Below are 40,800 nucleotides of genomic sequence, written 5' to 3'. Positions count from 1 at the left end.
GACCGCCCTCGACCACGCGGGCGCCTGGCTCGACGGCTTCTTCGAGCTGCACGGCGACCGGGCGGGCGAGGACTGCGCTGCCCTCGTCGGCGGCATCGGCAGGCTCGACGGCCTGCCGGTCCTGCTGCTGGGCCACCAGAAGGGGCACACCACGGCGGATCTGGTCCGGCGCAACTTCGGGATGCCGTCCCCGGCGGGCTACCGCAAGGCGATCCGGCTGCTGCGCCTCGCCGGGAAGCTCGGCCTGCCGGTCGTGAACCTGGTGGACACGCCGGGCGCCTACCCCGGTCCCGAGGCCGAAAGCGCCGGACAGGCGAATGCGATCGCGGAGTGCCTGCGCACCCTCGGCGGTCTGCCGGTGCCGGTGGTTTCCGTCGTCACCGGAGAAGGCGGCAGCGGCGGAGCGCTCGCCCTCGGCGTCGCCGACCAGGTGCTGTTGTGCGAGAACGCGATCTATTCGGTGATCAGCCCGGAAGGCTGCGCGGCGATCTTGTGGCGGGACGCCGCGGCCGCGGGCGCCGCCGCCCGCGCGTTGCGGCTGGACGCCCGTTCGTTGCTGGAGCTGGGGGTGATCGACGGGGTGGTCCCCGAACCGCCCGGCGGGGCGCACCGCAACCCGGAACGCGCCACGGCGCTGGTGCGCTCGGCCGTGTTGTGCGCGCTGCGCGAGCTGCGCGGCCGCGACCGGACCGAACTGGTCGCCGCCCGGCGCGCGAAGTTCCGCCGGGTCGGGACGATCGACGCGGCGCGGCGAATCGAGGTGGCAGTCCGATGACCGAAACGCACGCATCCATCGCCCCGCAGCACGCGGCGGTCCCCGAAGCCGTGATGGCCGTCCTGAGCCGGAGCCTCGCCGACGTCGTCAACGCGGCGCCGGCCGCCCCCGCACGCGCTCGGGTGAGCTACGGCGACGCGAGCATCGAGGTCGAGTGGCCAGTTCCGGACCACGCCGCCCCGGCCGAGCCGTCCCCCGGCCGGGAGCCGGACCGGGACCTGGTCGAGGTGCCCGCCCCGGTGGTCGGGGTCTTCTACCGCGCCCACGAACCGGGCGCGCGGCCGTTCGTCGAGGTGGGCGACGAGATCGAGGTCGGCACGCAGGTCGGCATCGTCGAAGCGATGAAGCTGATGAACCCGATCCTCGCCGAGCACGCCGGCACGGTCACCGAGATCGTCGCCGCGGACGCCTCGCCGGTCGAGTACGGGCAGCCGCTGATGTGGCTGCGGCGCCGGCTGGAGGGATGAGGCCGATGAGTTCCGACGAGCCGCCGTTCCGGAAGGTGCTGATCGCCAACCGCGGGGAGATCGCGCTGCGCGTGGTCCGCACCTGTCAGGAAATGGGCATCCGCACGGTCGTGGTGCATTCGACCGCCGACCGTGATTCGGCCGCGGTGCTCGCGGCCGACGAGACCGTGCAGATCGGCCCCGGGCCGTCGCGCAAGAGCTACCTCTACCCGCCGGTGATCATCGAGGCGGCGTTGCGCACCGGCGCGGAGGCGATTCATCCCGGCTACGGGTTCCTTTCCGAGGACCCGGATTTCGCCGAGATCTGCGAGCGCAACGGGATCGTCTTCATCGGGCCCCGCCCCGAGGTGATGTCCCGGCTCGGGGACAAGGTGCTGGCCCGCGAGCTGATGGCCGAGGCCGGGCTGCCGGTGCTTTCGGGATCGGCCGAGGCCGTGACGACCGCCGCCGAACTCGTCGAGATCGCCAAACGCGTCGGCCTGCCGGTGATCATCAAGGCCGCCGCGGGCGGCGGCGGGCGGGGCATGGCCGTGGTGCGCGAATGGGACGACCTGGTGCCCACGTTCCGCACGACCCGGGCGACCGCGCGCGGAGTGTTCAACGACGACCGCGTCTACCTGGAAAAGTTCTGGGAGGACGCGCGGCACGTCGAGATCCAGATCCTGGCCGACGGCCACGGCCGCGTCGTGCACCTCGGCGAACGGGATTGCTCCGTGCAGCGCCGGCACCAGAAGCTCGTCGAAGAGAGCCCCGCTCCCGGGCTGTCGCCGCGGCTGCGCGACCGCCTCGCGGAGGCGGCCGTGCGCGGGGCGTCCGCGGCCGGTTACACCGGCGTCGGCACGTTCGAATTCCTCGTCAGCGGCGACGAGGCCGCGTTCATCGAGGTGAATTGCCGGATCCAGGTCGAGCATCCGGTGACCGAGGCAGTCACCGGCATCGACCTCGTGCGCGAACAAATCCGCGTGGCCGCCGGATTGCCGCTTTCGGTGACCCAGAACGACATACGGCCGAACGGCGTGGCGATCGAATGCCGCGTCAACGCCGAAGACCCCGCTCGCGACTTCGCCCCCTGCCCAGGAGAACTGGACGAATTCGTTCCGCCTGGCGGGCCGTTCGTGCGGGTCGACACGCACGCTTATCCCGGCTGGTTCGTTCCCCCCTATTACGATTCGCTGCTGGCGAAGGTGATCGCCTGGGCGCCTACCCGGGAGCAGGCGATCGCCCGGATGACCCGAGCACTCGGCGAATTCCGCGTGCGCGGCCCGGGCGTCCGCACCACCACTGGCGTGCTGCGGGATATTCTGGCGCACCCGGCGTTCCGCGCGGGCACGCACAGTACGTCTCTGTTGCGCTGGATGACCGAGGAATTGCCGGAAAACAAGCAGAAAAACAAGACATAAAGAATAAACCGGGCCATCCGGGCACTTGCCCGGATAACGGGCGCGGGCGGCGGCCGCGCCCCCCTGCCGCCGCTGCCCGCCTTTCTTGCTCGAACTACCCTCGCTGCCTGCGCAGATACTGACAGTCAAGATCCTCTCCCGGCGACCTGCGATCCCCCATCGAATGGGCGATCGACGGTGCTCAGGCCGAGCAGTAACGTACTGGCCGTACGTCTCGCACAGGCGTACGCATTAACACTGGGGCCTGGGGTAATTCGATTCACGAAGCAGTATCGGCGCTCGACGTGGATAGAGCCCGGAAAAGCCGGGATCGCGTGCGCCCTCTTCGCGGCAGCCGTTCTCTCGTGGACGAATCAATTTTCGTTTTCGCCCGCACGGAGGGGAACGCACCGAATGCAAACACCGTCGGACGGCATGGCGCTGCAATTCAGATTGCTCGGACCGCTGAGCGTACTATCCGATGACCGGGACATCACCCCCAGCGCGCCGAAGCTGCGGGAAATTCTGGCGCTGCTGATCGTGCGCGCGAACCAGCGGGTTTCCATGAACGATCTGGTGGACGAACTGTGGGGCGCGCGGCCGCCGCGCAGTGCGCAAGTCACGGTGCAGACTTATATTCACCGATTGCGGAAAAACATGTTCCCGAACGAGACCGGCGAACCGGCGGCCGCACTGCACACCACCTGGCAAGGCTACCGGCTGGAGATCGCCTCCGACGCGGTCGACAAATGGCAGTTCGAGAACATGATGCAGCGCGGGAGCACCGCGCTGGAGAACGGGGCCCCCGACCAGGCCACGGAGCTGCTGAGCTACGCGCTGCGGCTCTGGCGCGGCCCGGCCATGGGCGACGTCGAGACCGGCGAGCTGCTGACGGCCTACGCGGCCCGGCTCGAGGAGAGCCGGCTGCGGGCCCTCGAAGGACGGATCGAGGCCGACCTGCAGCTGAACCGGCACCGGGACCTCGTCAGCGAACTCAAGGAGCTGACGATCACCCATCCGCTCCACGAGAGTTTCCACAGCCAGCTCATGCTCGCCCTCTACCGCTGCCAGCGCCGGGACGTCGCACTCGACGTCTTCCGCCGCTTCCGCGGCCGCCTGGTCGAGGAACTGGCCGTCGAACCGTCGCAGTACATGCAGCGGCTGCACCAGTCGATGCTGGCGGGCGAGGCCGAAGGCAGGCTGGCTCCGGAGCCGCGAACGGAACGGATCACCATCGCCGCCCCGGCGCAGCTGCCGAACGACATCGCCGACTTCGTCGGCCGCGCCGAGCAGATCTCGTCAGCCGCGCACTGGCTCTGTCCCGGCCAGCGGGAGGACGAGGCGCTGCGCGTGGTGGCCGTCAACGGCATGCCGGGAGTCGGCAAGTCCGCGTTCGCCACGCGGCTCGCCCAGCGGCTGCGGCCGGTGTTCGGGGACGGCCAGCTCTACGCGACGCTCGGCGCGTCCGAGGACACACCTCGGCAACCGAGCGAAGTGCTGGGCCAGCTCCTCCGTGCGGCCGGTTTCGTCGACGCGCAGATCCCGGACAGCACCGAGGAACGGGCGACGATGTTCCGCAGCTGGTGCGTGGACCGCCGGGTGCTGGTCGTGCTCGACGACGCGGCGTCGGACGCTCAGGTGCAGCCGTTGCTCCCCGCCGGCGCGGGCTGTGCCGTCATCGTCACGGCACGCTGCGGGCTCCAGGCGATGCCCGGCGCGCACGCCGTCGACCTCGAGCCGTTGAGCGACAGCGAGGGGCTGGAGCTGCTCGGCGGCATGGCCGGCCACGAACGCGCGGCCGCCGAGCCGGACGAGGTCCGGCGCATCGCGAGCATGTGCGGGAACCTTCCGCTGGCGCTGCGCTGCCTCGGCGCACGCCTTCGCTCGGCCCCGCGATGGCCGGTGCGGAACCTGCGCCGGCATTTCGAGGGCAGCAGCAGACCGCTGGACATGTTGCGGTTCAGCGGACTCGACGTGCGCGCGCGGCTGAAGAGCTGCCTTCGCACGGTGCCGGCGCCGGCACGGGGAGTCTTCCGCCTGCTGCCCTCGCTCGGCCGCGACCAGTTCACCGCGGCCGACGTCGCGGCGAAACTCGACTGCTCCCCCAAGTTCGCGGAAGCCATCCTGGCCCGGCTCGTCGGGCACGGCCTGCTGCACATCGAGCCGGCGAGCCGGGCCCCGGCGGACTACGACGAACCGGTGTCCTTCGAATTCCACCCGTTGACGCGGTGGTTCGCGGAGGAATTGCTCGGCGCGGGGAACGGGCCGCTGCCTTATCTGTGGCCGCTGCACCTGAGGTACAGCGGGCGCAACAGCTTTCCCCGCTGACGAGCCTTCCCTCAATCGCAGACCGCGGCCAGCGCCAGCTCGTCCTCCTCGGCGATCAACCAGCGTCCGGCGGCACGGAAGCTCGGCAGCAGCCGGTACCGGAGTTCGTCCCCGCAACGCTCGACGCTGAGCAGGTGCAGATTCGCCAATTCGTCGAGCAGCGCCTCGGCCCGCGAGCCGTCGAGTTCGAAAACGGCGGCGACATCCGGCAGCCGCACTTCCGGAGTGTCGAGCACGCTGAGTTCCAGGAACGCCCGGCGCGCGTCCTCTCGCGCGGTGCGGCAGGACCGCGCGACGCTCGTCTGCAGGCCGAGCGGGTCGTCGCCGGCGGTTCCGGGCTGGCCGGTCAGATCGGACCAGGCGAGCATCCGGTGCATCGACCAGTGCGGGCGCAGCCTCAGCCGCGTGGCCACCGTGTGCAGCGCCAACGGCAAACCGTCGCAGGGCGCGGCGAGACGCCGGGCGTCCTCCAACGCCTCGTCGCCCCGGTCCGCCTCGATGAGATTGACGAGCAGCCGCGCGCTGTCGGCAGGCCCGAGCGGCCGGAGCTGAACGGTCGTGGCGACCCCCGGGTCCGACAGCCGCCGCCTGCTGGCGATGACGACCCCGCATTCGCGGCCGGCCGGGACCAGCGGAGCGAGCTGGCTGTCCTCGACCAGATCGTCCAGCACCACGAGCACCTGCCGGTCCGCGGTCCAGGTGCGGAACCACCGGCTCCGCTCGTCGACCGAGTCCGGGATCTGCGCGGCCGGGATGCCGACCGCGCGCAGGAACTCGGCCAGTACGTCGCCGGGTTCCAAGGGCCGTCCTTCGCCGTCGGCGAGCACCGCGTGGAACTGGCCGTCCGGGTAGCGGTCCCGCACCTCGTGTCCGGCGTGGACGCACAGCGCGGATTTCCCCGCTCCCGGCGGGCCTTCGACGGCGACGACCGCCGGGCCGTGCCGGTCGGCGGGACGCAGCCCGGCGAGCACCGCTTCCAGTTCCGCGCTCCGGCCCACCAGCTGAGGTCCGGCCGACGGGAGCTGCCGGGGCGGCTCCGGCCGCGCCGGCCGGGCTTGCTGCGCCGGGGCCGGGCCCGTCCGGCGGTCGAGGCTTCCGTTCGCGGCCAGCACGGCCCGGTGCACGCGCTGCAACTCGGCCGAGGGGTCGAGGCCCAGCTCCTGGGCCAGCGCGGCGCGCGTCCGCTGGTAGACGTGCAGGGCTTCGGAGCGCCGGCCGGACCGGTAGAACGCCAGCATCAGCTTGGCCTGGAACCCTTCGTGCGTCGGTTGCTGCGCGGCCAGCCGGGTCAGTTCGCCGAGCACCTCCTGATGCCTGCCGAGCCGCAGCGCGGCGTCGATCCGGTGCTCCAGCGCGTTTTTGCGCATTTCGTCGAGGCGCAGCGCCTCCGCTTGCAGCAACGGCCCGGGGTTGACGTCCACCAGCGCCGGACCGCGCCAGAGGCCGAGCGCGTCGTCGAGAGTGCGGAACGCCGCCTCCGGGTCGCCCGCGTCGAGCTCCGCCCAGCCGCGCTGGGCCTCGCGGTCGAACCGGTTCGCGTCCAGCACTTCGGGATCGACGCTCAGCAGGTAGCCGCCGGTGAGCGTGAGCAGCACGGGCTGGTCGCCCGCGGCGGCGCCCCGGCCGCGCGGCCGCTGGGCGGCGTCGAGGCAAAGGGACTTCCGCAGCTGATAGACGTAGGTCTGCAGCGTGGTCTTGACGCTGCTCGGCGGATTCTCCTCCCACAGCTCTTCGATGAGCTGCTCGGTGCGCACAATGTGGTTCGCGCACAGGGCGAACAGGCTGAACACCCGCCGGATCTTCGGCGCGGAAGGCGTCACCGCCGCCCCGTCGAGGGTGACCTGCAAGGGACCGAGAAGATCGATACGCAACACTGAACCCCCCATAGTTAGGTTTCCTGCTGCTGTCCGCGATCCACTCCCGCTCGACCCTCCCCCGGCCTGTCCGAGTTCGGACAGGAAGCGGGTGAGCAACCACCGGACGCCTTACGGATCGATCATGCGCCCCGGACCTTGACGATCATTCGCAGGGCGCTGACGCGGGCCGGGGGAGACCATCCGCCAGACCACGCGTTTTTGACTAAAACCGCTGCTCAGAGACTTATAATCAGCCTGCGGAGGCAGTCAATCAAGAGAATGGTTGACACAGCGGAGTAAAACCTTGATTATGGTTGCAGTGAGCCGGCGGGGGCAGGAACCGGACCGGCCGCGAAATTCTGTCCCAGTAGACGAAGGTGGGGTTCTCACATGACCGGATCACGCGGCGACGAGACGTCCGTACTCGTAGTCGGCGGTGGCATCACCGGCCTGTCCGCAGCTTTTTTCCTTGCCCGGCAAGGAGTTCGGGTGACGCTGGTGGAACGGCATCCCTCGACCGCGATCATGCCCCAGGCGCGGGCGTTCAACGCCCGCTCGCTCGAGATCTTCCGCACCTTCGGGCTCGAGGAGGAGATCCACCAGCACCTGTCGATCCTCGCCGACATGCCGGAGATGATCGGCGGGGACACCCTCGCCGGCGACGAGCGTTTCCGCATCAACATGCTCGCCCAGGTGCACCCGGGCGAGATCAGCCCGACCGACTGGGCGATGATCGACCAGGACGAACTGGAGCGCGTCGTGCGCGCCAACGCCGAGAGCGCGGGCGTCGACGTCCGGTTCGCCACTGAACTCGTGTCCTTCGAGGACGACGGCAAGGGGATCACGGCGGTCCTTCGCGACCTCGGCAGCGAGACGGAGTCTTCGCTGCGCGCCGAGTACCTCATCGCCTCCGACGGCAACCGCGCCGGCATCCGCCACCAGCTCGGCGTCGAGGCGGACGGTCCCGGCGTGCTCGGGCACGCCGCGCACTTCCTCTTCGACGCCGACCTCGACTCGGTGCTGCGCGACCGCCGGTTCCTGCTCGCCTACTTCAACCAGCCGAAGACCGGGACGGTGCTGGTCCCGCTCGGCCAGCTCGGGCGCTGGATGCTCGGCGTGCCGTTCCAGGCCGACCAGGGCGAGAGCATCGACGACTTCACCGAGGAGCGGTGCATCGAACTGGCCCGCACCGCGGTCGGGATTCCGGACCTCGAACTGACTCTGGTGCCGCCGGTGCCGGGCTGGAGCCGGATGCTGATGGACGTCCGGATCGGCGCGATGGTGGCCCGGAAGTACCGCGTGGGCCGGGTGTTCTTCGCGGGCGACTCGGCGCACGTCGTCCCCCCGACCGGTTCGTTCGGCGCGAACACGGGGATCGCGGACGCGCACAACCTCGCCTGGAAGCTGGCCGAGGTCCTGCACGGCCACGCCGGCCCGGAACTGCTGGACACGTACGAGGCGGAGCGCCACCCGGTGGCGCAGACGACGATGGAAACGGCGCTGAAGATCCTGGACGCCCGCCACTACGCGGAGGGCGACGAGGCGACCCGCATCGACGAGGTGACGATGGCGCACGGCTACCGCTACCGTTCGGCGGCGATCCGCACGGAGCCGGGCACCCCGGACGCGCCGGTGGAGAATCCCCGCACCCCGAGCGGACGCCCGGGCCTTCGCGCGCCGCACGTCTGGCTGGAGCGGGCGGGTTCCGCACTGTCCACTTTGGATCTGTGCACGGGTTCGTTCACCGTGCTGGCGGGTCCGGACGGCGAGGAGTGGACCGCCGCGGCGGAGCGGGTGGCCGCGGAGCTGGGCATCGACCTGGACGTCCATCGCATCGGCGACGACGTTCAGGATCAGGACAAGCAGTTCCTGAAGGCCTACGGGATCGGGGCGTCGGGCGTTTCGCTGGTGCGTCCCGACGGGTTCGTGGCCTGGCGCGCACAGGAGCAGGCGGCCGACCCGGTGAAGGAACTGCGCACCGTGCTCCGCGAAATCCTCGCGCTTCCGCAGGCGGGATGATCTCCGTGCCCGCGGGCGACCGCCCGCGGGCACGGGCCAGACCGGCCGAGTTTCCCTTGCCAGAACGGGATTTCCTCGGCCGGGTTTCCCAGTGAGACACAGCGGCCCAGCCGGGGGTCGGAAGATCCCCGGCTGGGCCGCTGTCGTTCCGCTGCCGGCTACGGGCGGGTCGCCCGCAGCACGTACCAAGGCCGGGACCGCTCCCGGCTGGCCACCGTCGTCATTCCGTCGAAGCGGTAGCCCACGCCCTCGAGCAGGGCCACGAATTCCGCCTCCGTGCGGATCCGGCCGCCGGTGACCACCTCCAGCGAGATGCTGATGATGTCCACTTCGGACGGTGTCGGATCGTCGGAGCGGACCCAGTCGATCACCGCGAGCTTGCCGCCGGGCGGCGTGCAGCGGAACGCGTTCGCCAAGATCCGCTCGGCGTTCTCGTCGCCCCAGTCGCACAGCACCGTCTTCAGCAGGTAGAGATCGCCCTTCGGCAGGTCGCTCGCGAAGAAATCGCCGCCGGTGAACGAAAGCCGGTCCCCGAGGCCGTATGCTCCGGCCGCCGCGCGCGCCTGTTCCACGATCTGCGGCCGGTCGACGACCGTGCCGTTCGCGTGCGGCGCGGCGGGCAGGATTTTAGACAGCAGCAGGCCCATGCTGCCGCCGATGTCGACGATCTCCTGATACGGCTCGAAATCGTACTGCTCGGCCAGCGCCTGCCCGGCGTCCTCGGTCAGGTCGGCCATCGCGGCCGCGTGCCATCCGCGCTCGCGCGGGTGGCGGGTGTAGTAGTCGTAGAGTTCCTCGCCGCGGTCGTCGCGGACCGGGCGTCCGGTCAGCACGGTCTCGTGCAACCGCGCCATCCGGTTCCACATGCCCTCGCCCATCTGCATCAGCGCCATGTTCGCCAGCCAGCGCAGCGAGGAACCCAGTTCGGTCAGCGCGAACTCGCCGCACTCGGTCGGCTCCACCAGCCCGAGAGTGCCGCAAGCGCGCAGGAATTGCCCGACCGTGCGCGGGTTTCCGCCGATCTCCTCGGCGAACGCCTCCGCCGAGAGCGGTCCGCCGGCGAGCTTTCCGGCGAGGTCGAACCGGACCGCCGCGGCGACGATCTGGCCGTCCCACGGCCGGTAGACGAGGTGGCTGAGCGTCCGGCCCGCCTCCGTCTCGTGCGCCGGAAGCGCGGGCTTCTTCGGGGTGGATGTCATCGCGGAACCTCCGGGTCGGGTCGGGCGGGTCACCACGTGACCGGCAGTGCGTGGGCACCGTAGATCTGCATGTCGTCGCGCATCGGGACCTCCTCGAGCGGCACGCTCAGCCGAAGGCCGGGCAGCCGTTCGACGAGCCTGCCGAACACGATCCCCAGCTCCAGCCGCGCGAGCTGCTGGCCGAGGCATTGGTGCGCGCCGTAGGCGAATCCGACGTGCCGCTGCCGTTCCCGCGTGATGTCGAAGTCGTCCGGCGCGTCGAAGTGCCGCGGGTCCCGGTTGGCGGACTCGATCGACAGCACGATCGGATCGCCTGCCTTGACGGCCTGTCCGCCGATCTCGGTGTCGGTCTTCGCGGTGCGCGGCAGCCCGAACGGCGCGACGGACAGGTACCGCAGGATCTCCTCGACGCCGTTCTCGACGAGTTCCGGACGTGCCCGCAAGGCTTCCCACTGCGACCGGTGGGTCAGCAACGCGAGCGTGCCCATGGTGATCATGTTGGCGGTCGTCGCGTATCCGGCGATCATCAGCAGATTGCCGATCCCGGCCAGTTCTTCGTCGGTCAGCGGGACGCCGTCGGACGGCGTGTCCTGGATGAGCCCGCTGATCAGCCCGTCGTCGGGCCGTTCCCGCTTCGCGCGGACCAGCTCGTGCATGTACGAACCCATCGCGGTCATCGCGCCGAGCAGCTCGTCCTTGGTCCGCTCCAGCCGCATCATGACATCGACGTTGCGCTGGAATTCCGCGCTGTCGGCGTAGGGCATCCCGAGCAGTTCGCAGATGACCAGCGACGGCACCGGCTGCGTGAAGTCCTGCACGAGTTCCGCCGGCGGCCCCTTTTCGACGACGGCGTCGAGGCGGTCGTCGACGATCTGCTCGATCCGCGGCGCGAGATCCTTCAACCGCCGCACGGTGAACTGCCCGGTCAGCATCCGCCGGTAGCGGGTGTGCTCCGGGGCGTCCATCCCGATGAACGAATCGCCGAACCCGGAGGCGGCGAACTCCTCGGCGGTCAGGGTCACCGGGGAGACGTTGGTCTGGAACTTCCTCTTGGCGCTCACCGCGGGGTCGACCAGCGCGGCCGCGACCTCCTCGAACCCGGAGACGAGCCAGCCGACGTTGCCGTCCGGCAGCGCCAGCCTGCTCACCGGGGCCTCGGCGCGCAGCCGGGTGTACTCGTCCGGCGGATCCAGCGGGCAGCGCCGGGCCAGCGGCAGCGGCTGAGGGGTCGGCTGGGGCATCTTCGTCCTCCCGGTACGGGTCTCGGCGGCCATCGGGTCAGACGGCCAGTTCGACGTCGTAGTCGCGCAGCCACAGGTCCAGCTGCAGCACCAGTTCGATGTTCATCCGGCTGTGCCATCCGTAGGCCTCGTCCGACGTGCTGGTCGAGGCGAGGCGAGCGGCTTCGACGTCGATCAGCTGCCGGACCGGGGCGTCCGGTTCGGCCAGCAGCGCGGCCAGATCCTTTTGCAGGGCATGGGTATAGGCCGGGTCCTGGGTCACCGGCCACGGGCTCTTCCGCCGCCACAGCACGTCGTGCGGCAGTTTGTCCGCCACCGTCGACCGCAGGATGCTCTTCTCGCTGCCGTCGAAGGTTTTCATCGACCACGGCACGTTGTAGAGGTATTCCACGAGCCGGTGATCGCAGAACGGGACGCGCGCCTCCAGCCCGGAGGCCATGCTGAGCCGGTCGTCGCGGTCGAGCAGCATCGGCAGCCAGTGCGTCAAGTGCTGGTAGCAGACGTCGCGCAGCAGGCGCTCTTCCGCGCTTTCGCCCTCCTGGTGCGGGGCTTCCTCGCAGGCCTGCCGGTACAGCGCGGCGTAGTGGCCCGGCATGTCGATCTTGCCGAGCAGTCCCTGGTCGAGCAGACCGCGGCCCAGCCCAGCCGTGCGGGAGCCGTCGTGCAGCTGTTCCCGCGCGATCCAGGGGAACGTCCCGGCGCCGATGAACTCGGGCTGATGCATCCAGACGTATCCGCCGAACAGCTCGTCCGCGCCTTCGCCGAGAAGCGCGACGGTCGAATGCTGCTTGATCCGGCGGAAAGTGTGGAAGAGCGACGCGTCCATGTCTCCGTACGGCGTCGGCATGTCCTGGGCGCGGACCGTCGTCAGCCGGGTGTCCGGATCGATGAGGTCCGCCGTCTTCAGCACGATGTCGACGTGGTCGGTGTCGAACGCGCGAACCACCTGAGCCGCGAACGGGCCGTCCGGCGCGCCGCGGGTGTCGTCGGGGCGGAAGTTGTCGCCGTAGCCGTCGAAGGTCGTGGTGATGGTGCGGACCCGGTCGCCGTGCGCTCCGAGCGTGCCGGCGGCGAACGCCGTCAGCGTGCTGGAATCGAGCCCGCCGGACAGCGCCGAGCACAGCGGGACGTCCGCGGTGAGTTCCCGCTGGACGATGTCTCCCAGCAAGTCCCGCACGGTGGCGATCGTCGTCGGCAGATCGTCGGTGTGCCGTTTCGCGCGCAGCTGCCAGTACCGCTGCACCCGGATGCCGCGCCTGCTCACCACCGCGAGGTGCCCGGGCGGCAGCTCCCGCAGGTCGCGGAAGACCGACACCCCCGGCGCCTTCGCGGTGGACATCAGCTCGCGCAGACCCTGCCGGTCGACGACCGGCCGCACCGCCGGATTCGCCAGCAGTGCCTTGGGTTCCGAGCCGAAGACGACCCCGTCCGGCAGCGGGGCGTAGAACAGCGGTTTGATCCCGATCCGGTCCCGCGCGAGGAAAAGCTCCTCGCTGAGCGGATCCCAGATCGCGATCGCGAACATGCCCTCGAGGCGGCTCGCGCACTCCGCGCCCCACTCCAGATAAGCCCGCAGCACGACCTCGGTGTCGCTGGCGGTCCGGAACCGGTGCCCGGCTTCGCGCAGCTGCTCGCGCACCTCGGCGAAGTTGTAGACCTCGCCGCCGTAGGTGACGACCGCCTGAACCTGGTCGCCGTCCCGGGCCGCCATCGGCTGCAGGCCGCCTGCCAGGTCGATGACAGCGGTCCGGGCGTGCCCGAGCCCCGCGTGCCTGCCGAGCCACACCGCCTCGGAATCCGGACCCCGATTGCCGAGTACCCGGGTCATCGACTCCAGCGTCGGCCGTGCGAGGGCCAGATCGCGGGAGTAGTCCACCCACCCGGTGATGCCGCACATGCTCGCCTCCCTGTCCAGCGAGTCTCGGATGACGGATCGCGGACTCCCAGATCGTCGGCGCGGCTGCTCGACTCCGCCTCGATCGCCTGTGAATCGCGGCCTTCGCCAGCGCGGCTCGAGCACCGCGCGCGACGGTGGGGGCATGGAACTGGGGCTCGCCGGGAAGAAAGCCGTCGTCACCGGAGCCAGCCACGGGATCGGGCTGGCCGTCGTCCGCGCGCTCGTCGCGGAAGGCGTCGAGGTCGTCGGCGGCGCACGCACGGTGTCGGCCGAACTCCGCGAACTCGCGCCCGCCTCGGCCGCGCTCGATCTGTCCACTGTGGATGGACCGGACCAGCTGGTGCGGCACGCTGTTTCGGCGCTGGGCGCACTGGATCTGCTCGTCAACAACGTCGGCGGCAGCCCGCCGCCGCCGGACGAGGGCTTCCTCGCGCTCGACGACGCCACCTGGACGCACGTCTTCGACCTCAACTTCTTCAGCGCGGTCCGCGCCGCGCGGGCAGCAGTGCCCAGCCTGCTCCGCACTCGCGGGGCGATCGTCACGATCGCTTCCGTCAACGCGCGCCTCGCGGTGCCGCGGCTGATGGCGTACAGCGCGGCGAAATCCGCGCTCGTCAACTTCGGCCGCGCGCTCGGCGAGGAACTGGCCCCCTCGGGAGTCCGGGTGCGCACGGTCTCCCCCGGGCCGGTGCGCACCCGGACGTGGACGGCGCCGGAACGCGCCGCCAAGGCGGGAATGCCGGCGAGCGACTTCCTGGCCGCACTGCCCGCGCGACTGGGGTTGTCGACCGGCGAACTGATCGAACCCGAGGAGATCGCCGCGCTGGTGCTGCTGCTCGCCTCGGACCGGCTGCCGAGCGCGGTCGGCGCCGACTACGTCCTCGACGCGGGCATGATCAAGAGCTGGTAGAGGAGCGACGATGACCGACCTTGACGGGCTCACCGCCCGGTACGACGACTACCGGGAATTCCGGCGCACGAAACCGGTGACGCGCGGAGAAGACGGCTGCTGGCACGTGTACCGCCACGAGGACGTCAAGCGGGTGATCAACGACCACGAGCGGTTCTCGGCCAAGGTGTCGTTCGGGGCCAATCTGCTCGGCGAGACGATGATGCGCCAGGACCCGCCCGAACATCGCAGGCTGCGGGCGCTCGCCAACCACGCGTTCACCCCCCGCCGGATCGCCGCGCTGGGCCAGAAGATCGCGGAGCTGGCGGCGGAGCGGCTCGCGGACCGCGCGGCCGGACTCGACGTCGTCGCCGCGCTCGCCGCCCCGTTGCCCGTCATGGTGATCGCTGAAATCCTCGGGGTCGAACCGCACCGGCACGAGGATTTCAAGCGCTGGTCGGAAATCTTCATGTCGCACGACAAACGTCCGGACCAGGCGGAGGTCGCGCGGCTGCTGGGCGAGATGCGGGACTACGTCGCGGCGACGATCGAACGCCGCCGCCGGAAGCCCGGCGACGCGTTGATCGACGCGCTGATCCACGCCGAGGTGGACGGCGGCGGACTGACGACCGAGGAGCTGGTGGCGTTCTGCTACCTGCTGTTGGTGGCAGGCAACGAAACCACGCACAACCTCATCGCCAACACGGTGATCTGCCTCGCGTGGCATCCGGAGGCGCTCGCTGAACTGCGCGCGGACCGGACGCTGGTTCCGGCGGCGGTCGAGGAAGCCAATCGCTATCTGTCCCCGGTGCAGATCCTGGTACGGGTGACCCGCGCGGAAGTCCGCCTCGGCGACGCGGTGCTCCCGCCGGGCGAGCGCGTGTTCGCGTATCTGGGCTCCGCCAACCGGGACGAGGAGCAGTTCGCCTCGCCGGATCGGTACGACCTGCACCGCCGGGAACCGCATCTCGGTTTCGGCCACGGGGTGCACTACTGCCTCGGAGCCCCGCTGGGCCGCTTGGCGGCGAAGGCGGCGGTGGAAGCGCTGCTGGACCACCTGCCGGGCGAGTGGACGGTGGCCGACCGCCCGGTGCGGCAGGTCCCCGCCTTCTTCCTGTGCGGGGTGACGAGCTTGCCGCTCGTCAGCCGATAACCACGGCGCGGCAAGCAAAAGGCCGACCGGCCAGCTGCCGGTCGGCCTTTCTCCTGCCTTCTCAGACCGCGCTGGCCACTTTCCTTGCCAGCAAACCGCTCAGCACCTCGCGCAGCTCCGATTCCGGATCCGCGACCGCTTCCGCGGAACGCCAGCAGACGAAGCCGTCCGGCCGCACCAGCGTCGCCCCGCTCGCCGAAAGCCCGTAGCTGCGCGAAAACTCTCCCCCGGTGTCACGCAGCTCGGCGCCGATCCGGTACGCCGGCATCTCGATCCCGAGCGTCGACGCGACCCGCGCGGCCGCGGTCGTCCACGCCTCGCCGTCCGGCCCGGCCAGCACGGTGAACGAACCGGTGAACAGGTCTACAGTGGACACTCGGCCGCCGTCGCGGGAAAGCCACACGTGCGGCGCCCGCAGACCCGGCAGGCCAGTCGGCTCGTGCGGGTCCGCGACCAGCTCCGCCGGAACCGGGCCCTCGGCGCGGATCGCGGCGGAGTCGTAGCGGTAGCCGAACATCATCGCCATGTCGTCGATCGACGTCAGTTCGTCCTGGGAGCCCGAGTGCCGCACCCGAAGCAGCAGCAGCGCTTGCTCCAGCGTCACCCGCGCGACCGGCAGCCGCTCCTGCTCGTACGTCGCCAGCAGCTGCGGTCCCGCGACGCCGCCCAGCACCGCCGCGAGTTTCCACGCCAGGTTGTGCGCGTCCTGGATGCCCGTGGTCGCCCCGTAGGAACCCGACGGCGGCACGACGTGCGCCGCGTCGCCCGCGAAGAACACCCGGCCGACGCGGAGCCGGTCCGCGACCCAGCCGCCCGTCGAGCTGTGCGAGACCTTCCGGCTCCAGCCCGGAACCGGGGGCACCAGCGTGACCTCGAGGTCCGGGTCGCCGACCGCCGCGCGGACGAACTCGACGCACTGCCGTTCGGCGGCCTCCTCCGAGTCGTCCGCGGGCGCGGGCGGATTCGGCACCCCGAGCATCCAGCGGCCGAACGTCCGCAGCGGCACCAGCACCGTGCCCTGCGTCGGCCGGTCGAGGTAGGCGAGCAGGAAACGCCGGTCCCGCAACGCTTCGGTCAGATCCGCGTCGAACACCGCGTACGTCGTCTCCACCGCGGGCAGCGCGACGTCCGCACCGACGCCGAGCAGCTTGCGGACACCGGCGCGGTGCCCGTCCGCGGCCACGACGTACTGGGCGCGGATCCGGCGCTCCGTCCCGGTTTCCAGCTCGCGCACGAGAGCCGTGACTCCCTCGTCTTCGGTTTCGAGCGAAACGAGTTCGGCGCCGAACCGGACATCGGCTCCGTTCGTCTCCGCGTGCGCGCGCACGATGCGCTCCAGATCGTCCTGGTCGATCAGCGCCCAGTCGGTCGGGCTCAGTGCCGCGGCGGGACGGATCATCGCGAGCTGGTCGATGCGGAACCGCTCTTCGCCGATCAGGGTTTCGGTGCCGATCATCTCCGGCATGTCTGCCAGGATCGACGTCTGGGCACGGATTTCGGCCTCGAGGCCGAGACTGCGATAGATCTCCATCGACCGCGGGTTGATCGCCCGCGCCTGCGGCAGGATCGCCGTGGACGGATGCCGCTCGACGAGCGTCGAACGGATTCCGAGACGCCCGAGGAAGAACGCCGTGGACAACCCGGCGATACCGCCCCCCACAACGAGGACGGGGGTCTCGAGGTCGTACGGCTCGGTCATGGCATGACCTTCCTCTCCTGATGCGGCTGGCCGATCGGAGGACCGCCAGCGCTTCGGACACTCGGCAGGGCGGCGGTGCACAGCAGGCCCATCACCAGCACTCCAGTGCCAAGCGCTAGCGCCGTCATGGTGGCGGGCTCGAAGCCGCTGGGGAGCCGAGCGAAGAACACCGTGCCGAACAAGGCGATCCCGGTCGCCACTCCGAGCTGGACGGTCGTGTTCAGCAGGCCGGACGCCGAACCGGCCTGCACCGGGCGGACGTCCGCCATGGCCCGGATGAACAGCGAGTTCATCGCGGTGCCCATGCCCAGCCCGAAAGTGACCGCGGGGCCGAACAGGGCCCACGCGGTCAATTGCGGGCCGAGCGTCCCGACCAGGATCGCGATCGCGGCGAGGCTCGCGGCGAGCAAGACCATCGCGGAGGCGACGAGCCCGCGTCCCAGCGACACCGCGAGCCGCACCGCGATGACGCCGCCCAGCACGATGCCGACGGCCGCGGGGAGGAAGGTCAGCGCCGTCTGCAGCGGCGTATAGCCCAGCCGCAGCTGCAAATGCAGGGTGAGGATGAAGAACACCCCGGTCGAGGCGTTGATCGTGAACAGCACCGCCTGGCCGGCGGTCAGGCTCCGGTAGCGCAGCAGGTCCGGCGGGATCAACGGCTCCCCGCCGCGCCGGGCGAGCGAGCGCTGCTGGAGGGCGAACGCGCCCAGCAGCGGCACGGCCGCGACGAGCAGCACGATCATCCACGGCGGCCAGTGCAGTTCCCGGCCCTGCACCACGGGATAGAAGAGGGCGAACAGCCCGGCGGTCAGCAGCACCAGCCCGGTCCGGTCGATCCGCTGCCCGGGGGTGCCCGGGCGAGCAGGCATGGTGAGCAGCGCGCCGAGCACCGCGAGCACCCCGAACGGCACGTTCACCAGGAAGATCGCCCGCCAGCCGAGGCCGAACAGGTTGCCCTGGGTGATCAACCCGCCCAGCATCGGCCCGGCCAGCCCGCCGATCGGGAACGCGCTCGAACAGATCGCCATCGCGCGCGGGCGCTCGGCGTCGCCGAACTCGGTGTAGACGAACGACATCACCTGCGGGGCCATCAGGCCGGACCCGATGCCCTGCACGACCCTGGCCGCGATCAGCGCGGTGATTCCCGAAGCCAGTCCGGCGACCAGGGACGCGATCGTGAACGTCGCCATGCCGAGCAGGAAGAGCCGTCTGGTCCCGTGCCGGTCGCCGAGCCGTCCGCCGGTGATCAAGGTGAGCGCGAAACCCAGTGCGTACCCGGCGGAGATCCACTGCAGTGCGGCGTCGCCCGCGCCCAGCTGGTCTTTGATGGTCGGCAGCGCCACTGTCACGATCTGGTTGTCGACCATGTCCACGAGAATGGCCACGATGGCCACGGCCAGCGCCCACCACCTCAGAGGATGTCTGTCCACGTCACGCACCCAGCCTTCCGATTATTCGATGCGTCTTATAATCAATCACATGAGTAGTTATGTCAATCCAATGGCTACTTGACGGCCTTCGAGTTGCTGGTGACACCATCAGGCGCAGGTATAATTAGCCGGTGTCTCAGTCCAAGCCGCGCCGCTCGCCGAAGCCGCAGGAGCGTCAGCGCGATCCCGAACGCACCCGCAGGCTGATCGTCGACGCCGCCGCGGCCGAGTTCGCCGCGCACGGCTACGCCGGCGCGCGCACGAGCGCGATCGCGGCGAGGGCCGGAGTCAACCAGCAGCTGATCTCGTACTATTTCGACGGCAAAGAGGGCCTGTACCAGGCGATCTCGGAACGCTGGCGGGAGCGCGAGGGCGAACTGCTGCACGAGAACGTCTCACTGCCCGAGCAGATCCGGCTGTATGCGCTGGAAGCGCTGAAAAACCCCGACGGCGTCCGGTTGATGGCCTGGGGCGGCCTCGAGTACTCCGGCCCGGAGACCGACTTCGACCACGCGCCGCGCTCGGAACGGCTGCAGCGCAACGTCGACCAGTTCCGGGCGCTGCAGGCCGAGGGCAAGCTGCCGCCCGAGGTGGATCCGGCCTGCCTGACGATCATCATGATGGGCGCCGCGATGGCGACGACCACGCTGCCGCACGTCATCGAAGGACTGTGCGGGGTCAGCGCCCGGTCACCGGAATTCCTCGAGCACTACGCCGAGCAGATGGTGGTCCTCGCCCGCCTCGTCGGCCTCGCCGAGGACAGCGAGGAGAAGAAACCCGACGAGGACGGCGAGGAGAAGCCCGCCGAGGAGGGCTGACGCTCACTCCCGGGCGGCCACGACCATGCGGATGCTGCCTTCGGCGAAATCGTCCTCGGTGGCCACCCGCACCTGGTAGCCGTGGCCTTCGAGCAGCTCCGTCACCTGGTTCAGCCTGCCGTCGAGGTCGTGCACCTCGACGATGACGCGGCGGACGCGCGGCCAGCGGTGCGCGCCAAGGCTGTTCAGGACGTCCAGTTCCGCCCGTTCGACGTCGACCTTGAGCAGGGCGATCTCGTCGATGCCCCGCTCGGTCAGCTGCTGCTCCAGCGTGCTCACCTCGACCGGGACGGTTTCCGGATCGGCCCGGAACGTCGGCCAGAACTCGTCCCGCATCTCGGCGGGCACGTCCCGGTGGTTCATCACCGATTCCATGTTGCGCACGTCGTCGGCGTCGTCGACGAAGAGCGTCGCGAGGGTCGTGTGCCCCGGGTAGTAGGTCAGGTCCGCCGGCCCCGGCCGGGTGCCGATCGCCAGCGGCGAGATCGTCGTGGTCGGCAGGTGCCGCTCCCGGTTGAGTTCCAGGCAGGCGTACGACCGGGGCGCGGGTTCGAACCCGAGGATCTCGATGCCGGGCACGAGGTCGGTGAACAGGATCGCGGCCAGTCCGATGTGGGCGCCGACGTCGACGATCACGTCGCCCGCGCGCAGACCGGCGGCGGCTTCGGCGTAGAGCCCGCTGGTGCGGAGCTGCTCCCAGACGATCTCGGTCTCGAACGCGGCGTCGCAGGCGATTCTGCGGCCTCCGCCGATCTCGATCTCGGCGAACTCGGTCGTCGGGTCGGTGGTCATGCCTCACCTCGCTGTCCAGGCCCGTCGCCGGCGCCCGCGTAGCACGGCACGTACCGGTCGACGAGGCGGTTCAGATACTGGTCGCCGCCGAGCCCGGCGGACGGCCCGGGCGCGCGGCGGCGGAGTTTCGCGATCGACACCAGCGTTTTGCCGGAACCGCCGGGAACGACCTCGCGCGGCACCGTCTTTCCCAGCCTTCGTTCTACGCAGTCCACAATGGACTCGACCGCGAACGGGGTGCCGCTGGCGACGTTGACGACCTCGCGGTTCGTCCGGGCATCGAGCAGCCCGGCCAGGATCGCGCGGACGTCCTCGACGTCGATGAGGTCCCGGTACGCCCCGCCGTGCACCGTGACGACGCCGCTCCGGAACTGCTCGACCAGGCTCGGCAGCAGGTGCCAGTCCGGCTGGTCGCCGCCCACCACGTGCGTCAGCCGCAGCACCAGCCAAGCCGGAACGGACTCGGCGACCTCGAGTTCGAGTTCGCGTTTGTGCTGCCCGTAGGGCGTTTCCGGGGAAACCGGCTCGTCTTCGGCGGCCGGTCGCGAGCAGGAGCCGTACATCGCGTAGGTCGAGGTGGACAGGAACACCAGCTGACGGCCGTCCCGGCGGCAGCGCGCGGCGACCGAGCGCACGAGGTCCCGCTCGCGTTCGAACTCGGACTCCGGCACCGACCGGATCCGCGACACCCCGGCGGCCAGTACCGTGACGTCCGGGAAGCGGTCCGCGTCCGGCCGCAGGTGCCGGGCGAGGAATCCGCCCCCGACGATCTCCATCAGGAAGCCCTGGCCGGCTGCCGCGCCAGGCGTTCCAGCTCCGCGACGACCTCGCCGGGCAGCGGGCCCGACCGGATCTCGTCGCGCAGCCTGCCCGCTCCTTCGAGGTAGGCCGGATCGTCCAGGACCGAGGCGATCGTCGCGCGGAGGCCGGCGATGTCGGCCTGGCCCGCGCGGGTGTCGACGGATCGCCCGGCGCCCGCGGCCTCCAGCCTCCGCCCGTAGTCGAACTGGTCGAACCACTGCGGCAGCACGACCTGCGGCAGCCCGAAGGACGTCGCCGTCAGCCCCACGCCGCTGCCGCCGAGCAGCACCATGAGGTCGCACGTGTCGAGGAAAAGGTTGAGCGGCAGCTGTTCGACCACTCGGAAGCTGGACGGCAGCGCGCCGACGCGCACCCGCGCGGCCGGGGTCAGCGCGACGATCGCCTCGACGTCGGGAAGCCCGTCGATCGCTTCGGCCGCGCGCTGCACCGGCGCGGGTCCGCAGGTCGGCACCAGGGTCCGGCCGGGGCACAGGCAGATCCGCCGCTTGCCGGGCTTCGTGCGCGCCCACTCCGGCATGACGCCGGGTCCGTTGAACGGGAGGTACCGCATCCGCAGGCCGGGCACCGCGCTTTCGTGCTGCAGGCTCGGCGGGCAGGGGTCGACGATAGCGTCGGGGTCCGGCAGGCCGGGGAGACCGAGGTCCTCGCACAGCGACCGGAGCTGCCGGCGCGCCCGTTCGCGGTAGAGGTCGCCGGTCGGGTCGACGCCCCACCGGTGCATCACGACCGGGACGCCGAGGAGCGCCCCCAGCGGGCGGGCGATGAGCGCGGTGTAGTCGGCGAGCAGCAGGTCGGGCTGCCAGGATTCGGCGAACGCCCGGTACTCGGCGATGTGGTCGACGGCGTAGGCCGCCTGCATGTCGGCGATCGTCTCCCAGAGGAACCGGCCGAGTTCGGTCTTTTCCCGATCGGTCCACTCCGGAGCGGGGAAGGTGTCCTCCGGCAGGCTCTGCGCGGCGTCTTCCAGCGGTTTCGCGGACCCGAGCTCGGCGAACCCGAGCCCGGCCGACAACGCGGCCTGTTCCAGGTCGGCGGAGCCCGCGACGAGGATGTCGTGGCCTGCCGCGCGCAAGGCCCAGATCAGCGGAACCTGCGCGAGGAAATGGGTCACGGCCATCGCAGGCGGGAGTACCAGCACTCGCACGGAAAACTCTCCTTCGCGCCTCGCGACGAGCCCGGACGGCTCGTCAGGGCCGAGTCTGCGGCGGATCGCTCGTGGCGGCCTGGATTCGCGTTGGGGCGGTGCCCGCGATCGCGGTCACGTAGCCGCCGTAGGGCGAGCGCATCCGTTCGCCGAGTTCGCGGCACGCTTCGGCGTCGATGAACCCCATCCGCAACGCGACCTCTTCGAGGCAGCCGATCCGCACGCCAGTGCGGTGTTCGAGCACCTGGACGTACTGGGCGGCCTCCAGGAACGAGTCCGGGGTGGCGGTGTCGAGCCAGGCGAACCCGCGGCCGAGCTGGACGAACTCGGCCGTGCCTCTCTCGACGTAGGTCGTGTTGATGTCGGTGATCTCGAGTTCGCCGCGCTGCGACGGCGCGAGGTTTTTCGCGAGATCCACGACATCGTTGGCGTAGAAGTACAGGCCGGTGACGGCGAGATCGGAGCGCGGCACGGCGGGCTTCTCCTCGATCGAGACGAGCCTGCCAGTGTGGTCCAGCTCCGCTACGCCGTAGCGGCCCGGGTCGTCGACCGGGCGTCCGAACAGCACACAACCGTCCAGTTGTGCCGCTTTTCGCCGGAGCAGCGGCGAGAACCCGGGGCCGTGGAAGAGATTGTCTCCGAGAATGAGCGCGACAGAATCGCCGCCGATGTGCTCCGCGCCGATCACGAACGCCTCGGCGATCCCGTTCGGCCGTGACTGCTGGGCGTAGGAGAGCGAGATCCCGAACTGGTCGCCGTCGCCCAGCAGTCGCTCGAACCACGGCAGGTCGCCCGGAGGGGAAACGACAAGGATGTCCCGGATCCCGGCCAGCATGAGCACCGAAATCGGATGGTAGATCATCGGTTTGTCGTACAGCGGGAGCAACTGTTTCGAAACTGCTTGCGTGATCGGATGCAGCCGCGTTTCGCTGCCACCCGCGAACACGATTCCCTTCACCGGGCCAGCGTGGCCCCGTCGCCTCTACCGCTCCTCGCGCCGCGGTGGGGTGCCGCGGCCGCTTCCCGCACCGCATCGACCAGCCGCGCCTGGCGCAGAATCGCTTCGGCGTCCCCGGTTTCGTCGACGCCGGCCCCGGCGAGCACGTCCCGGGCAAACGCCTCGGCGGCGTTGCGGAACTGATCGTCGGCGGGCAGGTCGAGTTCCACTGTCCGATCAGGACGTTCGACCGTGACGGACGGCGGTTTGTCCGCACCAGGGGTGAAGGCGTGCCGCACGGTGACGAGTCCTTCGGTGCCCCAAAGCCGGTAAACGTTGCGGTAATGGTGCTCGAATCCGAATTCGAGCTGCGCCGTGTGCTCGGCGGCCGACCGCAGCAGGGCGCTCCCGGCGACGTCTGCGCCGCGCGGGTCCCGGCGCAGCACGGCTCCGGCCACCTGCCACAGCCCGGCGTCGAAGAACTGCGCCAGCCGGATCGGATAGACACCGACGTCGAGCAGGCTGCCGCCGCCGAGATCCGTCCGGTAGCGGACGTCGCCCGCCGGCAGGGGCGGGTGCCCGAACACCGCCGAGATCGACCGGAGGTCGCCGATCTCGCCGGAGGCAACGAGTTCGCGCACCGCCGTGTGCTGCCGGTGGTGCAGGAACATCAGGTTCTCCCGCAGCAGCAGACCGGTCCGGCGTGCCAACTCGACGAGTTCCTCGGTTTCGCCGAGGCCGGCGGTGAGGGGTTTCTCCGCCAGAACGTGCTTTCCGGCGGTCAGTGCCTGCCGCGCCCAGTCGAAGTGGAGTCCGGTCGGGAGCGGAAGGTAGACCGCGTCGACGTCGTCGCGGTCGAGGAGATTCCGGTATCCGGCGACGGCCTCGCCGCCGAACTCCGCGGCGAACTCCGCGGCCCGCGCCGGATCGCGGCTCGCCACGGCCGTGAGTTCCAGCCCGGACGCGGCGGCGAGCGCGGGCAGGAAACGGCGGCGGGCGACCCGGGCGCAGCCGAGGACGCCCAGCCGGACTTTTCTGTGTTGCGGCACCAGGGTTCCCCGATCTGGTCACGGGGCGCCGGCCGCCGGAGTCGCACCCGCGACCGGCGCCCCGAGGTCTTAAACGGGCCGGTATTCGAGCATGACGAGTCCGCCCGGCTCCGGCGCGTTGACCGGTTCGAAGCCCGCCACCGCCGCGACCTCGTCCCACTCCTTCCGGCTGCGCTCCCGGCCGCCGATCACCGACAGCGCCTCGACGTCGATCAGCTTCGCGGTGTCCCATTCGCCGGGGCCGGTGATCATCTGGTCGACGATGAGCAGCCGGGCCTCCGGGTTGTCGCCGATCGCCTCCCGGATCTTGCCGAGGATGATCTTCGCGGCGTCGTTGCCGAAGTTGTGCAGGGTGTGCTTGATGAAGTAGGCGTCGTGCCCCGCGGGTACCTCGACGAAGAAGTCGGTCGGGACGATTTCGACCCGGTCCGCGACGCCGGCGTCCTCGAGGACCTGCTTGGCCTCGGTGACGGTGTGCGCCTGGTCGGCGAGTACGCCGGTGCATCCGGGGTGACGGCGGAGAATCTCCGCGAGGAACTGGCCCTTGCCCCCGCCGATGTCGGCGATGGTCGCGAACCGGCTGAAGTCGAACTCCTCGAAGATCCGGTCCGACAGCGGCCAGTGGTTCTGCACCATGGCCCGGTTGAGCAGGGCGCTGCTGGCCGGATTGGCCTTGAGATAGTCGTAGAAAGGCATGCCGAAGATGTGCTCGAACGCGGTTTCGCCGGTGCGGACCGAATGCGCGACGTCCTCGTACGGCCGCAGGAACATCGGGTCGGACGCGAAGAGGAACATGTCGCGAATGCCGCGTTCCGCGTTCGAGACGAGCCCGGCGGAGAGCGGGGTGAGCTCGAACCGGCCGTCGGCCCGCTCGGCGATGATCCCCGAAGCGGAGACCGCGCGCAGGACCCGGTAGAGCGGGTCCGCGTGGGTGCCGGTCTTGGCCGCGATCTCCGCGGCGGTGAGCGGTCCGTCGGCCAGCACGTCCGGCACCTCGAGTTCGACGACCGCGCGCAGCGCACCGAGGATCCACTTGGCGTAGAACAGGCCGAGCACTTGCTGCCCGGGTGGCAGGTTCGGGTCGAACAGGTTGAAATTGCGCCCGGTCTCCAGCGCATCGACCTGCTTATCCATTGATTCAGCCCTTTCGTCCGGGTGATCGCCGCACGCAGCTTGCCGCGCCGACCTCGAGTCCCGGTGGGGAAACCGGCCCGCCCCGGCGCGGGCGGACGCTCTCCATCGCGGATCGAGCAGCGAACCAGAACCGCCCGACAGCATCGGTGTCCGCGGTTCAGGCGAGCCTCCGGCCCGCCCGGGAGAACGGAGGATGGACATGGATCTCGGTCTCAATGGAAAGACGGCTCTGGTCACCGGAGGCACCCGCGGTGTCGGCCGGGGCATCGTGCTCAAGCTCGCACGAAGCGGCGTCGACGTGATCACCTGCCACAAACAGGAAAGCGACGCCGCGGCCTCGCTGGCAAGGGAACTCAAGGAGATCGGCGGCAGGCACCAGGTCGTGCGCGCCGACCTCGCCGATCCCGAGCAGGTCGCCGAACTGGTCGGCGAGTGCCGGCAGCGGTTCGGCCGCCTCGACCTCATCGTCAACAACGCGGGCGTGATCAACCACGTCCCCTACGGCAAACTGTCCTTTGAGGACTGGCAGCGCACCCTCGCCACCAACGTCACCGCAGTGCACCTGGTGATCCAGAACGCGCTGCCGCTGCTGGGCGAAGGCAGCTCGGTGGTCAGCATCGGCTCCAAATCGATCGACGCAGGCATTCCGCTGCGCGCCCACTACACCGCGACGAAGGCGGCCCTCGTCGGCCTCAACCGGTCGCTGGCCCGCGAGTTCGGCCCGAAGGGAATCCGATTCAACATCCTGTCCCTCGGCGTGATGCGCACCGAGGCGATGGACGCGATGCCCGCCGAACAGCGCGAAGCGATGACCAAGCGCTACACGGAAAAGATCGCGCTCGGCCGGTTCGGCACCACCGAGGAGGCGGGCGACGCCGTCCTCTGGCTGGCCAGCGACCTTTCCCGGTACGTGACCGGCGCGGTCGTCCCGGTGGACGGCGGGATCGGGTGACCTCGGCGGCCTCGCACCGGAGGGAGTCCGAAGTGGACGCACTCGAGGAAAAGCTCATCGCGGAACGCTTCGCGCATTCGGCCGCGGCGCCGGGAGCCGGAGCGGACGACGTCCTCGCCTGGATGGCGAGCCGCGCGGCGGCCAACGACTTCAGCGTGCGGCGCGTGCCGTTCACCGAGCTGGACAACTGGGAATTCGACGCCGCCACCGGCGATCTCGGCCACCGCAGCGGCCGGTTCTTCTCCGTGCACGGCCTCCGCGCCACGGTCCGGGACGCCGCCGTCCCGCAATGGGACCAGCCGATCATCGACCAGCCCGAGTCGGCGATCCTCGGCATTCTCGCCAAGGAGTTCGACGGCGTCCTGCACTTTCTCATGCAGGCCAAGATGGAGCCGGGGAACTGCAACCTGATCCAGCTTTCCCCGACGGTGCAGGCCACCCCGAGCAACCTCACTCGCGTGCACGGCGGATCCGCGGTGAAATACGCGGAGTACTTCGTCGAACTCGACCGCGTGCGCGTACTGGTCGACGTCCTGCAGTCCGAACACGGCGCCTGGTTTTTCCGCAAGGGCAACCGGAACATGATCGTCGAGACGCGCGAGGACGTCCCGCTGCTGGAGGACTTCCGGTGGCTGACCCTCGGCGAGATCGGCGCGTTGCTCAACCACGACAACGCGGTCAACATGGACTCCCGGACCGTGCTCAGCTGTGCGTCCGCGTTCGCCGCGGACACCCCGTCCCGCGCCGCCGTGCGCGGGCTGGTCTCCTGGCTCACCGAAATCCGCGCGCGCGGCGCCGTCCGGGCGAGGCCGGTCCCGCTGGCCGAAACGGCGGGCTGGGAACGCGACGAGATGTCGGTCCACCACGTCAGCGGGCGGTACTTCAGCGTGGTCGGCACCGCCGTCCAGGCCGCGAGCCGCGAGGTCGGCAGCTGGTCTCAGCCGCTGCTGGAACCGCACGGCCTCGGCGTCAACGCGTTCCTGCTGTGCCACCGCGGCGGCATCCCGCGCGTGCTGGTCCAAGCGAAGCCGGAATGCGGTCTGCTGCACGGCGTCGAACTGGCCCCGACCGTGCAGGCGGTCCCGGAGAACTATCCGGACACGCGGCCGCCCTTCTTCGACGAGGTGCTCGCCGCGGACCCGACCCGGATTCTCTTCGACACCAAGCTTTCCGAAGAGGGCGGCCGGTTCCTGGACGCGGTGAGCACCTACCGGGTCGTGGAAAGCGAGGAGTTCCCCGCCCCGCCCGGCTTCCGCTGGGCCACCCGAGGGGAACTGGCGACGCTGGTCGAGCACAGCAACTACCTCAACGTCCAGGCGAGGACCCTGCTCGCCGTGCTCAACCTGGCGGTACCCGGACGACCACGCGACTCGGCCAAGGGATCGAAGCCGTGGTGAATCGACGATTGGAGTTCCCTTGAGCCAGCTGACTGAGCCCGAAAGAAAATCCGTCGCGGTGATCGGCCTCGGTTACGTCGGGTCCTGTGTCGCGGCCACGCTTGCCGACCGCGGCGCCGTCGTGGTCGGCATCGACACCGACGGCGCGCTCGTCGACGCGCTGAACCAAAGCTGCTGCCGGTTCCAGGAACAAGAACTGGAAGAGCTGCTGGCGCGAGCGGTCGGCAGCGGGCGGCTGTCCTGCACCACGGACTACGCGGCCGTCGCCGGCGTCGACGTCGTGCTGCTCATCGTCGGCACCCCGGTGCGCGACGACGGTTCTCTCGACGACCGGCAACTTCGCGCCGCGTGCACGACCCTCGCCAAGCACCTGCGCGAGGGCCAGCTGGTGGTGCTCAAGAGCACGGTCCCGCTGGGTTCGACCCGTTCCCTCGTGCGCCCGCTGCTGGAGGAATCCGGGCTGACCGCCGGCGAGGATTTCCAGTTGGCCTTCTCCCCGGAGCGGCTCGCCGAAGGCACGGCGCTGGCGGAACTGCGCACCCTCCCGGTCGTCGCCGGCGGGATCGACGCGGCGAGCACGAAGGCCGCCGAGGGCTTCTGGCGGCAGGCGCTCGGCGTCGAGGTGCTGGCCATGAGCACGCTGGAAGCGGCCGAGTGCGTGAAGCTCGCCGACAACTGGTGGATTGACCTGAACATCGCGCTCGGCAACGAACTCGCCAAGTTCTGTGCGCTGTTCGACGTCGACGTCCTCGAGGTGATCAAGGCGGCGAACACCGTCCCGAAGGGCACCGGCAGCGTCAACATCCTGCTGCCGAGCGTCGGCGTCGGCGGCTCTTGCCTGACCAAGGACCCGTGGATGGTCTGGCGTTCCGCCCGCGACCGCGACCTGGACATCCGCACCGCCGCCGTCGGCCGCGAGGTCAACGCGCGCATGCCCGGGTACACCGCCCAGCTGATCTTCGACGAGCTGGCCAAACTCGGCAAGAAACCGGAAAGCGCCCGGATCGCCGTGCTGGGCCTCGCGTTCAAGAACAACACCGGCGACCTGCGCGCCACGCCGACAAAGGGCGCGGTCGACGCGCTGATCGAAGCGGGCGCGGCCGTCCGGGTCCACGACCCGCTCGCCGACGACACGTCCGTCAAGGAAATGTTCGGGATCCGGCCGTCGAATTCGGTGGCGGAGGCGGTCCGGGACGCCGACTGTGTCGCGATCCTCGCCCACCATCGCGCTTTCGAAGCCATCGACTACGGGTCGCTGCCGGTCGCGAAGTCCTGTGTGGTGCTCGACGGACGCGCGTATTTCCCGGCGGAGAAGATCGAATCGTTGCGGGCGCTGGGATTCGTCTATCGGGGGATCGGGAGGTAGACCGTGTCCAAAGTGGTGGTCACGGGTGGGTGCGGATTCATCGGCAGCCACCTCGTGGAGCAGCTCATCGCCAGGGGAGACCGGGTCACGGTCTTCGACCGCACCCCTCCCCCGCCGGACCAGGCGCTGGCGCGGGAGCACGCGGAGTTCGTCGCGGGCGACATCCGCGACGCCGACCGGCTCGCCTCGGTCGTCACGAACCGGGTCGACGTCGTCTACCACCTCGCGGCGGTCGTCGGCGTCGACCAGTACCTGGCGCAACCGGTGGACGTGATCGACACGAACTTCTCGGCCACGCGCGCCGTCGTGGACCTGACGACGACGGCCGGTTCGCTGCTGGTGCTCGCCAGCACCAGCGAGGTGTTCGGCAAGAACCCGGTGACGCCGTGGCGCGAGGACGGCGACCGGGTGCTCGGCCCGACCTCGGCGGCTCGCTGGACGTACTCCACGAGCAAGGCGCTGAGCGAGCATCTCGTGACGGCGTTCGTCCAGCAGCACGGGTTGAACGCGACGATTGTCCGCTATTTCAACGCTTACGGGCCCCGGCAGCGGCCGGCCTACATCGTCAGCCGCTCGGTGCACCGCGCGCTGAACGGCCACGTCCCGGTCGTGTACGACGACGGCTCGCACACCCGCTGCTTCACCTACATCGACGACATCATCGAGGGCACGCTCCTGGCGGCGACCAGTTCGAAAGCTCTCGGCGAGTCGTTCAACCTCGGCAGCATGACCGAGACGACGGTCGCCGAGGTCGTCGGGCTGATCCGGCAGCACACCGGCTTCGCGGAGGAGGCAGTCACGGTCCGCACCGCCGAACAGCTCACCGACGCCTACCAGGACGTTCCGCGCCGGGTGCCGGACAACACGAAGGCCGCGGATCTGCTCGGCTGGCGACCGGAGACGTCGTTGCCGGACGGGATCGCGAAAACCGTGGCCTGGGCGCGGACCGCGGACTGGTGGCTGGCCCAGCCCGACCACGGAGCCCGCTGAGGTGGCCGGGCCGACGATCCGCAGGGTGGCCACCAAGGTGGTCTATCGCAACCGGTGGATGACCGTGCGAGAGGACCGGATCGTCCGCCCGGACCAGTCCGAGGGGATTTACGGCTTCCTGGAGAAGCCGGACTTCGCTGTGGTGATCCCCGCCGAACGCGACGGGTTCCATCTCGTCGAGGAGTACCGCTACCCGATCGGCGCGCGCACCTGGAGTTTCCCGCAGGGCAGTTTCCCCGATCGCCGCGCCGTCGATCCGGAGCGGCTGGGCCGCGCCGAACTCGCCGAGGAGACCGGGCTGCTCGCGCGCACCATGACCCCGCTGGGTTTTCTGCACGGCGCGCACGGCACGTCCGATCAAGGGTTCACGGTGTTCCTCGCGACGGGCCTGACTCCGGGAGCACCGTCCCGGGAACCGGAAGAGCAGGACATGGTGCACCGGTTGGTGTCGCGGGCGGAGTTCTGCCGCATGGTCCGAACTGGACTGATCACGGACAGCTCGACCCTCGCGGCCTACGGGTTGCTGCTGATGTACGAACAGGACTGAGCGAAAGCACGACGGCGGGGCCGGAGCATTCATGCTCCGGCCCCGCTTTTTCGTTGCTGGTCAACGGGATCGCGCCACCGACGGTGACCGTGCCGTCACAGTTGCCGCGGCCCGGAACGATCATCCGATTTGGACCAAGTCGCACTCAGCCGCACCCGAATCATGGTTCCATCTTGTGGGTGACTCTTTCAATCAGTCAGCTATTTACCACGGTAACCGGCTGATTGCAATGGGTTTCTTTGCCGGACTCTAGCGGCGCTCTAGCGGCGGCCGACAGGATCCGAACCCATCTCACTGGGAGGAAAAGATGCGAAAACCACTTACGCTCGCGGCTGCGGTGATCCTGGCCGCGGCGGCGACGGCAGCCATTCCCGGCACCGCGTCCGCGACCGGGACCACCTACTACGTCGACTGCGCCGGCGGCAACGACGCCAACTCCGGCACCAGCACCGCCCAGGCGTGGAAAACACTCGGCAAGGCAAGCGCCGCTGTCTTCCACGGCAACGACAAGATCCTGCTCAAGCGGGGCACGCAGTGCGCCGGAACGTTGGCGCCGAAGGGATCCGGGACCGCGAGCCAGCCCATCGGCATCGGTGCCTACGGCAGCGGCGCGAAGCCGAAAATCGCCGCCGGCGGGGCACTGGCCGCCGTGCTGCTGCAGGACGTTCAGGGCTGGGAGGTGCGCGATCTCGACCTGTCCAACACCGGATCCGCTCCACAAGCGACAGATGTACGGTTCGGCGTCTATGTCCTGCTGACTGATTTCGGTGTCGGGCACCATTACATCGTGCAGAACGTCGACGTCCACGACGTCAACGGCTGCGACTGCCAGAACCCGCACCAGCTCACGCCCAGCGGCGGCATCGGGTTCAAGGCCGCGGGCGCGAACGTGCCCACCGCGTTCGACGACATCAGCGTCGACCACGACACCATCACCAAAGTGGACCGACAGGGCATTGTGACCTCTTCGGACTGGGAGAAGCGGCCTGAGTACCCCCAGGGCCGGGGCGCGTCGTTCCAGCCGATCACCGGGCTCAAGGTGCACGACAACATCCTGAACAACATCGGCGGCGACGGCATCGCCGTTTTCAACAGCACCAACGCACTCGTCGAAAGCAACGTGCTGCGCGACTTCGCCCAGCGCAGCGCCGAGTACAGCGCGGGAATGTACGCCTACAACTCCGACAACACGACTTTCCGCTCCAACGACGCGTCCAGCAAGCCCGGTCCGTTGCCCGCCCAGCCTTACTACTTCGAAACCGCGAACAACGGAACCGTCTTCGAATACAACTACAGCCAGAACAACAGCGGCGGCGCGATGGGCATGTGCAACGACGTCGGCGTCACGGCCAAGAACAACGTGTTCCGCTACAACGTCAGCCAAAATGACAGCGGAACCGGCTCCTACCCGTGGGGCGACCACATCGGAGTGGTGACCCTGCTCTGCGGTTCGGTCACCGGAATGAGCGTCTACGGCAACACTTTCTACAGCACGACCGCCGAACGCCTAGTGGCCAACGCGGGCGCGCCGGCGCTCAACTTCACCGACAACATCTTCGTCGGCCGCGCAGCAGGCTCGGCCATCGACGACCCGAGCGGCACCTACGACCACAACGTCTACGACCACGTGACAAACGTGCCGGCAAGCGACAAGCACGCACTGGTCGTCAACCCGATGCTCCTGAACCCGGGAACCGCCAACTCCCGAACGACAGCAGGCGGCTACCGCCTGAGTGCGGGCTCGCCCGCATTGAGCGCCGGAACGCCAGTCCCGAACAACGGAGGCCGCGACTACTTCACCTACCCGATCCCGGCAGACAAGCCGAGCATCGGCGCGTACGCAGGCCCGACCGGTGTGAAGAAGTAACGACGAGGAAAAACAAGTCGGCCCCCGCCGGGTTCTCACCGGCGGGGCCGACTTCTCGATTCTTCGAGGTGCCCTCCGGGAGATTCATCCCAGCCACGGCGGCCTCCGAAAGTTCCAGACGGCAAAGGTGCCCACTTGCGAGTGGGCAACCTCTACGCCATCTCGTCGACATGGAGCAGCCCGATCACGTCGCGCCGAGGAGCACCTGCCAGCGATCCGCGACCCCCGAACCGAACCTCCCGTTGACGCGACGTCGTAGCTCTATGGGACGTCGGCGAGATGGCGACAGATCACCCGCGAACGCAGCCCAGCGGGCCTGAACCCACCACGAATCACAGTGACCAGAAAAGTGCCCCCCTCAGGATCCGGACCTTCGACACCGGCTTTTGTGGATCATGCTGGGCAACGTTGGGTATTGATGATCGATATCGGCCACTGCCAGCGCAGTTCGCAAACGCAACCGCGCGTCACCAGGCAACCGCGACGGTTATTGGTCGTTGCTTGACGAGGGTAAACGTGGGTGACCCTCCGAACTTCCGCCCCGCGGGACCTCGATGAGACCACAGCGAGACCGTGCGAACCAGCATTATCTAGTCCCCCTAGACGTTGCGCATCTAGGGGGACTAGACTAACCTGCGTGGTGAAGGCGATGAGGTACAGAGACGTGCAACGCGCGCTGGTGAGCGAAGGCTGCATCCATAAGTCGACTCGCGGCAGCCACGAGAAGTGGATCTGCCCCTGCGGACAGCATCAAGCGATCGTGCCGAACCACAAGATCGTCTCACCAGGCGTTGTCAATGACACCATCAAGAAGCTTACGTGTTTACAGAAGGGGTGGCTGCAGTGACTGACACTTATACTGTTACAGCCAAGCGCTGGGCACACGGCTGGGAAATTCACATCGATGGTGTCGGCGTCACTCAGGCTGGCACCCTCTCCAAGGCAGAAACGGTCGCTCGGGAGTACATCTCGTTCGCGCTCGACATAGAAGACGAGAACTCATTCGACGTGGACGTGGTGCCACAGCTTGATTCTAAGCTCGCAGCACAGGTTAAGTCCGCGCGTGCCCAGGTCAGAAACGCTGAGCGCAAACAACGCGAAGCAGCCGCGAAGCAGCGAGAAGTGGCTGAGAATCTCGGCAAGTCCGGGTTATCAGGTCGCGAGATCGCGGCGGTCTTGGGCATGACACCTCAACGTGTCAGCCAGTTGATCGGCAAGCCCGCGGCCCGAACGAGTGCCACTCAACGAAAGCTGGTCGCGCAGACTTCCGCCGCCAAGGGCGACCGCGTCGTTCGCGGAACAAAACCTGCAGCAGGCCGTCGCGCTGCAAGCCCGGACCAAGTAGCCGAAGAGCCGACCTTTGGATGAATATTGCACGACGTCGGCGGCTGCTTAGTTTCCTTGGATGACGGTGACGCTTGCTTGGCTACTCCCGGCGTAGCCGCCGTAGTCGACGGTTATATGCCAACAGCCGGTGTCGGAATCGTCAGGACGATCGGAGATCGTTTGTAGTGTCCTCCGATGCAGTTATGGCGACGTCCGGCCTTGTACGCCGCGAAGTTCGTTGGATCCAGAAGTCGAACGTTGGCTTCTGCCCCGTTGAGGCTGACACGAACGCAAGCGCCCGTGAGTTGCTGGCCGAGGTCCCAAGTTGCAAATCTCATTGCACACCACCGCTTTGAGAGAGCGAGGCTTGATGCTTGGCCCCCGAGCCGCACTGTGTTGACCTACAGTCGCTGCTCGTCGGGGATTCGGTTCATTCCACCTACAAGTGGGTGGCCTCTTCGCCATCTCGTCGACCTGGCGCAGCCCGATCACGCCGCGTCAAGGGGGCACCTTCCCGCGGTCCGCATCGTGCGCGCCGAACTGCCCCCTTGACGCGGCGTGATAGCCCTCGGGGAGGTCAACGAGATGGCGACAGGCCACCTACAGACGCAACGTGCGCGCGATCCCGGCCATCTCGGAGACCTGCCCGTCCGGCGAGGACATTCTTTCCTTCTTGGACGCGACCCTGGGTCCAGGTGCCGCAGCGGAGCCACCTTGAACAAGAAAGAAACCCTGAACACAGTCGGCCCTAGTGCCGAGTCATCGCCGCGATGACGGCGTCGACGCGGAGCGTTGCGAACTCGCGCTTACCAGGTCTATTGGCATAGGTGACGACATCGTTCCCCGCGGGCATCTCGCGAGATCGCAGACCACCTCGGTCACAAGCGCACCAACACGACGCAGGACGACATGGAACGCGACGTCGTCGACAAGGATGCCGCCCCCGCTCAGAGCACGCCCGAACATCGAACCATCCGAAGACGAGGGTTAACCAAGGGCGCGGCGAAAACAACCCCTGGCCACCTCAGCGACCAGGCAAGAGTGTGCCCCCGGCAGGATTCGAACCTGCGACACCGGCTTTAGGAGAGCCGTGCTCTATCCCCTGAGCTACGAGGGCAGTTGCGCTGCAGCCTACATCCTAGCGGGGCCCGAAGCCGGGTCTGCGGCTGGTGAAGTCAGGTACGCCAGTGCCATTTCCGCCGCCTCCGCCGCCCACGTCTCCCAGGAGCGGTCGTCTGGCCAGAATCTGCTGGTCGCGGCGCGGTGGACGCAGGCGCCGATGATCGTTCGGGCCGCCATTTTCACCTCGCTGGACTCGGTCAGCGAAGACACGGCTTCCAGCAGCGCGTCTTGGATCGCGGACAGGGCGGCCAGGCCGCGGTCTCGGCCGTCGGAGCGTTGGGCGTCCAGGAGTTCCGGGAAGGCTCGGTGGTCGGCGAAGGTCCGCGCCAGGGCCTCCACAAAGGCGTTGAAGATCGAGCGAAGGTCGGGTGCCGCTGAGCGGAGGGCGTCTCGGACGCTGGTTTCCAACTGGGTCAGCAGCTGATCCTTGACCGCGTACAGCAGCTGTTCCTTGCCGTCGAAGCGGCGGTAGATCGTGCCTACCGACATCCCCGCCTGCGCGGCGACCGCGGCGACGGTGAACGCGTCCAGGCCATGCTCGGTCAGGACGTGTTCGGCGGCGGACAGGACTTTCTGCAGCGAAGCCCGGCTGCGCGCTTGTTGCGGCGGGCGGAAGCCCTCGCTGGTCTGACTCACCCGGAGCACCTTACCTGGCCACCAGGCAGATGCGAATGGTAGTTTTCATTCGCATCCACGGGAGGGGGACCATGGTCAGCATCGAGGTGCGCAACGCGTACGTCGACTTTCCGATCTTCGACGCCAAGACTCGGTCGTTGAAGAAGCGCGTGCTCGGGAAGGTCGGCGGGAGGATCGGCACCGACGCGAAGGTGCCGCTGATCGAGGCGTTGCGGGACGTGTCGTTCCGGCTCGAGGAGGGCGATCGGGTCGGGCTGGTGGGGCACAACGGGGCCGGGAAGTCCACGTTGCTCCGGCTGCTGTCCGGAATCTATGAGCCGACCCGGGGCACCCGGAGAGTCTCGGGGCGGGTCGCTCCGGTGTTCGATCTCGGGGTCGGGCTGGATCCGGACCTGTCAGGGCGCGAGAACATCATGATCCAGGGGCTGTTTCTCGGGATGAGCCGCAGGCAGATGGCGAAACGGGTCGAGGACATCGCGGAGTTCACCGAGCTTGGCGACTATCTGCAGCTGCCGTTGCGGACCTACTCGTCCGGCATGCGGGTGCGGCTCGCGCTCGGAGTGGTGACCACGATCGATCCGGAGATCCTGCTGCTCGACGAGGGACTCGGCACGGTTGACGCGGCGTTTCTCGCCAAGGCGCGCGATCGGCTCAAGGATCTCGTGAAGCGCTCCGGGATTCTGGTGTTCGCGAATCACTCCGACGAACTGCTCGCGGAGTTTTGCGACAGCGCGCTGTGGATGGACGAAGGTCAGGTGCGGAAGCACGGGCCGTTGTCCGAGGTTCTCCAGGACTACAGCGGGAAGGCTGCCGTTTAGAGCGAGAACATCCGTCCACAATGGACGACCGCCTCGGACTTACTCGAAACAGTGCCGATGCGCGGTCGCGAACTCGCGGAAGTTCCGCGGCCGCTGGCCGGTGACGTCCTCGACCGTTGAAGTCACGGTTTCCGCCCCGCCGTCCAGGTACGTGTTGCACACCTCGACCAGTGCTTTAGCGTGAAACGACGACATTCCCGCGTCAGCCAACGCCGAGAAGGCTTGCTCGTTCGACATTCCGCGGTACGCAATAGGACGGCCGAGCACCTCGGACAACACCGTCGCGGCTTCGTCGTAAGTCAGCGCCTCGGGGCCCGTGAGCGCGTACGCCTTGCCTGCGTGACCATCCTCGGTCAACGCCCGAAACGCCACGCGGGCAATGTCTTCGGCGTCTACGAAGGCGATCGGACCGCGGATCAGCGGGCTGGCGAAGAAATTTCCGGACCGGATGGTTCCGGACCAGTTCCCCGAGAAAGCCTGGAGGTAGAAGTTCGCCCGGAGAAAGGTCCACGACAGCGGCGACGTTTCCAGCATCCGTTCGACCGGGCGGTGCAGCCGGGCGATGGGGGTGAGTTCCTCGTCCGCCCGCCACAGCGACTGTTTCACCACGTGCGTGACCCCGGCGGACACGGCGGCTTCGACCACATTGGACTCGTTGCCGGTCTGTCCGGGGCCCATCGCGCCCAGCAGGAACACCTTCGACACTCCGGCCAGCGCCGGTTGCACAGTGGCCGGATCGGACATTTCAATGGTGACCGCATCAATTCCGTCGGCGGCGGCTTTTCTTGCCTTCTCCGGGGAATGGTAGGCGGCGCGGAATGGCACCTCGGCCGCGCGCAACTGCGCGACCAGCGCCGAACCTACATTGCCGCTCGCACCTGTCACCAGGATCATGCGCCCCACCTTCGCGTGTAAGACGAGGCAGTCTAGTGGATCAGCGGCCGTTCGCCGGGACGGATTCCGCCTGAGCCCGGCGCTGCACCAGTTCCTCGACCGCCGACGGCAGCGTGGTCTCGAAGTCGATGAGCTTCGCCCAGGTCGGAGTGACGACGATGCGGACCATGCCGTCCGTGTACAGGGAGCGGATCTCGGCCTCCCATTCGACGCGCTGCTCGGGTGTCATCTCGTAGGAGCCGTTCATTTCGAGGTACTCCTCCGGGATCCCGTCGACGTAGTCCAGTTCGGCGCGGCCGCGGACGAGCAGGATCTTCGGCGGATGCGCCTCGGTGTCGACGGTCAGCGCGACCATCGGATTCGCCCGCAGCGCATGGAGTTTCGGGGCATTCTTGGTGGTGCACAGGACAATCTCCGCACCGTTCCAGCTGAACGCGATCGGGACGCTGCGCGGCGTGCCGTCCTTCGCGACGTAGGCCAGCCGCGTCAGGTCGCGGGCGAGCAGTTCGCGGCTGAGCGGGCGGTTCAGGACCTCGGCGACTTCCTGCGGTTCCATGACGGTCTCCTTCTCGTTGCGCGGCCGGTACGGCCAAGTGCTGCGGGGACGGAGCCGCGGCGGAGTTCTCGACATTGCCTCGACAGTGACCCGAGCCACACTGCTGACTACAACACTTGTACAAGTGCTTGACAGTTGTCCGGCGGATGGCGTTGAGTGGCTCCCCGGGCGGAGTTTCCCTGCCCGGAAAAACGAGCCGCGGGGAGGTGAGGGCGATGAGCGATACGAGCCCGGGGCGAAGTACGCCTCCGGACCCCGGATTGTCCCCACCTTCCGGCATCCCCGGCTGATCCCGGTTTCCCCTCCCCCGTCCGGCCCGCGCCGGACGGGTCGGCAGCGTGCGCGGAAACCGGCGGTCGCGGGTGTCCTGACCGGCCCGCGAGAGGGCCGAAGGGAGTGCTCGTCATGACCACCGACACCACCGTAAGCATCGACCGGCGCACCACCGCTGTCCTCGACGATCAGCACGTCGGCGACATCCGCGGCGCGCTCGGCATCATCAAAGCGGGCGACTCCGCACCGCGCACCGGCCTGTCCGCCAAGCTCAAGACCCTGCTCGCGATCGTCGGGCCGGGGTTGATCGTGCTGGTCGGCGACAACGACGCCGGCGCGTTCGCGACCTACGGCCAGGCCGGGCAGAACTACGGCCCGAAACTGCTGTGGACCCTCCTGCTGCTCGTCCCGGTGCTGTACGTGAACCAGGAAATGGTGCTGCGCCTCGGCGCGGTCACCGGCGTCGGGCACGCCCGGCTGATCCTCGAACGCTTCGGCAAGTTCTGGGGCGCGTTCTCGGTCATCGACCTGTTCCTGCTCAACGCGCTGACGCTGGTCACCGAGTTCATCGGCATCACGATGGCGACGCGCTACCTCGGGCTGCCGACGGTTCCGTCGGTCGTGCTGGCCGCGCTCGTCATCATCGGAGCCGCGTTCACCGGCAGTTTCCGGCGCTTCGAGCGGATCGCGATCTTCTTCTGCCTCGGTTCGCTGACGCTGATCCCGGTGTACGTGTTCGCGCACCCGGCGCCAGCGGAAATGCTCGGCGGCCTGGTGCCCACGATGCCTGCCGGACCTGGCGGGACGGCCGAGCTGATGCTGCTGATCATCGCGATCGTCGGCACCACGGTCGCGCCGTGGCAGCTGTTCTTCCAGCAGTCCTACGTGATCGACAAGCGCATCACGCCGCGGTTCATGCGGTACGAGAAGGCGGATCTGTGGATCGGCCTGGTCGTGGTGATGGTCGGCGCGGCCGCGATCATGGGCATCGCGTCGGCGGCCTTCGCCGGTGGCAGCACGCCGTTCACCGATACGGCTGGCGTTACGGACGGCATCGAGGCTTACGCGGGACGTACGGCGGGCGCGCTGTTCGCGGTCGCGCTGCTGGACGCTTCGATCGTCGGGGCGTTCGCTGTGTCGCTGTCGAGCGCGTACGCAATCGGTGACGTCTTCGGGATGAAGCACTCGCTGCATCGCGGGGCGCGGCACGCGAAGGGCTTCTACGCGGTGTACGCCGGTCTCGTCGCACTGTCGGCCACCATCGTGCTCATTCCCGGTTCACCGCTCGGCCTGCTCACCACCGGGGTGCAGACGCTCGCCGGAGTGCTGCTGCCGTCGGCGACGGTGTTCCTGTTGCTGCTGTGCAACGACAAGGCGGTGCTCGGACCGTGGGTCAACGGACGGCTCACCAACCTGTTCACCTCTGTGGTGGTCGGGGTGTTGGTGGTGCTGTCGGTGATCCTCACCGCGGCCGTGCTGTTCCCGGACATCAGCGCGGACCAGATCTTCCTGATCATGGAGATCAGCGGCGGGATCGGCCTGCTGACGGCCGGGTACGCGCTGCTTCGCCGCCGCCGGAGCGCCGCGCCGATCGATCGCACCGGACGCGCGGAGTGGCGGATGCCGCCGCTGCAGTACTTGCCGCCGCCGGAGATGTCGACCGGGCGCAAGATCGGGCTGACCGCGCTGCGCACGTATTTGCTCCTGGCGATGGCACTCGTCATCGTGAAACTCGTCCAACTGGCTCTTGGTTAACTCTGCGTGAGCTTACTTCTCAGCGTGTACACAGCGAGTGTGCAGAACAGTGGGAAACCATGGCGCCCCGGCTCAGGAAGGCCTGATGACCGCCCCTAACGACAGACGTGTCGCCGCGTCCCGAGGTGCGGCGGCACGCGGCGTCGCAGCCCGCGCCGCGGCCCGGCGGCGGCGGATCACCGGCCGGGTCGCGCTGGCCCTCGCGGCCGCGCTGACGCTCTCGCTGACCGGTTACGGCTGGGCGGCCTACAACGGCATCGTGGCCGGACTGCAGGTTTCCGACGTGCTCGACGGGCAGTCGACCTCCAGCGGCGGCGATACCAACATCCTCGTCATGGGCCTCGATTCGCGGCTCGACGAGAACGGCAACCCGCTGCCGAAGGACATCTACAACTCGCTGCACGCCGGGGATCAGCAGGACGGCGGCTACAACGCCAATGTGCTGATGCTGCTGCACGTGCCGGGCAACGGCGGCAAGGCGACGTCGATCTCGATTCCGCGCGACGATTACGTTCCGCTGGCGGGCTGTCCGGACAACGTGTGCAAGGGCAAGATCAAACAGGCGTACGGGCTGGCGTTCGACGAAAAGGCCAAGCAGCTCATCTCACAGCACATCACCGACAAATCGCAGCGCGAACAGCAGGCGCGGGACGCGGGACGCCGAGCGGAAATCGACACCGTGCGAAAATTCCTCGGCGACGTCCCGATCGACCATTTCGTCGAGGTCACCCTGGTGGCGTTCTTCGAGATCGCCCAGGTCGTCCAGCCGATCACGGTGTGCCTCAACGAGGACACCCAGGACAGCTACTCAGGCGCGAACTTCCACGCCGGCCAGCAGGAGATCAGCGCCGAGCAGGCCGTCGAGTTCGTCCGGCAGCGGCGCGACTACGTGCATCCGTCGCTCAATTTCACCGACCTCGACCGCGAACGCAGGCAGCAGGCGTTCATCTCTTCGCTGGCGTATCAGCTCAAACAGGGCGGGACCTTCACGAATCCGACGAAACTCCAGGGGATTCTGGACGTCGCGAAGCAGAACACCGCGGTCGACAGTTCCCTGGACCTGCTCGCGCTCGCGAAACAGGCGTCCAGCTTGAGCGGCGGAAATGTCAGTTTTGTGACCCTGCCGGTCGACCATTTCGGCAAGAGCCCGTCCGGCGAAGACGTCAACTTCGTCAATACCGAGCAAATCCAGTCCTTGGTCGCGCAACTGCTCAGCGGAGCCCCGGCACCGAGCCCGGCCGCCTACGCCGCCCCGCTGACGCACGGAACCAGC

At 68.8% G+C, this 40,800-nt stretch carries 35 protein-coding genes and 1 tRNA gene; 19 read left to right on the top strand and 17 right to left on the bottom strand.

What is annotated here, in order from left to right; genetic code table 11:
• From accA to D0D37_RS30895, 4 genes are all read left to right on the top strand, one after another.
• Positions 1 to 775 (top strand): carboxyltransferase subunit alpha (gene accA, locus D0D37_RS30910; RefSeq protein WP_279630342.1); only part of this gene is annotated, 775 nt, incomplete at its 5' end.
• Complete coding sequence (locus tag D0D37_RS30905) at positions 772 to 1,242, top strand: acetyl-CoA carboxylase biotin carboxyl carrier protein (protein ID WP_116204125.1); 471 nt, start codon at positions 772 to 774, stop codon at positions 1,240 to 1,242. The genes accA and D0D37_RS30905, both read left to right, overlap by 4 nt.
• A 5-nt stretch (positions 1,243 to 1,247) precedes the next feature.
• The gene (locus D0D37_RS30900) at positions 1,248 to 2,642 is read left to right on the top strand and encodes an acetyl-CoA carboxylase biotin carboxylase subunit (RefSeq protein ID WP_116204124.1); all 1,395 of its coding nucleotides are present in this window, start codon (positions 1,248 to 1,250) and stop codon (positions 2,640 to 2,642) included.
• 414 nt (positions 2,643 to 3,056) lie between these two features.
• Positions 3,057 to 4,949, top strand: coding sequence for an AfsR/SARP family transcriptional regulator (locus tag D0D37_RS30895; RefSeq protein ID WP_162834548.1), 1,893 nt, complete (start codon positions 3,057 to 3,059; stop codon positions 4,947 to 4,949).
• A gap of 11 nt (positions 4,950 to 4,960) precedes the next feature.
• On the opposite strand, the gene D0D37_RS30890 is transcribed toward D0D37_RS30895, so the two are convergent.
• Positions 4,961 to 6,835, bottom strand: coding sequence for an AfsR/SARP family transcriptional regulator (locus D0D37_RS30890; RefSeq protein ID WP_116204122.1), 1,875 nt, complete (start codon positions 6,833 to 6,835; stop codon positions 4,961 to 4,963).
• A 360-nt stretch (positions 6,836 to 7,195) separates the two neighbouring features.
• On the opposite strand from D0D37_RS30890, the gene D0D37_RS30885 reads away from it, so the two are divergent.
• Positions 7,196 to 8,824: an FAD-dependent oxidoreductase gene (locus D0D37_RS30885; RefSeq protein WP_116204121.1), complete on the top strand. Its 1,629-nt coding sequence runs from the start codon at positions 7,196 to 7,198 to the stop codon at positions 8,822 to 8,824.
• 158 nt (positions 8,825 to 8,982) lie between these two features.
• Here the strand turns inward: D0D37_RS30885 and D0D37_RS30880 are convergent, their stop codons facing one another.
• From D0D37_RS30880 to asnB, 3 genes are read right to left on the bottom strand one after another with little or no spacing between them, the layout of a single operon-like run.
• Positions 8,983 to 10,023, bottom strand: a complete 1,041-nt coding sequence (locus tag D0D37_RS30880; protein ID WP_116204120.1) for a methyltransferase — start codon at positions 10,021 to 10,023, stop codon at positions 8,983 to 8,985.
• A 29-nt stretch (positions 10,024 to 10,052) separates the two neighbouring features.
• Positions 10,053 to 11,264, bottom strand: coding sequence for a cytochrome P450 (locus D0D37_RS30875; protein ID WP_116204119.1), 1,212 nt, complete (start codon positions 11,262 to 11,264; stop codon positions 10,053 to 10,055).
• A 37-nt stretch (positions 11,265 to 11,301) separates the two neighbouring features.
• Entirely contained in the window at positions 11,302 to 13,161 is a 1,860-nt protein-coding gene (gene asnB / locus D0D37_RS30870) for an asparagine synthase (glutamine-hydrolyzing) (RefSeq protein ID WP_116204118.1), read from the bottom strand.
• 142 nt (positions 13,162 to 13,303) lie between these two features.
• On the opposite strand from asnB, the gene D0D37_RS30865 reads away from it, so the two are divergent.
• Together D0D37_RS30865 and D0D37_RS30860 are read left to right on the top strand one after the other, a co-directional pair.
• The gene (locus tag D0D37_RS30865) at positions 13,304 to 14,071 is read left to right on the top strand and encodes an SDR family oxidoreductase (protein ID WP_116204117.1); all 768 of its coding nucleotides are present in this window, start codon (positions 13,304 to 13,306) and stop codon (positions 14,069 to 14,071) included.
• A gap of 10 nt (positions 14,072 to 14,081) precedes the next feature.
• Positions 14,082 to 15,203, top strand: coding sequence for a cytochrome P450 (locus D0D37_RS30860; protein WP_116204116.1), 1,122 nt, complete (start codon positions 14,082 to 14,084; stop codon positions 15,201 to 15,203).
• Positions 15,204 to 15,264: 61 nt separating this feature from the next.
• Here D0D37_RS30860 and D0D37_RS30855 read toward each other — a convergent pair whose 3' ends face one another.
• Positions 15,265 to 16,902, bottom strand: a complete 1,638-nt coding sequence (locus D0D37_RS30855; protein ID WP_116204115.1) for an FAD-dependent oxidoreductase — start codon at positions 16,900 to 16,902, stop codon at positions 15,265 to 15,267.
• The gene (locus D0D37_RS30850; RefSeq protein ID WP_162834547.1) at positions 16,899 to 18,332 is read right to left on the bottom strand and encodes an MFS transporter; all 1,434 of its coding nucleotides are present in this window, start codon (positions 18,330 to 18,332) and stop codon (positions 16,899 to 16,901) included. Before D0D37_RS30850 ends, D0D37_RS30855 begins: the two co-directional genes overlap by 4 nt.
• A gap of 131 nt (positions 18,333 to 18,463) precedes the next feature.
• Between D0D37_RS30850 and D0D37_RS30845 the strand changes: the two genes are divergently transcribed.
• The gene (locus D0D37_RS30845) at positions 18,464 to 19,150 is read left to right on the top strand and encodes a TetR/AcrR family transcriptional regulator (RefSeq protein WP_116204113.1); all 687 of its coding nucleotides are present in this window, start codon (positions 18,464 to 18,466) and stop codon (positions 19,148 to 19,150) included.
• 3 nt (positions 19,151 to 19,153) lie between these two features.
• Here D0D37_RS30845 and D0D37_RS30840 read toward each other — a convergent pair whose 3' ends face one another.
• The 6 genes from D0D37_RS30840 to D0D37_RS30815 form a co-directional block, all read right to left on the bottom strand.
• On the bottom strand, positions 19,154 to 19,942 hold the full coding sequence (locus D0D37_RS30840) for an FkbM family methyltransferase (protein WP_116204112.1): 789 nt from the start codon (positions 19,940 to 19,942) through the stop codon (positions 19,154 to 19,156).
• A complete protein-coding gene (locus D0D37_RS30835; protein ID WP_116204111.1) occupies positions 19,939 to 20,718 on the bottom strand; it encodes an NAD-dependent epimerase/dehydratase family protein in 780 nt (259 codons plus the stop codon). Before D0D37_RS30835 ends, D0D37_RS30840 begins: the two co-directional genes overlap by 4 nt.
• Positions 20,718 to 21,908 (bottom strand): nucleotide disphospho-sugar-binding domain-containing protein, encoded by a 1,191-nt coding sequence (locus tag D0D37_RS30830; RefSeq protein ID WP_162834546.1) that lies wholly within the window; start codon positions 21,906 to 21,908, stop codon positions 20,718 to 20,720. The genes D0D37_RS30835 and D0D37_RS30830 overlap by 1 nt, the downstream gene beginning before the upstream one ends.
• Positions 21,909 to 21,951: 43 nt before the next feature.
• Positions 21,952 to 22,866: a glucose-1-phosphate thymidylyltransferase RfbA gene (gene rfbA, locus D0D37_RS30825; protein WP_116204109.1), complete on the bottom strand. Its 915-nt coding sequence runs from the start codon at positions 22,864 to 22,866 to the stop codon at positions 21,952 to 21,954.
• The gene (locus tag D0D37_RS30820) at positions 22,863 to 23,894 is read right to left on the bottom strand and encodes a Gfo/Idh/MocA family protein (protein WP_208720227.1); all 1,032 of its coding nucleotides are present in this window, start codon (positions 23,892 to 23,894) and stop codon (positions 22,863 to 22,865) included. Before D0D37_RS30820 ends, rfbA begins: the two co-directional genes overlap by 4 nt.
• Before the next feature lie 69 nt (positions 23,895 to 23,963).
• Complete coding sequence (locus D0D37_RS30815) at positions 23,964 to 25,028, bottom strand: methyltransferase (protein WP_162834545.1); 1,065 nt, start codon at positions 25,026 to 25,028, stop codon at positions 23,964 to 23,966.
• A 199-nt stretch (positions 25,029 to 25,227) separates the two neighbouring features.
• Here D0D37_RS30815 and D0D37_RS30810 point away from each other — a divergent pair, with 199 nt between their 5' ends.
• From D0D37_RS30810 to D0D37_RS30775, 8 genes are all read left to right on the top strand, one after another.
• Positions 25,228 to 25,980: an SDR family NAD(P)-dependent oxidoreductase gene (locus D0D37_RS30810; RefSeq protein WP_116204107.1), complete on the top strand. Its 753-nt coding sequence runs from the start codon at positions 25,228 to 25,230 to the stop codon at positions 25,978 to 25,980.
• A gap of 32 nt (positions 25,981 to 26,012) precedes the next feature.
• The gene (locus tag D0D37_RS30805; RefSeq protein WP_244223731.1) at positions 26,013 to 27,377 is read left to right on the top strand and encodes an NDP-hexose 2,3-dehydratase family protein; all 1,365 of its coding nucleotides are present in this window, start codon (positions 26,013 to 26,015) and stop codon (positions 27,375 to 27,377) included.
• Between the two features lie 19 nt (positions 27,378 to 27,396).
• Positions 27,397 to 28,743 (top strand): nucleotide sugar dehydrogenase, encoded by a 1,347-nt coding sequence (locus D0D37_RS30800; RefSeq protein WP_116204105.1) that lies wholly within the window; start codon positions 27,397 to 27,399, stop codon positions 28,741 to 28,743.
• Between the two features lie 3 nt (positions 28,744 to 28,746).
• Entirely contained in the window at positions 28,747 to 29,733 is a 987-nt protein-coding gene (locus tag D0D37_RS30795) for an NAD-dependent epimerase/dehydratase family protein (RefSeq protein ID WP_116204104.1), read from the top strand.
• 25 nt (positions 29,734 to 29,758) lie between these two features.
• Positions 29,759 to 30,280: an NUDIX hydrolase gene (locus tag D0D37_RS30790; protein WP_341868001.1), complete on the top strand. Its 522-nt coding sequence runs from the start codon at positions 29,759 to 29,761 to the stop codon at positions 30,278 to 30,280.
• A gap of 307 nt (positions 30,281 to 30,587) precedes the next feature.
• Positions 30,588 to 32,147: a right-handed parallel beta-helix repeat-containing protein gene (locus D0D37_RS30785; protein ID WP_162834544.1), complete on the top strand. Its 1,560-nt coding sequence runs from the start codon at positions 30,588 to 30,590 to the stop codon at positions 32,145 to 32,147.
• A 637-nt stretch (positions 32,148 to 32,784) separates the two neighbouring features.
• A complete protein-coding gene (locus D0D37_RS30780; RefSeq protein WP_116204101.1) occupies positions 32,785 to 32,994 on the top strand; it encodes a type II toxin-antitoxin system HicA family toxin in 210 nt (69 codons plus the stop codon).
• Entirely contained in the window at positions 32,991 to 33,515 is a 525-nt protein-coding gene (locus D0D37_RS30775; RefSeq protein WP_244223730.1) for a hypothetical protein, read from the top strand. The genes D0D37_RS30780 and D0D37_RS30775 overlap by 4 nt, the downstream gene beginning before the upstream one ends.
• 89 nt (positions 33,516 to 33,604) lie before the next feature.
• On the opposite strand, the gene D0D37_RS48900 is transcribed toward D0D37_RS30775, so the two are convergent.
• From D0D37_RS48900 to D0D37_RS30755, 3 genes are all read right to left on the bottom strand, one after another.
• Positions 33,605 to 33,811, bottom strand: a complete 207-nt coding sequence (locus tag D0D37_RS48900; RefSeq protein ID WP_116204100.1) for a DUF1883 domain-containing protein — start codon at positions 33,809 to 33,811, stop codon at positions 33,605 to 33,607.
• A 706-nt stretch (positions 33,812 to 34,517) separates the two neighbouring features.
• Positions 34,518 to 34,590 (bottom strand) — tRNA-Arg (locus tag D0D37_RS30760).
• Between the two features lie 14 nt (positions 34,591 to 34,604).
• The gene (locus tag D0D37_RS30755) at positions 34,605 to 35,231 is read right to left on the bottom strand and encodes a TetR/AcrR family transcriptional regulator (protein WP_116204099.1); all 627 of its coding nucleotides are present in this window, start codon (positions 35,229 to 35,231) and stop codon (positions 34,605 to 34,607) included.
• 29 nt (positions 35,232 to 35,260) lie between these two features.
• Here D0D37_RS30755 and wzt point away from each other — a divergent pair, with 29 nt between their 5' ends.
• Positions 35,261 to 36,049, top strand: coding sequence for a galactan export ABC transporter ATP-binding subunit Wzt/RfbE (gene wzt / locus D0D37_RS30750; RefSeq protein WP_482746752.1), 789 nt, complete (start codon positions 35,261 to 35,263; stop codon positions 36,047 to 36,049).
• Between the two features lie 39 nt (positions 36,050 to 36,088).
• Here the strand turns inward: wzt and D0D37_RS30745 are convergent, their stop codons facing one another.
• Entirely contained in the window at positions 36,089 to 36,943 is an 855-nt protein-coding gene (locus tag D0D37_RS30745; protein WP_116204097.1) for an SDR family oxidoreductase, read from the bottom strand.
• A gap of 40 nt (positions 36,944 to 36,983) precedes the next feature.
• Positions 36,984 to 37,499: a pyridoxamine 5'-phosphate oxidase family protein gene (locus D0D37_RS30740; protein ID WP_116204096.1), complete on the bottom strand. Its 516-nt coding sequence runs from the start codon at positions 37,497 to 37,499 to the stop codon at positions 36,984 to 36,986.
• A gap of 405 nt (positions 37,500 to 37,904) precedes the next feature.
• On the opposite strand from D0D37_RS30740, the gene D0D37_RS30735 reads away from it, so the two are divergent.
• Positions 37,905 to 39,527 carry an NRAMP family divalent metal transporter gene (locus D0D37_RS30735; protein WP_116204095.1) on the top strand — a complete coding sequence of 541 codons (1,623 nt, stop codon included), beginning with the start codon at positions 37,905 to 37,907 and terminating at the stop codon, positions 39,525 to 39,527.
• A gap of 85 nt (positions 39,528 to 39,612) precedes the next feature.
• Positions 39,613 to 40,800 (top strand): LCP family protein (locus D0D37_RS30730; RefSeq protein WP_208720226.1); only part of this gene is annotated, 1,188 nt, incomplete at its 3' end.

The sequence above is a fragment of the Amycolatopsis circi genome (genome assembly GCF_003385235.1).
Taxonomy (GTDB): domain Bacteria; phylum Actinomycetota; class Actinomycetes; order Mycobacteriales; family Pseudonocardiaceae; genus Amycolatopsis; species Amycolatopsis circi.
The sequence above is the reverse complement of the archived record's forward strand: the minus strand, read 5'-3'. Positions and strand labels throughout refer to the sequence as shown.

What these genes read in the sequence shown, in the direction of transcription:
- D0D37_RS30875 (WP_116204119.1), bottom strand. Translation starts at nt 11,264, where the DNA reads ATGCCCCAGCCGACCCCTCAGCCGCTGCCGCTGGCCCGGCGCTGCCCG.
- D0D37_RS48900 (WP_116204100.1), bottom strand. Translation starts at nt 33,811, where the DNA reads ATGAGATTTGCAACTTGGGACCTCGGCCAGCAACTCACGGGCGCTTGC.
- D0D37_RS30840 (WP_116204112.1), bottom strand. Translation starts at nt 19,942, where the DNA reads ATGACCACCGACCCGACGACCGAGTTCGCCGAGATCGAGATCGGCGGA.
- D0D37_RS30815 (WP_162834545.1), bottom strand. Translation starts at nt 25,028, where the DNA reads ATGGATAAGCAGGTCGATGCGCTGGAGACCGGGCGCAATTTCAACCTG.
- asnB (WP_116204118.1), bottom strand. Translation starts at nt 13,161, where the DNA reads ATGTGCGGCATCACCGGGTGGGTGGACTACTCCCGCGATCTGGCCCTC.
- D0D37_RS30785 (WP_162834544.1), top strand. Translation starts at nt 30,588, where the DNA reads ATGCGAAAACCACTTACGCTCGCGGCTGCGGTGATCCTGGCCGCGGCG.
- D0D37_RS30740 (WP_116204096.1), bottom strand. Translation starts at nt 37,499, where the DNA reads ATGGAACCGCAGGAAGTCGCCGAGGTCCTGAACCGCCCGCTCAGCCGC.
- D0D37_RS30810 (WP_116204107.1), top strand. Translation starts at nt 25,228, where the DNA reads ATGGATCTCGGTCTCAATGGAAAGACGGCTCTGGTCACCGGAGGCACC.
- D0D37_RS30860 (WP_116204116.1), top strand. Translation starts at nt 14,082, where the DNA reads ATGACCGACCTTGACGGGCTCACCGCCCGGTACGACGACTACCGGGAA.
- D0D37_RS30865 (WP_116204117.1), top strand. Translation starts at nt 13,304, where the DNA reads ATGGAACTGGGGCTCGCCGGGAAGAAAGCCGTCGTCACCGGAGCCAGC.
- D0D37_RS30895 (WP_162834548.1), top strand. Translation starts at nt 3,057, where the DNA reads ATGGCGCTGCAATTCAGATTGCTCGGACCGCTGAGCGTACTATCCGAT.
- D0D37_RS30835 (WP_116204111.1), bottom strand. Translation starts at nt 20,718, where the DNA reads ATGGAGATCGTCGGGGGCGGATTCCTCGCCCGGCACCTGCGGCCGGAC.
- D0D37_RS30880 (WP_116204120.1), bottom strand. Translation starts at nt 10,023, where the DNA reads ATGACATCCACCCCGAAGAAGCCCGCGCTTCCGGCGCACGAGACGGAG.
- D0D37_RS30885 (WP_116204121.1), top strand. Translation starts at nt 7,196, where the DNA reads ATGACCGGATCACGCGGCGACGAGACGTCCGTACTCGTAGTCGGCGGT.
- D0D37_RS30735 (WP_116204095.1), top strand. Translation starts at nt 37,905, where the DNA reads ATGACCACCGACACCACCGTAAGCATCGACCGGCGCACCACCGCTGTC.
- wzt (WP_482746752.1), top strand. Translation starts at nt 35,261, where the DNA reads ATGCGAATGGTAGTTTTCATTCGCATCCACGGGAGGGGGACCATGGTC.
- D0D37_RS30745 (WP_116204097.1), bottom strand. Translation starts at nt 36,943, where the DNA reads ATGATCCTGGTGACAGGTGCGAGCGGCAATGTAGGTTCGGCGCTGGTC.
- D0D37_RS30905 (WP_116204125.1), top strand. Translation starts at nt 772, where the DNA reads ATGACCGAAACGCACGCATCCATCGCCCCGCAGCACGCGGCGGTCCCC.
- D0D37_RS30900 (WP_116204124.1), top strand. Translation starts at nt 1,248, where the DNA reads ATGAGTTCCGACGAGCCGCCGTTCCGGAAGGTGCTGATCGCCAACCGC.
- D0D37_RS30890 (WP_116204122.1), bottom strand. Translation starts at nt 6,835, where the DNA reads ATGGGGGGTTCAGTGTTGCGTATCGATCTTCTCGGTCCCTTGCAGGTC.
- D0D37_RS30855 (WP_116204115.1), bottom strand. Translation starts at nt 16,902, where the DNA reads ATGACCGAGCCGTACGACCTCGAGACCCCCGTCCTCGTTGTGGGGGGC.